Annotated in this window: 57 protein-coding genes, 1 tRNA gene, 1 other RNA gene and 1 pseudogene (2 of these 60 only partly in view); 28 read left to right on the top strand and 32 right to left on the bottom strand. The window is 68.3% G+C overall.

Going from position 1 to position 56,364, the window contains the following annotated elements:
- The 4 genes from ABIB25_RS13885 to ABIB25_RS13870 all read left to right on the top strand — a co-directional run.
- Positions 1-533: the 3' portion of an MBL fold metallo-hydrolase gene (locus ABIB25_RS13885; RefSeq protein WP_354529043.1), read on the top strand. It extends 97 nt beyond the left edge of the window; only the last 533 of its 630 coding nucleotides appear in the window; its start codon lies off the left edge, out of view; its stop codon occupies positions 531-533.
- Positions 534-583: 50 nt separating this feature from the next.
- A complete protein-coding gene (locus ABIB25_RS13880; protein WP_354529042.1) occupies positions 584-1,300 on the top strand; it encodes a dienelactone hydrolase family protein in 717 nt (238 codons plus the stop codon).
- A gap of 43 nt (positions 1,301-1,343) precedes the next feature.
- Positions 1,344-1,646, top strand: coding sequence for a hypothetical protein (locus ABIB25_RS13875; protein WP_354529041.1), 303 nt, complete (start codon positions 1,344-1,346; stop codon positions 1,644-1,646).
- A gap of 170 nt (positions 1,647-1,816) precedes the next feature.
- Positions 1,817-2,152: a YnfA family protein gene (locus ABIB25_RS13870; protein ID WP_354529040.1), complete on the top strand. Its 336-nt coding sequence runs from the start codon at positions 1,817-1,819 to the stop codon at positions 2,150-2,152.
- A gap of 28 nt (positions 2,153-2,180) precedes the next feature.
- Here ABIB25_RS13870 and ABIB25_RS13865 read toward each other — a convergent pair whose 3' ends face one another.
- The 12 genes from ABIB25_RS13865 to ABIB25_RS13810 all read right to left on the bottom strand — a co-directional run bounded on the left by ABIB25_RS13865 (position 2,181) and on the right by ABIB25_RS13810 (position 13,773).
- Positions 2,181-3,206 carry an LLM class flavin-dependent oxidoreductase gene (locus ABIB25_RS13865; protein ID WP_354529039.1) on the bottom strand — a complete coding sequence of 342 codons (1,026 nt, stop codon included), beginning with the start codon at positions 3,204-3,206 and terminating at the stop codon, positions 2,181-2,183.
- The gene (locus ABIB25_RS13860; protein ID WP_354529038.1) at positions 3,203-3,589 is read right to left on the bottom strand and encodes a TIGR04076 family protein; all 387 of its coding nucleotides are present in this window, start codon (positions 3,587-3,589) and stop codon (positions 3,203-3,205) included. The genes ABIB25_RS13865 and ABIB25_RS13860 overlap by 4 nt, the downstream gene beginning before the upstream one ends.
- 28 nt (positions 3,590-3,617) lie before the next feature.
- Positions 3,618-4,046, bottom strand: coding sequence for a nuclear transport factor 2 family protein (locus tag ABIB25_RS13855; RefSeq protein WP_354529037.1), 429 nt, complete (start codon positions 4,044-4,046; stop codon positions 3,618-3,620).
- A complete protein-coding gene (locus tag ABIB25_RS13850) occupies positions 4,030-5,151 on the bottom strand; it encodes an LLM class flavin-dependent oxidoreductase (protein WP_354529036.1) in 1,122 nt (373 codons plus the stop codon). The genes ABIB25_RS13855 and ABIB25_RS13850 overlap by 17 nt, the downstream gene beginning before the upstream one ends.
- Complete coding sequence (locus ABIB25_RS13845) at positions 5,148-5,570, bottom strand: Rid family hydrolase (protein WP_354529035.1); 423 nt, start codon at positions 5,568-5,570, stop codon at positions 5,148-5,150. The genes ABIB25_RS13850 and ABIB25_RS13845 overlap by 4 nt, the downstream gene beginning before the upstream one ends.
- The gene (locus ABIB25_RS13840) at positions 5,567-6,754 is read right to left on the bottom strand and encodes an amidohydrolase family protein (RefSeq protein ID WP_354529034.1); all 1,188 of its coding nucleotides are present in this window, start codon (positions 6,752-6,754) and stop codon (positions 5,567-5,569) included. The genes ABIB25_RS13845 and ABIB25_RS13840 overlap by 4 nt, the downstream gene beginning before the upstream one ends.
- A 54-nt stretch (positions 6,755-6,808) precedes the next feature.
- Positions 6,809-7,771 (bottom strand): ABC transporter ATP-binding protein, encoded by a 963-nt coding sequence (locus tag ABIB25_RS13835; protein WP_354529033.1) that lies wholly within the window; start codon positions 7,769-7,771, stop codon positions 6,809-6,811.
- Positions 7,768-8,769: an ABC transporter ATP-binding protein gene (locus ABIB25_RS13830; RefSeq protein WP_354529032.1), complete on the bottom strand. Its 1,002-nt coding sequence runs from the start codon at positions 8,767-8,769 to the stop codon at positions 7,768-7,770. Before ABIB25_RS13830 ends, ABIB25_RS13835 begins: the two co-directional genes overlap by 4 nt.
- Before the next feature lie 2 nt (positions 8,770-8,771).
- Positions 8,772-9,734 carry an ABC transporter permease gene (locus ABIB25_RS13825; protein WP_354529031.1) on the bottom strand — a complete coding sequence of 321 codons (963 nt, stop codon included), beginning with the start codon at positions 9,732-9,734 and terminating at the stop codon, positions 8,772-8,774.
- Positions 9,731-10,822, bottom strand: a complete 1,092-nt coding sequence (locus ABIB25_RS13820; RefSeq protein ID WP_502919809.1) for an ABC transporter permease — start codon at positions 10,820-10,822, stop codon at positions 9,731-9,733. The genes ABIB25_RS13825 and ABIB25_RS13820 overlap by 4 nt, the downstream gene beginning before the upstream one ends.
- A 6-nt stretch (positions 10,823-10,828) precedes the next feature.
- On the bottom strand, positions 10,829-12,532 hold the full coding sequence (locus ABIB25_RS13815; RefSeq protein ID WP_354529030.1) for an ABC transporter substrate-binding protein: 1,704 nt from the start codon (positions 12,530-12,532) through the stop codon (positions 10,829-10,831).
- A gap of 209 nt (positions 12,533-12,741) precedes the next feature.
- On the bottom strand, positions 12,742-13,773 hold the full coding sequence (locus tag ABIB25_RS13810; protein WP_354529029.1) for a LacI family DNA-binding transcriptional regulator: 1,032 nt from the start codon (positions 13,771-13,773) through the stop codon (positions 12,742-12,744).
- A gap of 136 nt (positions 13,774-13,909) precedes the next feature.
- Here ABIB25_RS13810 and ABIB25_RS13805 point away from each other — a divergent pair, with 136 nt between their 5' ends.
- Complete coding sequence (locus ABIB25_RS13805) at positions 13,910-15,601, top strand: DUF885 family protein (protein ID WP_354529028.1); 1,692 nt, start codon at positions 13,910-13,912, stop codon at positions 15,599-15,601.
- Here the strand turns inward: ABIB25_RS13805 and hydA are convergent.
- The 7 genes from hydA to ABIB25_RS13770 all read right to left on the bottom strand — a co-directional run bounded on the left by hydA (position 15,580) and on the right by ABIB25_RS13770 (position 23,445).
- On the bottom strand, positions 15,580-17,007 hold the full coding sequence (gene hydA, locus ABIB25_RS13800) for a dihydropyrimidinase (protein WP_354529027.1): 1,428 nt from the start codon (positions 17,005-17,007) through the stop codon (positions 15,580-15,582). The genes ABIB25_RS13805 and hydA overlap by 22 nt on opposite strands.
- A 26-nt stretch (positions 17,008-17,033) precedes the next feature.
- Positions 17,034-17,402 (bottom strand): allophanate hydrolase-related protein, encoded by a 369-nt coding sequence (locus ABIB25_RS13795; protein ID WP_502919816.1) that lies wholly within the window; start codon positions 17,400-17,402, stop codon positions 17,034-17,036.
- Positions 17,403-17,491: 89 nt separating this feature from the next.
- Positions 17,492-18,691, bottom strand: a complete 1,200-nt coding sequence (locus tag ABIB25_RS13790; RefSeq protein ID WP_354529025.1) for an NAD(P)/FAD-dependent oxidoreductase — start codon at positions 18,689-18,691, stop codon at positions 17,492-17,494.
- Positions 18,688-19,614, bottom strand: coding sequence for a dihydrodipicolinate synthase family protein (locus ABIB25_RS13785; protein WP_354529024.1), 927 nt, complete (start codon positions 19,612-19,614; stop codon positions 18,688-18,690). The genes ABIB25_RS13790 and ABIB25_RS13785 overlap by 4 nt, the downstream gene beginning before the upstream one ends.
- Positions 19,615-19,772: 158 nt before the next feature.
- The gene (locus ABIB25_RS13780; protein WP_354529058.1) at positions 19,773-22,406 is read right to left on the bottom strand and encodes a DNA polymerase III subunit gamma and tau; all 2,634 of its coding nucleotides are present in this window, start codon (positions 22,404-22,406) and stop codon (positions 19,773-19,775) included.
- Between the two features lie 536 nt (positions 22,407-22,942).
- Positions 22,943-23,041: signal recognition particle sRNA small type (gene ffs / locus ABIB25_RS13775), an RNA gene on the bottom strand.
- 68 nt (positions 23,042-23,109) lie between these two features.
- Positions 23,110-23,445, bottom strand: coding sequence for a hypothetical protein (locus ABIB25_RS13770; RefSeq protein WP_354529023.1), 336 nt, complete (start codon positions 23,443-23,445; stop codon positions 23,110-23,112).
- Between the two features lie 1,140 nt (positions 23,446-24,585).
- Here ABIB25_RS13770 and ABIB25_RS13765 point away from each other — a divergent pair.
- The 4 genes from ABIB25_RS13765 to ABIB25_RS13750 all read left to right on the top strand — a co-directional run bounded on the left by ABIB25_RS13765 (position 24,586) and on the right by ABIB25_RS13750 (position 25,981).
- Positions 24,586-24,671, top strand: a tRNA-Ser gene (locus ABIB25_RS13765).
- A 139-nt stretch (positions 24,672-24,810) separates the two neighbouring features.
- Positions 24,811-25,149: an ArsR/SmtB family transcription factor gene (locus tag ABIB25_RS13760; protein ID WP_354529022.1), complete on the top strand. Its 339-nt coding sequence runs from the start codon at positions 24,811-24,813 to the stop codon at positions 25,147-25,149.
- A gap of 33 nt (positions 25,150-25,182) precedes the next feature.
- Complete coding sequence (locus ABIB25_RS13755) at positions 25,183-25,770, top strand: SRPBCC domain-containing protein (protein WP_354529021.1); 588 nt, start codon at positions 25,183-25,185, stop codon at positions 25,768-25,770.
- Between the two features lie 7 nt (positions 25,771-25,777).
- Positions 25,778-25,981, top strand: coding sequence for a hypothetical protein (locus tag ABIB25_RS13750; RefSeq protein ID WP_354529020.1), 204 nt, complete (start codon positions 25,778-25,780; stop codon positions 25,979-25,981).
- A 15-nt stretch (positions 25,982-25,996) separates the two neighbouring features.
- Here ABIB25_RS13750 and ABIB25_RS13745 read toward each other — a convergent pair whose 3' ends face one another.
- The gene (locus ABIB25_RS13745; RefSeq protein WP_354529019.1) at positions 25,997-27,631 is read right to left on the bottom strand and encodes an ABC-F family ATP-binding cassette domain-containing protein; all 1,635 of its coding nucleotides are present in this window, start codon (positions 27,629-27,631) and stop codon (positions 25,997-25,999) included.
- 367 nt (positions 27,632-27,998) lie between these two features.
- Between ABIB25_RS13745 and ABIB25_RS13740 the strand changes: the two genes are divergently transcribed.
- Genes ABIB25_RS13740 through atzF form a run of 5 tightly spaced genes read left to right on the top strand, consistent with a single transcriptional unit; the run spans position 27,999 to position 34,768 of the window.
- A complete protein-coding gene (locus tag ABIB25_RS13740; protein WP_354529018.1) occupies positions 27,999-29,543 on the top strand; it encodes an amino acid permease in 1,545 nt (514 codons plus the stop codon).
- On the top strand, positions 29,540-30,265 hold the full coding sequence (locus ABIB25_RS13735) for an urea amidolyase associated protein UAAP1 (RefSeq protein WP_354529017.1): 726 nt from the start codon (positions 29,540-29,542) through the stop codon (positions 30,263-30,265). The genes ABIB25_RS13740 and ABIB25_RS13735 overlap by 4 nt, the downstream gene beginning before the upstream one ends.
- Positions 30,262-30,918 carry an urea amidolyase associated protein UAAP2 gene (locus ABIB25_RS13730; protein ID WP_354529016.1) on the top strand — a complete coding sequence of 219 codons (657 nt, stop codon included), beginning with the start codon at positions 30,262-30,264 and terminating at the stop codon, positions 30,916-30,918. Before ABIB25_RS13735 ends, ABIB25_RS13730 begins: the two co-directional genes overlap by 4 nt.
- Complete coding sequence (locus tag ABIB25_RS13725) at positions 30,915-32,981, top strand: 5-oxoprolinase/urea amidolyase family protein (RefSeq protein ID WP_354529015.1); 2,067 nt, start codon at positions 30,915-30,917, stop codon at positions 32,979-32,981. Before ABIB25_RS13730 ends, ABIB25_RS13725 begins: the two co-directional genes overlap by 4 nt.
- Positions 32,978-34,768: an allophanate hydrolase gene (atzF, locus tag ABIB25_RS13720; RefSeq protein ID WP_354529014.1), complete on the top strand. Its 1,791-nt coding sequence runs from the start codon at positions 32,978-32,980 to the stop codon at positions 34,766-34,768. The genes ABIB25_RS13725 and atzF overlap by 4 nt, the downstream gene beginning before the upstream one ends.
- Here the strand turns inward: atzF and ABIB25_RS13715 are convergent.
- From ABIB25_RS13715 to ABIB25_RS13705, 3 genes are all read right to left on the bottom strand, one after another.
- The gene (locus tag ABIB25_RS13715) at positions 34,683-36,008 is read right to left on the bottom strand and encodes an alpha-hydroxy-acid oxidizing protein (protein ID WP_354529013.1); all 1,326 of its coding nucleotides are present in this window, start codon (positions 36,006-36,008) and stop codon (positions 34,683-34,685) included. The genes atzF and ABIB25_RS13715 overlap by 86 nt on opposite strands.
- Positions 36,009-36,113: 105 nt before the next feature.
- Positions 36,114-36,725 (bottom strand): hypothetical protein, encoded by a 612-nt coding sequence (locus tag ABIB25_RS13710; protein ID WP_354529012.1) that lies wholly within the window; start codon positions 36,723-36,725, stop codon positions 36,114-36,116.
- 82 nt (positions 36,726-36,807) lie between these two features.
- Positions 36,808-38,034, bottom strand: coding sequence for an MFS transporter (locus tag ABIB25_RS13705; protein WP_502919808.1), 1,227 nt, complete (start codon positions 38,032-38,034; stop codon positions 36,808-36,810).
- Positions 38,035-38,212: 178 nt separating this feature from the next.
- On the opposite strand from ABIB25_RS13705, the gene ABIB25_RS13700 reads away from it, so the two are divergent.
- The gene (locus ABIB25_RS13700) at positions 38,213-39,052 is read left to right on the top strand and encodes an LLM class flavin-dependent oxidoreductase (RefSeq protein ID WP_354529057.1); all 840 of its coding nucleotides are present in this window, start codon (positions 38,213-38,215) and stop codon (positions 39,050-39,052) included.
- Positions 39,053-39,096: 44 nt separating this feature from the next.
- Here the strand turns inward: ABIB25_RS13700 and ABIB25_RS13695 are convergent, their stop codons facing one another.
- The 6 genes and pseudogenes from ABIB25_RS13695 to ABIB25_RS13670 form a co-directional block, all read right to left on the bottom strand.
- Positions 39,097-39,579 carry a cupin domain-containing protein gene (locus ABIB25_RS13695; protein ID WP_354529010.1) on the bottom strand — a complete coding sequence of 161 codons (483 nt, stop codon included), beginning with the start codon at positions 39,577-39,579 and terminating at the stop codon, positions 39,097-39,099.
- Between the two features lie 49 nt (positions 39,580-39,628).
- Entirely contained in the window at positions 39,629-40,456 is an 828-nt protein-coding gene (locus ABIB25_RS13690) for a transglutaminase-like domain-containing protein (protein ID WP_354529009.1), read from the bottom strand.
- A 163-nt stretch (positions 40,457-40,619) separates the two neighbouring features.
- Positions 40,620-40,958 (bottom strand): hypothetical protein, encoded by a 339-nt coding sequence (locus ABIB25_RS13685; RefSeq protein ID WP_354529008.1) that lies wholly within the window; start codon positions 40,956-40,958, stop codon positions 40,620-40,622.
- A gap of 138 nt (positions 40,959-41,096) precedes the next feature.
- Positions 41,097-41,240, bottom strand: a pseudogene (locus ABIB25_RS13680) (type II toxin-antitoxin system RelE family toxin); the annotation flags it as partial.
- Positions 41,241-41,293: 53 nt separating this feature from the next.
- Positions 41,294-41,593 carry a WXG100 family type VII secretion target gene (locus ABIB25_RS13675; RefSeq protein WP_354529007.1) on the bottom strand — a complete coding sequence of 100 codons (300 nt, stop codon included), beginning with the start codon at positions 41,591-41,593 and terminating at the stop codon, positions 41,294-41,296.
- Between the two features lie 89 nt (positions 41,594-41,682).
- Positions 41,683-42,000 (bottom strand): WXG100 family type VII secretion target, encoded by a 318-nt coding sequence (locus ABIB25_RS13670; RefSeq protein ID WP_354528959.1) that lies wholly within the window; start codon positions 41,998-42,000, stop codon positions 41,683-41,685.
- A 393-nt stretch (positions 42,001-42,393) separates the two neighbouring features.
- Between ABIB25_RS13670 and ABIB25_RS13665 the strand changes: the two genes are divergently transcribed.
- From ABIB25_RS13665 to ABIB25_RS13615, 11 genes are all read left to right on the top strand, one after another.
- On the top strand, positions 42,394-43,218 hold the full coding sequence (locus ABIB25_RS13665) for an amidohydrolase family protein (protein WP_354529006.1): 825 nt from the start codon (positions 42,394-42,396) through the stop codon (positions 43,216-43,218).
- Between the two features lie 90 nt (positions 43,219-43,308).
- Entirely contained in the window at positions 43,309-43,833 is a 525-nt protein-coding gene (locus ABIB25_RS13660; RefSeq protein ID WP_354529005.1) for an MSMEG_0572/Sll0783 family nitrogen starvation response protein, read from the top strand.
- 11 nt (positions 43,834-43,844) lie between these two features.
- Complete coding sequence (locus tag ABIB25_RS13655; RefSeq protein ID WP_354529004.1) at positions 43,845-44,900, top strand: MSMEG_0568 family radical SAM protein; 1,056 nt, start codon at positions 43,845-43,847, stop codon at positions 44,898-44,900.
- Between the two features lie 5 nt (positions 44,901-44,905).
- Positions 44,906-46,360 carry an MSMEG_0567/sll0787 family protein gene (locus ABIB25_RS13650; RefSeq protein WP_354529003.1) on the top strand — a complete coding sequence of 485 codons (1,455 nt, stop codon included), beginning with the start codon at positions 44,906-44,908 and terminating at the stop codon, positions 46,358-46,360.
- Positions 46,357-47,259, top strand: coding sequence for a carbon-nitrogen hydrolase family protein (locus tag ABIB25_RS13645; protein ID WP_354529002.1), 903 nt, complete (start codon positions 46,357-46,359; stop codon positions 47,257-47,259). Before ABIB25_RS13650 ends, ABIB25_RS13645 begins: the two co-directional genes overlap by 4 nt.
- Positions 47,252-47,563: an MSMEG_0570 family nitrogen starvation response protein gene (locus tag ABIB25_RS13640; protein ID WP_354529001.1), complete on the top strand. Its 312-nt coding sequence runs from the start codon at positions 47,252-47,254 to the stop codon at positions 47,561-47,563. Before ABIB25_RS13645 ends, ABIB25_RS13640 begins: the two co-directional genes overlap by 8 nt.
- Positions 47,563-48,948: an MSMEG_0569 family flavin-dependent oxidoreductase gene (locus tag ABIB25_RS13635; RefSeq protein WP_354529000.1), complete on the top strand. Its 1,386-nt coding sequence runs from the start codon at positions 47,563-47,565 to the stop codon at positions 48,946-48,948. Before ABIB25_RS13640 ends, ABIB25_RS13635 begins: the two co-directional genes overlap by 1 nt.
- A gap of 4 nt (positions 48,949-48,952) precedes the next feature.
- Positions 48,953-49,816, top strand: coding sequence for a carbon-nitrogen hydrolase family protein (locus tag ABIB25_RS13630; RefSeq protein ID WP_354528999.1), 864 nt, complete (start codon positions 48,953-48,955; stop codon positions 49,814-49,816).
- A gap of 29 nt (positions 49,817-49,845) precedes the next feature.
- A complete protein-coding gene (locus ABIB25_RS13625; protein ID WP_354529056.1) occupies positions 49,846-50,937 on the top strand; it encodes an MSMEG_0565 family glycosyltransferase in 1,092 nt (363 codons plus the stop codon).
- A gap of 102 nt (positions 50,938-51,039) precedes the next feature.
- Entirely contained in the window at positions 51,040-51,804 is a 765-nt protein-coding gene (locus tag ABIB25_RS13620; protein WP_354528998.1) for an alpha/beta hydrolase, read from the top strand.
- Between the two features lie 214 nt (positions 51,805-52,018).
- Entirely contained in the window at positions 52,019-52,798 is a 780-nt protein-coding gene (locus ABIB25_RS13615; RefSeq protein ID WP_354528997.1) for a siderophore-interacting protein, read from the top strand.
- 260 nt (positions 52,799-53,058) lie between these two features.
- On the opposite strand, the gene ABIB25_RS13610 is transcribed toward ABIB25_RS13615, so the two are convergent.
- The gene (locus tag ABIB25_RS13610; RefSeq protein ID WP_354528996.1) at positions 53,059-54,192 is read right to left on the bottom strand and encodes a DUF475 domain-containing protein; all 1,134 of its coding nucleotides are present in this window, start codon (positions 54,190-54,192) and stop codon (positions 53,059-53,061) included.
- Positions 54,193-54,768 (bottom strand): TerD family protein, encoded by a 576-nt coding sequence (locus ABIB25_RS13605; RefSeq protein ID WP_354528995.1) that lies wholly within the window; start codon positions 54,766-54,768, stop codon positions 54,193-54,195. It lies immediately after the preceding gene.
- A gap of 305 nt (positions 54,769-55,073) precedes the next feature.
- Here ABIB25_RS13605 and ABIB25_RS13600 point away from each other — a divergent pair, with 305 nt between their 5' ends.
- Positions 55,074-55,583, top strand: coding sequence for a GNAT family N-acetyltransferase (locus ABIB25_RS13600; protein ID WP_354528994.1), 510 nt, complete (start codon positions 55,074-55,076; stop codon positions 55,581-55,583).
- Here the strand turns inward: ABIB25_RS13600 and ABIB25_RS13595 are convergent.
- The gene (locus tag ABIB25_RS13595; RefSeq protein ID WP_354528993.1) at positions 55,551-55,982 is read right to left on the bottom strand and encodes a PGPGW domain-containing protein; all 432 of its coding nucleotides are present in this window, start codon (positions 55,980-55,982) and stop codon (positions 55,551-55,553) included. The genes ABIB25_RS13600 and ABIB25_RS13595 overlap by 33 nt on opposite strands.
- Before the next feature lie 210 nt (positions 55,983-56,192).
- Between ABIB25_RS13595 and kynA the strand changes: the two genes are divergently transcribed.
- On the top strand, positions 56,193-56,364 hold the 5' portion of the coding sequence (kynA, locus tag ABIB25_RS13590; protein WP_502919807.1) for a tryptophan 2,3-dioxygenase. The gene runs 701 nt beyond the window's last position; only the first 172 of its 873 coding nucleotides appear in the window; it begins with the start codon at positions 56,193-56,195; its stop codon lies off the right edge, out of view.

Raw genomic sequence — 56,364 nt, 5'->3', positions numbered from 1 at the left:
ACGAGGAGGTCCTGGTCATCGACGCCGCGCACGACGCCGACGCCATCGCCGAGGCGGTGGGCGGTCGACGCGTGGTGGCCATCCTGTCCACCCACGGACACGACGATCACATCGACGCCGCTCCGGAACTCGCGGAGCTGACGGGCGCACCGATACTGCTCCATCCGGCCGACGCCCACCTCTGGGGGATGAAGCACCAGGACCGCCGGCCCGACGCCGACCTCACCGACGGCCAGGTCATCTCCGTCGCGGGGGTGGAGGGCACGGTGCTGCACACCCCTGGGCACGCTCCGGGGGCGGTCTGCGTCTACTTCCCCGCACTCGGCGCGCTGTTCAGCGGCGATACGTTGTTCAACGGCGGACCGGGCGCCACGGGACGGTCGTTCTCCGACTTCCCGACGATCATCGACTCGATCAGCACGAAGCTGCTGAACCTGCCGGCCGCGACCGAGGTGCATACCGGGCACGGCGACGACACCACCATCGGCGCCGAGGCACCCCACCTGGACGAGTGGATCGTCCGGGGACACTGACCCGGTCGCCGACCGGCCGGGTACGGGCGACCCGGGCGTACCTTCACATCATGGCCACCACCGCACCCACCGAGCTCCTCGCCACCGACTATCTCGCCAGACCGGTGAAGGTATCCGACCGGGAGGGCCCGTGGCCCGGGGTGGTCGTGGTCCACGATGCCTTCGGGGCCGGCAACGACATGAAGGAACAGGCCGACTGGCTTGCTGCGGCCGGCTATCTGGCGGTGATGCCCGACCTGTACGAGGGGCGGTCGACCATCCGTTGCGTACAGGGCGCCTTTCGCCAGCTGACGTCCCAGAAGGGGCCGATATTCGAGCAGCTCGAGCGGGTCCGCGTCGCCGTCGCCGCCCATCCGGATTGCACGGGCACGGTCGGCGTGATCGGCTTCTGCATGGGCGGCGGCTTCGCGCTCCTGATGGCCGGCCGTCCCGGTTGGGGTGCCGCGTCGGTCAACTACGGGCAGTTGCCGAAGAATGTCGACGAGGTGCTGTCAGCGCCCTGCCCGATCGTCGCGAGCTTCGGTGGCAAGGACAAGGGACTGCCCGGTGCGGCTGCGAAAATCGAAGCGGCCCTTACGAAGTCCGGGGCGACCCACGACGTGAAGGAGTACCCGGAGGCGCGGCACGGCTTCATGAACCGGGTCACCGTCGCCTCGCCGCTGACTCCGTTGATGAAGGTCATGGGCGTCGGCTACGACCACGATGCAGCCGCTCACGCCAAGAGTCGAATCCTGGAGTTCTTCGACACGCATCTTCGCCAAGCCTGAACCGAAACCACCTGAAACTGACCAAAAAACTCGGTCTGCCTCGGTGATCTTCGCCGCCTCCACCCGCGGCCAACTGATCGGGCCGTCTGGGCTGATGGTCGGACGCGATACCTTCCAGTCGCTGGTCAGCGAGGTGGCGGGAGCGCTCGGGCCACCGGCCGGCGATGTGGAGGCGCATCTCGTCGCCACCAGCCTCTGGGCGTTCGTGCACGGGATGGTGCACATGCGCACCGCCCGACCCTCCTTCCCCTGGCCCGACCTCTCGGCGATGGTCGACGACACCGTCGACCGCATCCTGCACGTCCGCCGACGCGATCCGCCGATGCCACCTGTGCCACCGGTATGAGCCAGACCCCGCCGCAGGCCGAGGGGTATGACCCGGCCCGCACCTGTATGGCCGCCCGCCGTCATACCGGTGCAGCCCACGTCATACTGGTGCGGCCCGCCGTCATACCGGTGCGGCCCACGTCGGGGCCTGGGTCGTGCAGGCGGAAGGAGCCGTCATACCGTTGGCGCATGCTCATCGTCCGGTCCCTGCTGCTGTTCGTGCTCGCCGCCGTTGCCGAGATCGGTGGGGCGTGGCTGATCTGGCAGGGCGTGCGCGAGCATCGCGGGCTGCTGTGGGTGGGCGGCGGGGTGATCGCGCTGGGGCTCTACGGCTTCGTCGCGACCCTGCAGCCGGACGCCCAGTTCGGACGGATCCTGGCTGCATACGGCGGCATCTTCGTGGTCGGCAGCTTGGCCTGGGGCATGGTCGTCGACAAGTTCAAGCCGGACCGCTACGACATCGCGGGCGCAGTGATCTGTCTACTCGGGGTCGCGGTCATCATGTATGCCCCCCGCGGTGCCTGAGACGAGAAGCCCCGCAAACCAGGTCATCTCAGCGACGCAGCAGCGGAAGCACGTCCCGGCCGAGCATCTCGATGCCACCGGCGTCGTCGAGTCCGTGCGGCGTCCCGAACTCCACCCGTCCCACACCGGCGTCGATCAGCGACTGTGCCTGGGCAGCAACCTGATCCGGGGTACCGGAGAAGGCGAAGAGATCCAGCAGATCATCGGGGATCAGAGCGCCCGCAGCCTCGTGCTCCCCCTCGTCCACCAGTTTGCCGATGGCTGCGATCAGGTCGGGCGGGACGTCGGCACCCGGATCGAGCGCCGCCACCACGGCAAGGTACATCGCTACTTCGGACCGGGCCCTGGCCCTCGCCGCTGCGCCGTCGCGGTCGACCACCGTCACGGCGCCGACCACGATGCGGACGGAATCGGTTGACCGGCCGGCGTTCTCGGTCCCGACCCCGATCCGCTCCCGCATGACGGCGACCATCGCCGGGTTGGCACTGCCGCCGATCTTGACCTCGTCGGCGATCTCCCCGGCCAACCCTGCCATCTTCGGCCCCCAGGTGCCGATCAGGACCGGAGGCATCCGGGCCGGCAATGGATACCGCAGCCGGACACCGGGAGCGAGCCGGAACGAGCGGCCGTCGACCCCACCGTCCTCACCGGAAATCAGGGCCCGGATGACGGACACCGCGTCCCGGACGTGTTCGACGGGCCGGGGCTGCTCCACCCCGATGGCTCCGAGCCAGGTCCCGCGGGCCAGCCCGAGGTAGGCGCGGCCACCCGACGCAGCCTCGAGAGCGATGAGCTGCCCGGCGATCTCGTAAGGATGCTGGGTGTACGGATTCCAACAGGCCACCCCGAGTCGGACGCGGCTCGTCACCGCCGCCATCTCCAGCAGCGGCACGATCGGCGGCTGGAACAGCAGGTCACCGAACACGCTGACGACTTCGAACCCGCACCGCTCTGCCACCGTCGCCAACTCCGCGTATCGGCCCACCGGCTTGTCCGTCTGCAGCCCCAACCCGATCTCGACCGGACGGCCCGACTCGACGGGGCCACCGGTCACGTCAGCTCACCGGCATCCATGGTCCGGACGCCGATGCGGTCGATCCGCATCACCAACCGCTCGTCCGGATCGGGGCAGCAGATCAGCGAATCGGTCTCCAACCAGTCCGCTGACGCCAGTTTGCGTTGTTTCGCGGCCAGGAACGGCAACGCCGACTGGAGAGCAAAGACGCAGAAGTGCTGCCCGTCCGGGATCCGCAGTTGCGAGGACTTGACCAGTTCGAAGTAGTCGCCGACGTTCATCCCGCAGACCGAGCGCCCTTCGATCCGCTCGACCGTCACCCGGAGGTCGAACAGCTCCATCGAACGGTCTTCCTCGCCCTCGGCACCGTGTTTCACCACGACACCCCACTCCCGACGACGCCATAGCGCCTCACCGAGCACGCCGGCAGGATGCGGCGGCGATCAGGTCTCATCGGCTCGTCGCCCGCACGTCCTCGTGGTTGTGCACGGCCAGCCAGCGCCCGTCGGTCAGTCGCCAGACGGTGGTGACCCGGACGCTCTGCGCCGGCACGTCGTTCGACGAGAAGCGGACCGTCACCCAGTGGCGTGCCAGGGCGGTGTCACCCCAGACGTCGATGACGGGATCGACGCCGTCCAGCGCGGTCACCGTCCGCCCGCCGTCGGCGGCAGGTCGCCGATCGCGCACGGCGTCGAGTTCGGCCCTGCCGCTGATCAGCTCGGGCTCGTCGGTATCCCAGAAGGTGGCATCGGGATGCAGGTGCGCGTCGATCCGGGGTCGGTCGGACGCCAGGAAGCCGGCGTAGATGTCGAGCGTGGCCGCCCAGATCAGACCGGGCGCCGAGGCCGGATCAGAATTTCCGTCAGGCAGTGCGGACATCGACGTGCTCCTCCAGCTCGGGGACCGAATCCACATCGGGGACCGAATCCAGGTCGGTGGCCGGGCCCAGGTCGCGGGCCGGCTCCCGTTCAGAGATCGAGTCCCCCTCGACAGCGGCGCCCAGGGCCTGCATCACCCTCTCGCCCAGGATCCGCACCGCCTGCAACGGATTCGGCCCGAGTGGCGGCCCGAACGACAGGTGGGCGGCGCCGAGGTCGCGCAGGGCCCGGCAGCGGCGGATCACGTCCTCCTCGTCGCCGGCGATGCCCAACCGCAGCATCCGGTCGTCGATCATCGCGACGGCCTCGGCGGCGCGGCCCCGCTGGGCCAGCGCGGCGGCCGGCAGGAAGTCCTCCGGAGTCAGACCGACCTCGGCCAGCAGGTACGGCGAGATCGACGGACCGTAGTAGGCGAGCTTCTCGGCCAGCGCCGCCCGACCGGCGGAACCGTTGTCGGACAACGACACCCAGATGCAGGCCGGCAGGTCGAAGTCGGCGGGATCCCGGCCGGCGGCGGCCAGGCCGGCGTACACCTGGGCCCGCGCAGTGACATAGTGCTCCGGCGGATAGAGCAGGGGCAGCGCGCCGTCGGCCAGCCGGCCGGCCATGGCCAGCATCTTCGGGGCCATCCCGCCCACGTAGACCGGCACCACCCCGGACTGGTCGAACCGCAGCACGCTGTGGTCCCCGAACCAGGAGGGCAGGTCGGCGTCATCGACGTCCTGGTGGCCGAGCATCCGGCGGAGTGCCGCCACCGTCTGCGCGGTGGTCGCCAACGGCCGCGGACGGGCCAGCCCGGCCCAGCTCAGGAACTCCTCCGAACCGGCCCCGACGCCGAGCAGGAAGCGGCCGCCGGACACCTCGGCCAGGGTGGCAGCGACCATCGCCAGCTCCGAAACGTGCACGGAGTACGGGTTCATGATCGCGATGCCCAGCTTCATCCGGCTCGTGCGCATCGCCAGCGCGCTCAGCAACACCGGAGCCGAACGCAGGTACAGATCGTTGGAGACCCACAGCTGGTCGCACCCGAGATCCTCGGCCAGCAGGGCGATGTCGAGCAGCTCGTCGGCCGCCAGGTCGTTGTTGAGGCGCAGGGACCAGGTCACGGCGTCCCCCCGACTACGGCGTCGCCTTCCACCTCGACGAGCAGGCCCTCTCCGACGAGACCGGCGACGAAGTAGAGCGAGTTGGCCGGGGCCACGTGCCCCAGCACCTCCAGATGGGCGCGGGACGCGCCCTCGACATCGGCGCCGGGGACCAGCATGATGCGGGTCCGGATGATGTCGATGTCCCTGCCGCCCAACGCTTCGACCGCAGCGACGACCTGCCGCAAGCACGACGCCGTCTGCCCGTAGGTGTCACCCGGGAACAGCCGCGCACCATCCGGAGCGGTGGTGCCGCTGACCGCCACCACGTTGCCCGACCTCGCCGACCGGCTGTATCCGGCCACGGTCTCCCAGGCCGAACCGTCTCGGAAGCGAGTCAGCGACGCTCCCGGCTGCGACGAGGGAATGTCAGCGCTCATGCCGCGCCACGGACAGCCCGGCCACCCTGGACGACCAGCGAGATGTTGCGCAGCGCATCGAGATCGGCCAGCGGGTCCCCGTCGACCGCGATCAGGTCACCGACGAAACCGGGCCGAATCTGCCCGACGTGGTCGTCGATCCGCAGCAGCCGGGCCGCCTGGCTCGAAATCGATTGCAGCGCCTGCAGCGGCGTCAGCCCGGCGTCCGCCATGAGCAGCATCTCGTGCACCGCTGCCGGCACCCCGTCCACCAGATCCCCTGGTGGATAGTCGGTTCCATTCACCAGCGTGACACCCGCCCGGATTGCCCGCTGGATGCTCAGCAGGTGATCGTCGGCCGCAGCCAGCGCCTGCTGGATCGAATGTTCCTCGAAGTGGTTGGCGCGCATCCAGGATTCGCTCCGGGTGACGCACAGCGTCGGGGTCACGAAGATATTGGGGCCGACCAGCATCCGTGCGGTTTCCTCGTCGAGCCGGTAGGCGTGTTCGAACGAGGTGACGCCCTGGGCCAGTGCCTGTCGGATCGCCACCGCGTCGCCGGAGTGGGCGACCACGTACTTGTCGTGCTCGTGGGCGGCGCGGACCACCCCGCGGATCTCGCCATCGGCCATTTCCAGGGTGTCGTAGTTCTCGCCCTTCTTGGCCAGCCCCCCGGTGATGAAGATCTTGACATGGTCAGCACCGTCGGTGATCTCGGCCGCGGCGGCCCGGTAGAACTCCTCCTCGCCGGTGGCGTACACGGCAGCGGCGCCCTCGCCGTGCCCGCCGACGGTCGAGACGGCCCGACCGGCACCACGGATTCGGGGTGCGCTGATCCAGCCCCGCGCGGCAGCCCGGCGGAGCGACAGATCGGCCTGGTTCTGCTCGTGCACACACCGGATGGTGGTGATGCCGGCCTGCAGCGCCTGGTGCGCCCTGGTCGCCGACCGATAGGCCGTGATCGCCGGGTCCTCCTGTTCGTCGGTGTCGGAGAACGGGAACACCACGGACAGGTGGGTGTGGCAGGAGATCAGGCCGGGCAGGAGCCACCGTCCGGCGACATCGACGACATCCGCGTCCTTGGCCAGCACGGGCGGAGCCGAGGCCACCTCGACGATCCGGCCGTCCTCACCGACCTGGACGGCACGGTCGAGCAGTTTCTCGCCGGTCAGGACGTCGACGACATTGGCGTTCACCAGCCACACGGTGGAGCTCCTTCTTCTTCGCTGCAACAGATTTTGTATCTTCCGGGACCCAGTTCAGCGCGCAGCGGAACCCACTGCCGCCGGAGCCCTGACGAGGCAGGCCACCTCGCGCTCGTCGATGAGGACCGGACGGGGATCCTCGAGAGTGCAACGGTCCTCGGCGATCGGGCAACGCGGGTGGAACCGGCAGCCGGTGGGCGGGCTGGCCGGGTCGGGAACGTCACCGGGGAGGTCGATCGGCAGGATCCCGGCGCCGTCGGCCCGCGGGATCGCCGCGATCAGGGCCTCGGTGTACGGGTGCACCGGCGCACTCCAGACGTTGCTGGTGGCACCGATCTCGACGATCCGCCCGAGGTACATCACGGCCACCCGGTCGGCGATCTGCCGCACCACCGAGAGGTCGTGGGAGATGAAGACCAGCGCAAGACCGGTCTGCCGCACCAGATCTCCAAGAAGGTTGGCCACCTGGGCCTGGGCCGAGGCGTCCAACGCGCTGATCGGTTCGTCGGCGACCAGGCACTCCGGGTCGGCGGCCAGCGTCCGAGCGATCGCGATGCGCTGACGCTGCCCGCCACTGAACTCGTGCGGGTACTTCTGCGCGGCGTCCGACGGCAGGCCGACCCGGCCCAGTACTTCGACGACCCGCTGCGCCGCAGCGGCTCTGGTGCCGCCACCGAGCACGACACCGTCACCGATCAGATCTCCGACCAGGCGCCGCGGGTTCAGCGACGAGTATGGATCCTGGAACACCATCTGCAGCTTGCGGAGCGAGGTGGACCGCTTGCGGCGACCCAGCGGCGCCACCGGCTGGCCCTCGAAACGGACGGATCCTTCCGCCGCCGGCTCGAGACCGACGATGGCGCGGCCGAGGGTGGATTTGCCACAACCGGATTCGCCGACCAGGCCGAGGATCTCGCCGGGATTGACGGTCAGGTCGATCCCGTCGACGGCCCGGACCCGGCCGCTGCCGCGTCCGTAGTCGACGCACAGACCCGACACCTCCACCAGCGGCGTCATGCGCCACCACCCGATCCGGCCGCGGACGGGACCTTCAGCGGATCGACCGGGCAGGCGAGCAGATGGCCGGGGGCGATCGGTAGCAGCTCGGGTCGGTCCGTGCTGCAGCGTGGCTGGGCCGATGGACACCGCGGGTGGAACGGGCAACCGGACGGGACCTTGCCCAGGCTGGGCGGGCTACCGGCGATGGGCCGCAGTTCGGCGGCGCCGGCCTCCGGGTGCGGAAGGGCGTCGAGCAGGCCTCTGGTGTACGGATGCCGTGGCTGGGCGAGGATCTCGGACCGCGGACCGACCTCGGCCATCCGACCTCCGTACATCACGCAGACCCGGTCGGCCAACGCCGACATCACCCCGAGATCGTGCGTGATGATCACCACCGCGAGCCCGCGCTCCTCACGGAGTCGTTGCAGCAGGCGAAGAATGCCGGCCTGCACGGTGACATCCAGTGCGGTGGTGGGCTCGTCGGCGAGCAGCAGTCGCGGTTCACAGGCCAGTGCGACCGCGATGGCGATGCGTTGCCGCATCCCTCCGGAGAACTGCCCCGGATAGGTGCTCAGCGCCTGCTCCGGGTCCGGGATGCGCACCGTGGCCAGCAGATCGATCGCCCTGGTCCGGGCCTCGCTCTTGCTGACCCCCAGGTGATGGCGCATGTGCTCGGTGAGCTGCCGTTCCACCGTCAGGATGGGATGGAGGCTGGTCGCGGGATCCTGCGAGACCATGGCGATCTGCCGGCCGCGGATCTTGCGCAGCGCCCGCTGCGTACTGGTCAGCAACTCGGTGCCGTCGAAGCGGACGGAGCCGGCCGTCCGGGCACCGTGCGGGAGCAGACCGAGGAGCGTCAGCGCCGTCATGGTCTTGCCGCTGCCGCTCTCGCCCGCGATGCCGACGATCTCGCCGGTGCCGACGGTCAGCGAGACGTCGTCCACTGCCTTGAAGGAGCCGCGGCTGGTGCTCAACGCGACGCTGAGGTGCTCCACCGTCAGGAGTTGGGTCGACATGATCAGTCCCGCAGCGCTTTTGCCGTGCGCGGATCGAGCGCGTCCCGCAGCGAGTCACCGATGAAGTTGAAGGCCAGCACGACCGTCAGGATGGCAAGGCCAGGGAACAGCCCGATCCACCACTTGTCGAAGTTCTGCGCGCCGGCGGCGACCATGGCGCCCCACTCCGCGGTGGGCGGTTGAGCTCCCAGGCCGAGGAACGACAGGCCGGACAACAGCAGGACGGCGTTGCCGACGTCGAGCGATGCCATCACCAGGATGGGGCCCAGCACGTTCGGCCGGATGTCGACGACCAGCGCGCGGAGCGGCGACGCACCGAGCAGCCGGGAGGCGATGACGTACTGCGAACCACGGGCGGACAGCACCAACCCGCGAACCAGCCGGGCGTACGCCGGCCAGGACACGACGATGACGGCCAGCACCGCGTTGAGCAGCTCCGGACCGAGCGCGGCGGCCACCGCCATGGCCAGGATGATGCCGGGGAAGGCGAAGACGATGTCGGCGAGGCGCATGCCGACCGCGTCGACCCAACCGCCGAAGAAGCCGGCCAGCGACCCGAGGATCGTACCGAAGATCATCGCGCCGAGCACGAGCAGGACCGCCAGCGGCAGCGAAACCCTTGCACCGTAGATGATCCGGGACAGGACGTCCCGTCCGAGCTCATCGGTGCCGAGCCAGTGCTCGGCCGACGGGGCCTTGAGCTGGACGAAGTCCTGGGCCAGCGGGTCCGACGGGGCGATGAGCGGCGCAAAGATCGCCACCACGATCCAGGCCAGCACGACGACCATCCCGACGATGGCCAGCGGCTGCCGCCATGGCAACGACGACCGCTTCTTCGCCGCCTGCAGGTCGCCAGGCAGGTTGCCGCGCTGGTCGCCGGCCGCGTCGCCGGCGAGCAGGCCGGACGCACCGGCCGGGCCCTCCAGCGCGAGGTCGACCCCCATGGCCGGTTCTGGCGTGCTCACGAGAGCCGGATCCGCGGGTCGATGACGCCGTACAGCACGTCCACCAGCAGGTTCAGGCCGATGTAGACGACTGCCACCACGAGGCTGACGCCCATGATCGCGGGCAGGTCGAGGTTGATAGCACTGAGATATGCGTAGGCGCCCAGACCCGGCCAGGAGAAGATGCTCTCGACCAGCACGGCACCGGAGAGCAGGCTGCCGAAGGCGACACCGGCCACGGTGATGATCGAGACCAGCGCCGGGCGCAGCACGTGCCGCATCACCACGACCCGCTCCGGCAGGCCCTTGGCCCTTGCGGCCCTGACGTAGTCGTTGCCGAGGATCTCCAGCACCGACGCACGGGTGAAACGCAGCAGGAGGCCGATCGTGTAGGTGGCGAGGACCAGGCCGGGGAGCACCAGGTGGTAGAGCGCGGAGCCGAACAGCGACCACTGGCCGTGCAGCAGCGCGTCGACCGTGTACATGCCGGTGATGTGGTCCGGCGGGGTCTGCGTCGGATCGAGACGTCCGCCGCCGGGCAGGATCCCCCACTTGAAGAACAGCAGGTAGAACGCCATCAGGGCGATCCAGAAGGTCGGCATCGACACGCCGCCGAGACTGACCACCCGCAGCACCTGGTCGGGCCAGCGATCCCGGGTGACGGCGGCGAGGACGCCGAAGGTCACCCCGATCAGCAGGGACAGCACGATGGCGAAGATGGCCAGTTCGAAGGTGGCCGGCACGTACTCGGCCAGATCGGTGCTGACCGGGCGGTGGCTCTGCTGGGACAACCCGAGGTCGCCGTGCAGGACGTTCCAGACGTACGTCAGGAACTGCACGGGCAGTGGCTTGTCCAGTCCGTACTTGGCGCGGAACGCGGCGACGGCGGCCGGATCCTCGATGGCCTGCTGGCCGAGGTTCGCAGCCGCCGGGTCGCCGGGGACACGCTGGGTGAGCAGGAACGAGACGAGCATGACACCGAAGACCAGCAGCACCCCGATGCCGAGGCGCTTGCCGAGGAACTTCCACAGATCGCCGTGCCGGGCCCGCTTGCGCGAGACCGGCACGGCGGCCGTGGTGGTGGTGGTGCGTTTTTCAGCCGAGCTCACCGAGTGCTAGCCGAGCTCGCTGAGGTTGACCAACCAGAGGGCGTTCGCCTTCACGTTCTTGACCGAGGTCGCCGCAACGATGATCTGGGCCGGCTGGATGAGCGGCATGATCGGGCCCGCCTGGTTCATCATCTTCTGGATCTCGGTGTACTGGGTGACGCGGGTGGCGTCGTCGATGGTGGCACCGGCCTTGGTGCCGAGGGCCTCGAGGGCCGGGGACTGACCGGCGAGCCAGTTGGCGCGCTTGCCGACCACCTGGCCGGGCAGGAAGTTCAGGTAGTCACCCGGGTCGGGGTAGTCAGGGCCCCACTCCCACAGTCCCATTTCCTCCTTGCCCCCGCGGTAGGTGTCGAGGGCGGTCTGCACCGACGCCGGGGCGAGCTTCACCGTGATGCCGACGTCCTTCAGGTTCGCCTGCACGCGGGCCGCGAGGTCTCCGAAGTTGAGTCCGTTGACCTGGATGTCGCTTGGGTAGGACAAGGTGACGGTCGGGTCGGTGATCCCCGACTTGGCCAGTGCGGCCTTGGCCCTCGCGACGTCGCGCTTGATGCCGGTGCCGGCCGCGAGGGAGCCGAGGAACATCGTCGGGATGATGCCGTTCGCCTGCACCGCTCCGGATCCGGCGAGGTTGACCAGGCTGTCGTAGTCGACGCCGTACCGCACGGCTTCCTGGAAGTCAGGGTTGCTGGTGACCTTCGAGACGGTCGCACTGTTGTTGGTGAAGAGGAAGAAGACGTTCGGCGAGGCACCGCTGATCGTCTGGACGCTCGAGCCGAGACCGTCGGCCTGCGCCGGGGAGAGGTCGACCGCGATCTGCGACTGACCCTTGATCACGTTCAGCTTCTGCACGTTGGCCTGGACGTTGCGAACGATGATCGTCTCGTACTTCGGCTTCGTGCCCCAGTACTTCGGGTTGGCCGTCAGCTTGACCTGCGTGGTGGTGCTGTAGGAGTCGAGGATGTACTGGCCGGACCCCTGGGACTTGGTGTTCAGTGCGGTCTCCGCCTTGTCCGCGCTGTCGGCTCCCACTGCATCCGAACCACCGGCAGCCTTGACGGCCTTGGAGTTCAGGATGCCGAGGGCCGAGTTCGGCACGATGAACGGGATCGCCGGGTTCGGCGTCGCGCTGGTCAGCACGACGGTGGACGCGTCTGGCGCGGTGACCGTGATGCCGGCCATCAGGAACGACGGGTTGCCCTTGAGGTTGGCCACCCGGTTCAGGGAGAACACCACATCGGCCGAGGTGACCGGGGTCCCGTCGGAGAAGACGGCGTCCTTGCGGAGCTTGAAGGTGTAGACCTTGCCGTCGGCCGACGCGGAGTAGGACTCCGCCAGATCCGGGACGGGCTTCTTCACGTCGTCGCCGGTGAAGGTCAGCAGCGTCGAGTACATGGCGTGGTCGATGAGCAGACCGGTCGGCTCGAACATGCGGCCGGGGTCCACCGTCTTCAGCTGGAACGCGGTGTCGACCACCAGGGTTCCGCTGCTGGTGACGACCGGAGCGGCCGAACTACTACTGGAAGCACCGCCGGCCGAGGTGCTGCCGGCCGGGGCGGACGAGCCCGCCGCCGGGGCCTGACTTCCGGCGGCTGCCGAGGTGGTGCTGCCGACCACGGGGTTGGTCGCCGTGGAACTGGTGCTGCTGCACGCGGCCAGCCCGACCACCAAGGAGGCCGCCAGGCAACTGGCCGTCCAACTGCGTATGCGCATCTGATCCCTTTCAACCACCGTCAGCCGATCGCTCGACCCCGATGCCTCTCGCTGCCGGAATGCAAACGATTGCACGAGGGTGACACCGACACATTGCCCTGTCAATCACTGTTGTTACAGATGGGAAAACTATTCGTGGTTCCCAGCGATGTCCAGCTCCGTTGTGGGAGATGTCCAGCTCCGTTGTGGGACCGCGTGAGGCAGGTGGGTCAGCGGCCGGGGGCGCGGGACGGAACAGCCGCCACCGACCCTCTCTCGACCAAACGGGTTGGAATTCGATGCACCGCCGATCTGGTTGTCGAAGCGCGCACCCCGGTGATCCGATCCATCAGCAGTTGCGTCACCAGTTCGGCCATCTGCGCCGGCTGGTTGTCCACCACGGTGATCGGCGGCCACCACCAGTGCATGATCGGCGCATCCTCGTAGCAGATGACGCTCATCGCCTCCGGAATGGCGACACCCAGCTCACGAAGGCGGGGCAGCACCCCGTAGGCGGATTCGTGGTTGGCGACCAGCAGGGCCGTCGGCCGGCGCGCCCGCGGGAGCGCGAGCAGTGCGTCGACCGCCTCGACGCCGGTCCGCGCGGTGAAGGACCCGGCCACCACCAACTCTTCCGGCGCCGGCCGGCCGGCTGCCAGCAGCGCCTGCCGGTAGCCGTCGAGCCGCTCCCGGCCCGATGTCACCGACGCCGGTCCGCAGACGATGCCGATCCGGCGGTGCCCGTTTTTGATGAGCAGTTCCACCGCCGATCCGGCCCCGGCGCCTTCATCACCCAGCACGCAGTCGCCGACCAGCTTCGCCGGCCGCCGCCCCAGGTGCACGACCGGCATCGCACCCGCCTTGACCTCGGCGAACGCCTTGCTGTCGGAGCCGACGGCGACGACGCCGGAGGCTCCGAGTTCCATCAGCGTATGCAGGGCGGCCCGTTCCGATTCGGCGTCGCCGCCGGTGATGGAGAGCACCAGGTGGTGCCCGGCCTCGGCCAGCCGTTGCTGCACGATCTCGGCGATCACCCGGAAGCTGTTGTTCACGAGATTGGTGATCACCAGGCCCACCAGCCTCGATCCGCCGGTCCGCAGGGCCCGTGCGCTGGCATTGGGCCGGTAGCCGATCCGCCGCGCCGCCTCCTCCACCCTGGCGCGGGTCGCGTCGCTCACCAGGGTCGAGCCGGCCAGCGCCCTGGAGGCGGTACTGATCGACACCCCACTGGCCCGGGCCACCTCACGCAGATCGTTCGCCACGGCGTCACTCCCCATTCCCCTGCTCGGTTCCCCCGAACACCGAAGGTGCCATCATCACATTGAACTCGCGCCCACCTGCAGGAAGGCGCCCACTCGACCACGATGCTCCCGGCTCTGCGCCGGAGGGGAGACGCTGATGCCGGACCAACCCGCCGATGCTGTCGCTGCGCTTGCGGCCGGGAGTGCGGCACTGGAGGAACTCGGGTCGCGCATCTGGTCGTGGCAGATCGTGCATCAACCCCGCAACCGTGATGACATCCCCAGGGTGGAACGGCCGGCCGGTTGGCTCCCGGACTTCTGCGCGGCGACCGTGGCCAGCATCCGCGACCAGCGCTCTGCGTTCGCGGACGAGCTGGCGGCCCTCGACGTCGGCGAGGACGTGTCCGATCTGGTGGACCGGCGACTGCTGATCTCCCTGCTGGCCAGGGTCGAGTGGGAGCTGGACGTCGTTCGCTCCTGGCAGCGCCAGCCGCGGTTCTACCTCGACCAGAGCATCGGCACGGTCTTCGATGCGCTCCTTCGCCCCGGAGTCGACGCCGAGCGGATCCGCGAGGTCGTCCGGCTGTTCTCCGCGGCTCCGGGAATCCTGGCCACCGGCCGGGAGAACCTGACCGGCCATGCCTTCGCGGAGTGTGCAGCGCTCGCGCTCGACGAACTCACCGACATCGAGAAGCGCTGTGCAGCCGTTGGTGCGGCGCTGGCGCAGATCTACCCGGAACTGGGCACGGCGGTCACCGAGGCCGCCGGAGCAGCGGCCGCCGCTCTGGTCACCTTCCGCGAGTGGCTCGTCGAGCAGCACCCCTCGATGACGCCGTGGGTGCCGGTGGGAGCTGTTGCCTACCAACAGTTCCTGCGCGACGTCGCGGTGATGCCCTTCACCCCGGAGCAACTGCTGGCCATCGGCTCGGCCGAACTGGATCGGGCCATCGCCCTCGAACACCTCGAGCGCAACCGCAATCGGGTCGCCGGCCGTCCGCCCGCGCCGATGCCGGCGGACATCGAGGCCCAGGTGGCCCTGGAGGATCGCCAGGAGGCCGAGGTCCGGCAGTTCCACGTCGAACGTGGACTGCTGTCGCAGCCGGAATCGTTGGGCCGCTATCTCTTTGCCAAGATGCCCGCCTATCTCGAACCATTCGGCTTCCTGGGCGTCTGCGACGACCTCACCTCGGCGACCCGCCTTGACGAGAACAGCGTCAAGTACACCCCCGCCCCCGGCCCTGACCTTCCGTACTTCTACGCCGCCAATGCCGTCGACCCGCGGGCCGGGATCGTGCACGAGGGAGCGCACTACCAGCAGCTCGCGCTCGCGTGGAGGCATCCCAGGATGCTGCGCCGGCACTTCTACGACTCCGGCGCGAACGAGGGCGTCGCCTTCTACAACGAGGAGATGACACTCGCCGCAGGGCTTTTCGACGATGCACCGGACACCCGCGTGATCCTCTACAACTTCATGAGGCTGCGGGCCCTGCGGGTCAAGGTCGACGTCGGGCTGGCCACCGGGACGCTGAGCATTGCGGAGGCGGCGCGGTACCTGGGCACCGAGGTGCCGATGGACGCGGCGACCGCCGCGCAGGAGGCCGCCGACTTCGCCGAAGGACCCGGCCAGGCGATCTCCTACCAGATCGGCAAGACCCAGATCCTCTCGCTGATCGCCGACGCGGCGCGGCAACGTCCCGGTCAGGACGTCGACATCCAGCAGCTGCACGACTACCTCTGGCGGAACGGCAACGTGCCGATCGCGTTGTGCCGCTGGGAGTTCCTGGGCCTGACTGACCAGCTGGCGCAGATCGGGGTGGTGCTACCCGGTCAGCAGCCACCGACCAGTTGACGACTCAGTCCCGCGAGGTCGACCGGGTCGGCGGGCAAGTGCCGGCCGAGCGCACGGTCGTCGACCAGTTCACCGTCGTGCACCACCACGCGTCCGCCGACGAGCACCGTGACGGGGCGGCCGGTGACCTGGAGCCCCTCGTAGGGCGTGTAATCGGTGGCCATGTGCAGGTTCTCGTTGTGCAGTGACCATCGGATCGACGGATCCCAGATCGCGATGTCGGCGTCGGAGCCCGGCATCAGACAGCCCTTGCGCGGGTACAACCCGTTGGTGCGGGCGGGATTCGCGGCGGTGAGGGCCACGAAGGCGGTCAGCGGCAGGCCCTGCTCTACGACGAACCGGGAGAAGATCACCGGTAGACGCGTTTCGACACCGGGCAGTCCGTTCGGCATCTGACGGACGTCATGCCGGTGGGAACGTTTCTGGGTGAGGTCGTAGCAGCAGTGGTCGGATCCGATGGTGGTGATCGCGCCGGTGAACAGGTGGCGGCCCAGCGCCTCGACCTCCGCACGCGCCCGCAACGGCGGGCAGCATACGAAGCGCTCGGGCTCTGCTGCTGCGTAATTGGCGTCGTCCAGCGTGAGGTGGTGGGCCACCGATTCGGTGAACGCCGGCAGCCCCCGTCGACGTGCATCCGCCACGAGTTCCACCGCCGCCGCCGTCGACTGGTGGACGAAGTAGACCGGTGCACCCTGCGACTCTGCGATGGCCAGAACTGCTGCCACCGCAGCGGTCTCGGCCAGCGCCGGCCGACTCGCGGCCATTTCGCTTGCCGGCAGTTTGTCACCGTCGGCGCACTGGCGCTGCGCGTCCTCGACGATCGCATTCGACTCGCAGTGGATGACGACCATGCCGCCGAGCTCGCGCAGGGTGGCCATCGTCGCCAGGATGGTGTCCTCGTCGGCCATCGTCTCGCCGCGGTAGGTGGTGAACATCTTGACCGTCCGGATGCCCGCGGCCGCCATGCAGCGGAGCTGGTCGGCAGTGGTGTCGTTCCACTGCACGACGCATCCGTGCAGCGCCGAGTCACACAGGCCCTGAGATGCTATGGCGCGCTGGAGATCCGCGGCCTCGATCGGCTCCTGCCCGGGACGCGGGATGGCGAAGTCGACGATGGTGGTGGTGCCGCCGAAGATAGCCGCGGTCGTGCACTGCCGGTAGTCGTCGAGGGAGGAGAACTCGCCGGAGGTGAAGCCGACGTGGCAGTGCGGGTCGACACCCCCTGGCATCACCAGCTTTCCGCGGGCGTCGAGCTCGCGGGCGCCGGGCGCCGGCTCCCCTGGTGACAGGAGGGCCTTGACCAGACCGTCGGCGATCCACACATCGGCAGGGCCCTGCCAGCCCGAGTCGACCATCGTGCCGCCTCGGATCACCAGGTCGCCGCCTCTCGTCGGGTGGTCCGTCATCGAGGCGTCCGTCACCGGGCCGGCCGTCATCGAGCGGCGAGGTGGGCGAGCCAGCCGCCGGCGTCGCTGATGTCGACGACGTCATCGCGCCCGAGGGCCTCGGCGCGCATCCGCATGGCGAGCGAGCCGGTCCCGTCACCCATCTCGATCACGCCAAGTTCCAACTCGGCAGGTTCCTGCGGCAGCAGCGACTCCCGCAGCAGTTCGTAGCTGACCTCGTAGAGCTCGCCGAGCACGGCCACGCCGCCTTCGGTGACCGGGTGCAGACCGGGGAATTCGTCGCGGACGGAGAAGAACCGGTACCGCGGCGCGGTCAGGGCTGCGCCCAGCAGGGTCCCCCCGTCGAGGGCGTGGTGCAGCGACCCGCCCGACAGCGCCTGACCGTTGATGAACATCCGTATCGTGCTCACGAGTGGTTCCCTCTTCCCTGTTCCTGCTGCTGATCCCGGACGTGTGCCCTATCCTGCGCCGTCATCCTGCGCCGTCATCCTGCGCCGTCATCCTGGCCTGTGCCGTCATCCTGGCCTGTGCCGTCATCCTGGCCTGTGCCGCCGGCGAGCAGTCGGTCGGGTCCGAGATCGGATATCTCGAGGACCGTCTCGATGCCCATGACGAGATCCGCGACCAGGTCGCCCCAGAGCGGCGCGAAGGTGAACGAGTAGGTGCCGCCGACGACGAACATCCCGGGCGTCCGGGAAACCTCGCCCACCACCGGCATCTCGTCAGCACAGGCGGCCAAGGGTCCAGTCCAGACACGGTCGAGCGGGCGGGCACCGATGGCCGGGAGGATCCGGCGCACCTGGCCGAGATTCGCCTCGATACTGCTCTGCCGGGCGTCCGCCTGGCCGTCAGGACCCATCGGCCCGGCCGGCCAACCACCACCGACCATGATCTGGCCGTCATCGGTCTGCTTGACCGACAAACCCTCTCCCACATGCGCTACCACGTACGGCAGGGCCAGCCCACCGGCGACGAGCGTGTGCATCTGGAGGGCCGTCGGCGACATGTCCACCGGCGCGCCGGCCAGACCGGAGATCTCCCCGATCCACGGGCCGGCGGCGTTCACCACGGCCGGCGCCGACCACACCTCGTCGCCGGCCTGGACGAACCATCCGCCATCGGTGCGATGCAGGGCATGCACCCGTGTGTTGACCCGCAGGACGGCGCCGGCGCCGATCGCGTGCCGGACAAGGGTGGGGGTCACCAGGGCCGGATCGGCGAACCCGTCCCAGCCGCACCAGGTGGCGCCGATCACTGCCGAAGAGAGCAGGGGCAGCGCCGACCTGGCCTGCTCCGCGTCGAGAACCTCGGTGGCGATGCCCATCTCGCGCTCCCAGAGGTGTTTGCGGTGCAGATCTTCGAGCTGCTGCGGGGTCTCGGCCACCATCAGACCGCCGCATCGACGGAATCCGACCGCGCCGATCTCCTCCTCCCAGGTCTCCCACCGCTCGCGCGCCGCCCGCTGCAACGGCAACAGCCGGCGGACGTCGACCGGCACCTGCTGTCCTGGTCGTCGGGTGTGGATCGTCTGGATGTGCACGTTGCCCGCAGTCGTGCCCGATCCCTGGCGACCCGGCACATCGCGTTCGAGCAGAACCACCTTCAGTCCGCGGGTGGCAGCCCGGTGGGCCACCGCTGCGCCGACGATGCCGGCGCCGATGACGATGACGTCCGCAGTGCTCATCCGATCCCGGACTCCTCGACGACCTTGCGGATCGCAGCGAGCGTGGTCGGTTCGATCACCGGCAGCAGTGGCGGGCGGACCCGTCCGCCCGGCTGCCCCAGAAGAGCCATGACGGCCTTGAGCTGCGGGATCGGCGAGGCGAAGATCCCGCTGTAGTCAGGGTTGATGAGCTTTCCGGACAGGCTCTGGTACCGGTCGACCCACGCGATGGCGCCGTCCCGATCCTTGGCCTGGACACACGCGTAGTAGGGCACGGCGTAGGGAGCGCCGACGCCGCCGCCGTCGATGTTGCCATCGCCACCGACGCCGAGCAGGACAGCCAGTCCCCGCCGGTGCAGGAAGGATCCGAACACTGCCACCCGGTCGGCGCACTGCTCGACGGTCGAGATCATGGACAGCCAGTCGCCCGTGCTGTCCTTGATCGCTACCACCTGCGGCAGGTCCGCCAGCCGCTGGAACAGACCGTCGTACCGGCCCATGTCGACCGCGACTCCGCGTGGCCAGTTGTAGACCATGAACGGCAGGTCGGTGCCGCCGGAAACCTCGCGGTAGAAGGCGAAGGTCTCGTCCGCGGACGGATGGACGTACGGCGGCGGCGTGGCCAGCACGCCGTCCGCGCCGATTTCCGCGGCGTGGCGGGCCAGTTCGATGGCCTCGGCAGCCGTATAGGCCGTCACCCCGATCACCACCGGACAACGTCCGGCCACCTCTGATACCGCGATACGCGCGACATCCCGTCGCTCGGCGGGCGTCTGGCTGAACCATTCACCCGTACTTCCGTTGACCAGGATCCCGTGCACGCCCTGACGGACGTAGAGGTCCATCAAGCGCCGGAGGGCGTCCTCGTCCAGATGTCCGGCGCTGTCGAACGGAGTCGGCGCCGCCGGCCAATACCCGCGCCAGGAAACATCTCTGCGATCCACGAACCACTCCCCCCACGCTGTCCGCCGCCGGGAGAGCGACGTCGGCGGAACCCCCGGACACCGGACGTGCCGGAGTGCCGCAGGTGTGCCGAAGGTGCAAACGATTGCACCCAGTGGGCCAGATCAAACCCGCCCTCGTCAAGAGGCGCAGATCACCCTCATGGTTCGAGTCGCTTGGCGCCGAGCTGGGTGGTCAGCAGCTCGATCGCCATTTCCTCCGGGTCACGCACGGCCGCCCGCGGCGCGGTTGGGTCGAACTCGTCGCCGTAGTCGTCGGGAATCTCCTCCTCATCAGGCGGAGGAATCAGGTCGGACACCGGGCCGCCTACGCGGCCGTTCTGCGGCCCGGCGGGCCCAGGAGGCGGGCGGTTACCCGGACCCGACCCCTGACCGGCCGGTCCGTCAGCGGCGTCGCATCGGATGGCCCAGTCGACGCCCAGCACCTCCTTGAGCGCCGCTCGGAGCAGGTCGGCGTTCGCCGGTTCGACCACGCGGCGGGCCATACCAGCGGCCGGCATCGTCAGGTGGAGCGCACTCCCGCTGACGGACGCGACCGTGGCCGACGCCAACAGGATCTGCGTGGTGCGCCGGTGACGCTGGACCGCCGTGAGCACCTCGTTCCAGACCCGACGGACATCGGTCACGTCGACGTCGCCGGCACGCGCTGCCGTGGAGGCCGGCGGCGCAGAATCGCTGACCTGCTCGGTTCGTGCGGGCTCGGTGCGTGGGGATGCGGTCGCCGAAGTCGGCCTTGCCGTGGCCCGATCGGAAGCAGCCCGATCGGAAGCAGCCCGATCGGATCCGGGCTGATCGGATCCGGGCTGATCGGATGTGGGCTGATCGGATGTGGGCTGTTCGGATGTGGGCTGTTCGGCCCGGGGACGTGCGCCTGGCGGACGCTCGCCTGGCGGACGCTCGCCTGGCGGACGCTCGCCTTGCGGACGCTCGGCCTGAGGACGGTCTGACCGGGTGCTCTGGGCCGGGCTGCGGTCGGCTCGGCCTTGCGTGCCTGAGGGTGCACGATCGTCAGCGCTGTTCTGGGATCGAACCGCCGGCGCGGCCTGCTTGCCTGACTGGGTGGGCCTCGACCCCGAGAGCCGCGGGGGCGCAGGCAATCCCAGGCTCGGCGCGGTGGCCGGCCTGGTCCCTGGCGGACCGCCGCTCTGCTGACGGTCGTTCGCCGAACCAGGCTCCCGGCGCCCACCCGACGACCCGCTCGGCGCAGCGGACGGCCTGGCATCCGGGCTCATCGGAGCGCCGGTCTGCGAGGCCCGTCGGAACCTCTGCTCCGGGGAAACCTGTGCTGCGGGCGTCGCGGGCACTGCAGCCGGACGTTCGACCGGCTGCGACTGACGGTCCGATGGTTCTGGTGGGGCCTCGCGGGTCGGTGCAGCAGTCGTGGGCGGCCCGGATCGTCCGGACGGCGGCAGGCCTGCGGTGGTCGGGGGCGCGAGCATCGTTCTCGAGGCAGCCGGCGCCGAGTTCGGTATCGGCGAGTTCGAAGCCGGCGAGTTCGAAGCCGGCGAGTTCGAAGCCGGCGAGTTCGAAGCGACCGGCGCCGGATCGTGGACCGCGGGCGGCGGGGGCACGATCGCGCGAGCCTGTTCGCCAGTGCCCGGCCCTGGATCCTCCCCGGCGATGGACATCCGGCGTTCCATCCGCTCCAGCCGCTGCAGCAGGGCACCGTCCGCCAATGAAGCTGCCGGCAACAGCATGCGGGCGCACATCAGCTCGAGCACCAACCGCGGTGACGTGGTGCCGCGCATTTCCACCAGACCGGTGTGCAGTACCTCCGCGAATCGCGAAACGGTTGCGGTGCCCAGCCTCTCGACCTGAATCGACATCAAGGCCAGCTGGTCTTCCGGAGCGTCGATCAGCCCCTTGCCGGCGGCATCGGGGACTGCGCCGAGCACCACCAGGTCGCGCATGCGCTGCAGCAGGTCGGCGGCGAAGCGACGCGGATCGTGACCGGCCTCCACCACCTTGTCGACGACGCCGAACACCGAGGAACCATCGCCAGCCGCAAGCGCATCCGCCATCTCGTCCAGCAGCGCAGCGTCCGTGACCCCGAGCAGCGCGACCGAGTGGCGGTAGGTGACACCGTCGTCGCCGGCGCCGGCCATCAGCTGATCGAGGATGGACAGGGAATCACGTGCCGAACCACCACCGGCCTGGACCACCAGCGGGAACACCGCGGACTCGACGACGACACCCTCTTCGGCGCACAACCGCTCGAGCAACGAGCGCAGGGTCGCGGGCGGGATCAGCCGGAAGGGATAGTGGTGCGTCCTCGACCGGATGGTGGTCAGCACCTTGTCGGGTTCGGTGGTCGCGAAGATGAAGATCAGGTGCTCTGGCGGTTCCTCGACGATCTTCAGCAGGGCATTGAAGCCCTCTTTGCTGACCATGTGGGCCTCGTCGATGATGAACACCCGGTAGCGCGACTCGGCCGGCATGTAGAAGGCGCGATCACGCAGGTCCCTGGTGTCGTTGACGCCACCGTGACTGGCCGCGTCGAGCTCGATGACGTCGAGCGAACCCGGCCCCTCGGGAGCGAGGGCGATGCAGGACGGGCAGACGCCGCAGGGATCGGGCGTCGGTCCCTGCACGCAGTTGAGGGACCGGGCCAGGATGCGCGCCGACGACGTCTTCCCGCAGCCGCGGGGGCCGGAGAACAGGTAGGCGTGGTTGATCCGACCGGCGGCCAGGGCCGTGCGCAGCGGTTCGGTGACGTGCTCCTGCCCGACGACCTCCGCGAAGGTTGCCGGTCGGTATTTTCGATACAGAGCCAACGCCACGGCCCGAGAGTACGTGTTCCCACCGACAGTGACGCGGGCCGCAGGCTCGCCGGAACTGTCGGGAGGGCTGTGCTGGGCGAGGGTGCCTCGGAACCGAACCGCAGCGGCCGCCGGCGCGGAGAGACTGCAGTGACGCGGGCCGCAGGCTCGCCGGAACTGTCGGGAGGGCTGTGCTGGTGAAGGGTGCCTCGGAACCGAACCGCAGCGGCCGCCGGCGCGGAGAGACTGCAGTGACTCGGGCCGCAGGCTCGCCGGAACTGTCGGGAGGGCTGTGCTGGGCGAGGGTGCCTCGGAACCGAACTGCAACGGCCGCCGGCGCGGAGAGACTGCAGTGACGCGGGCCGCAGGCTCGCCGGAACTGTCGGGAGGGCTGTGCTGGGCAGGCGTGCCGTCACCCGACCAGCGCTGCACATACAGAATTGCCCAATCGGAGCCCGAATCCGCGGTTTTCGAGCACATCCGTATGCGCCGGGCATTCCTGCATACGCCGAAGGGGTCCGGGCATTCCTGTATGCGCCGAAGGGGTCCGGGCAAAGAAGGGGACCCCCGCACCCGCCAGAGCTCACGGACCCTTGCTGCCTTCCGGCCCTGGGGGGGTTGATGAGATGGACGCCGCGGGGGTCCATCGACCATGTTACCGGCCGCGCACGGTCCGCGCAGACCGCCGACGAGAGTGCGGGCGCACCCCCGGAACATTTCAGCTGAGCTGGAAACGTCCGGTGAGCTTGGTGCCGGCCCGACGCGGCTGCTGTTCGGCCTCACGAATGCGGGCCCAGACCGAAGTGCTGGCCTCGCCGTCCCGCAAGCGCTGCAGGGTGGTGCGACCGGACAGCTTCATCGACAGCTCGGCCGGGGTGATGTCGGCCGACAGACACCGGTCGGCCAGGTCTGCTTCAGTGAGGCGGAGACCGGCGGCGACCCAGACCTCACGGTCCTCTGCACTGATTCCCCGCTGCTCCCAGGCCGCCTCGTGGTCGGGCTCCTCCGCGACGATCGGGACCGGTGGCGGAACCTGCGCGAGACGGTCGACCACGGTCCGCTGCGTGGGAGCCTGTGCACGGGAAGCCGGTCGAACTGGGCCGGCACCGGTCGGTACCGCAAACGGGTCGACGAAAACACCGGCGGACCTGTCGGCGGCTGGGCGAGCGGGCGATGCCAACGGAGGCAGGAACAGCGACTGAGCTACCGGCAAGTCACCAACGGGCGAAGCGGCCGTACCGGCTTCCTCGACAACCGGCGCAACGGGGTCCGCACCAACTGGGAGCGGGGCAATCGCTGGGCCGCCGCCATCCGACTTGTGTGCACGGAATCGCCCGCGCACCTTTGCCGCCACAGATACCCCGATGACGGTGGACGGCCCACGAACCTTCCGCCCGAGTTCTTCCACAAACGAGAGAACTTGCTGGGTGCTGACATTCAGTTCCGAAGCCAACTCGTGCACCCTGATTTGCGTCAAAACCGGCCTCCACATCAACGGCTCGGCGAATCCCGGCCCCTCTGTCAAACACATGATGCCTCAAGACCGATCAACTTCGTCGGCCGGGACACACCTTCGGAGGTCGCCAGTCGTCTCCGACCCCACCCCGCTCAGAATGTTCTGGTAATGAATCGGTTTCGGAGAGTGAAGAGACCTCCGCGCCAACGCTCGGTTTCACCGCCCTGGACGCGGAAGACCCCTCGATCGAGTCGCCCGGGGGGCCGAGATCGTTTGGCTGTATCCGTGTTTCGGGGTCGGGGATTCACGCTCCCGTGTCAGCTGAACATGACGAAGACGGCAGAATCACGACGGCGGTTCGGACACCGAAGAACCGTCCGGCGCCGATTTTCATGACGACGGCCACAGCCACTTTCATGACGACGGCCCCAGCGGCCAGGCCCGGCGGGTCGACCTCTACCCACCCGGTACCGGAGAACCGGGTCTTATCAGGCGGACGGGCACCGCGTGGGAACGTTGCCAGTGCTGATGCCGATCGGCCGGAGAAGCAACAATTTTCTCGCTCCAGTGACTCGATCCGAGCCGGTTCGCATCATGTTGTCGACCCGACCCGCACCAGCGGGTCCCCAGGAACGGTGGATCCGGCGCACCATCCATCAGACGGTCCGGGCCCGCTCCGGCCCCTTGCCGGCCCACGGTGGTCGGAGGCAACCCCACACCACCGGTATAGTTCATCCCGGAGGATTCGCCTAGTGGCCTATGGCGCACGCTTGGAATGCGTGTTGGGTTAACCGCCCTCAGGGGTTCAAATCCCCTATCCTCCGCCGGCAAACAGCCCCTGACCTGCACCACGCAGGACAGGGGCTGTTCTGCGCTCCACGCCCGGCGCGACCACCCGTCATCACCGATCACCGTCGAAGGTCTTGCCGCGAGCCATCGGTTGCCCTAGAGTAACGGTTGCTCATGAGTAACCATTCAATGGCAGAGTCCATCCTCGATGCACTGGGTGACCCGCAGCGGCGGCAAATCGTCCAGCACCTCCGCGACGGTCCGCTGCCCGTCGGCAAACTCGCCGAACGGCTGACCATCGGCCGACCGGCCGTCAGCAAGCATCTGCGCGTGCTGTCCGATGTCGGGTTGGTCACCCACCAGCCGGTGGGGACCAGAAACCTCTACGCCCTGGCCCCGGAAGCCCTTGTCCCTCTTCAGCAATGGTTGACCCAGTTCTGGACGGACGCCCTCGAGGCGTTCGCCGATCATGTGTCCGGCCAGCAGCCGGCACCAGGGAAGGAACGGCCATGACAGTCACTCGCACCGGTCAGCAGGCAGATCGTGGTGCCGGGCCATCCGGACCTGTCGTTCGAGATCTTCACCGCCCAGATCGGACGGTGGTGGTCATTGGCCGGACGGCACAGCGTCTTCGGTGACGGCGGCACGGTCGAATTCGCCGACGGCCGGCTGGTCGAGACCTCGGCGGCCGGGGAGACGTCGATCTGCGGCGAGGTGCTGGAATGGGCACCCGGCGCACTGCTGAGACTGTGCTGGCGCCCGGGTGGCGCACCGGAACGCGCCACCGAGGTGCGGGTTCGCTTCGAATCGGTCGACACCGCCGAGGGCAGGGCTGCCACGCTGGTCACGCCGGAGCATCAGGGCTGGGAACGGACGGACGATGCGGACAGCTTCCGGGCCGGGTACGAGAAGGGCTCGCCCATCGTCATCGGCCGGTTCGGTGCGCAGGCCGTAAACCCGCAGGAGGCGCAGACTTCAGGATGGACCAAAGGCAACCGGCCCGGCAACCCACGCTCCGGATGCGACCTGGCTGATGTTCCGACACACTGCCGGGCCGGCAGCTCCCACCAACGGCCCGATCTTCGCCCACCCCGACTTCGCCGAGCATGCAGCCTTTCTCGGGAAGCTCGCTGAGGCGGACGTGTTACCGGCGGCCGGTCCGCCGGCCACCGGGGATCAACCCGGCGCCCACCGGATGGCCATCCTGGCCGTCCCCGCCGACGAAGTGGCGCAGTACGGGCGGAGGGCTACAGCAGAAGATCAGTCCGTCGTCCGGGCGCTCCTGGATGTGGACACCGTCACCTGGGACATCCGGTTCGGCCGGTGGGTGCCACAGCCTGTGTGAATCAGCAGAACACGGTCAGATCTCCTGCACTGCACCATTCTCGACGTGCCACCGGCGGTTGAGGTGGACGGCGTCGAGCATCCGCCGGTCGTGGGTCACCAGCAGCAACGTGCCGGTGTACTCCTCGAGCGCCTGCTCCAACTGCTCGATCGCGGCCAGGTCGAGGTGGTTGGTCGGCTCGTCCAGCACCAGCAGGTTGACGCCCCTGGCCTGCAGCAGGGCCAACGCAGCTCTGGTCCGCTCGCCGGGCGACAGCGAGATTGCTGGACGCAGCACGTGTTCGGCCCGCAGACCGAACTTCGCCAGCAGCGTGCGCACCTCGGATTCCGGCCAGTCCGGGACCAGGTCGCCGAAGGCGCGCAGCAGACCGGACGGACCGAGGAGCAGACCGCGCGCCTGGTCGACCTCCCCGACTGCGACCCCTGACCCGAGGCTCGCGTGGCCGGCCACCAGTGGCAGCCGACCGAGAAGAACGGCCAGCAGGGTCGATTTCCCACCGCCGTTCGGACCCGTGACCCCGATCCGGTCACCGACGTCCACCTGCAGATCGACGGGGCCGAGGGTGAACGTTCCGCGACGTGCGATCGCGCCACGGGCGACCGCCACGACGGTGCCGGAGCGAGGTGCGGCCTGGATCGAATACTGCAGTTCCCATTCCTTGCGCGGTTCGGCGACCTCCGGAAGCCGTTCGATCAGGCGCTCCGTCTGACGCGCCTTCGCGGCCTGCTTCTCGGTCTGCTCGACGCGGAAGTTGCGACCGATCTTGTCGTTGTCCTTCTTCTTCGTCGCTTTACGAAGTCCGGCGTCCAACCAGGCGCGCTGCATCCGGCCCCGCTCCTGCAGGCCCGACTTGCGGTCGGCGTACTCCTCGAAGGCCTCCCGGGCATGACGACGACCCACCTCACGTTCGGCCAGATAGGAGTCATAACCGCCGCCATAGACACCGACGCTCTGCTGCGCCAGATCGAGTTCCACCACCGAGGTGACGCAGCGGGCCAGGAACTCCCGGTCGTGCGAGACGACCACCATGCCCACCCGTTGACCGGTGACGAACCGTTCTAGCCGGGCCAGTCCGTCGAGGTCGAGGTCATTGGTGGGCTCGTCGAGCAGGAGTACGTCGAACCGCGACAGCAGCAGGGCGGCCAGCCCGACACGGGCGGCCTGCCCGCCGGACAGTCCGGTCATCGGCATCGCCTCGTCGACGGCCAGGCCGAGATCGGCCAGCATCGCCTCGGTCCGCTCGGCCAGGTCGGCGCCCCCGAGGGACAGCCACCGCTCCAGCGCGACCGAGTACTCCTCGTCGGCGCCGTCCGCGCCCTCGGTCAACGCCTGGGTCGCCACCTCGAGATCGGCGGTGGCCGCCGCGACCCCGGTGCGCCGGGCCAGGTGCCCTCCGACCGTCTCGCCGTCCGGCCGCTCGACCTCCTGCGGCAGGTAGCCGACCGTGGCGTCCGGCGGGCTGAGCGACACCCGACCGGTCTCGGCGGTGTCGACACCGGCCAGCAGTCGCAGCAGGGTGGATTTCCCCGCCCCGTTGACGCCGACCAGGCCGACCACGTCACCCGGCGCGACCACCAGATCGAGACCGGAGAACAGGGTCTTCTCGCCGTGGGCGGCGCCCAGATCACGGGCCAGCAGGGTTGCACTCACAGAGGGAGATGATGCCAGCTTCCACCGCAGACTGGCGCCGACATTGTTTCCCTGACGTTTCCCCATTTCGACGGGCCGACACGCAGATGAAACCGGAGGTGACCGCAGTGGAAACAGGTGACCGGTTTGCTCAGACATGACTCGTTCAAAGACAACGAGGCGCGTCTAGGGTTCCGCCGTTTCCGATGGTTGTGGCAGCTGTGCTGCCAGGGCCGCTGTTAGCGGGCTGCGACCGAGAGATGCAGGCAGTTCTCCCTGACGAAGGTCAGAGGGAAGTGCTCCACGGCGGGATAAAAGCCCGGGAGGCCATCTTGTGGCCCCCGCCGGCGTCGTCGTGGGCCTCTTGTCCACCACAGGAGTCTCCACCATGACCACTATCGCTCTGGGTACGGATCCGCGCGCATCTGCCGACCTCGAAGAGTTCGGATACGAACAGCAGCTCCACCGATCCATCGGCACCTATGCATCGTTCGCGGCGGGGTTCTCCTTCGTCTCCATTCTCACCACCATCTTCCAATTGTTCGGCTTCGGCTATTCGTTTGCCGGCCCGGTCTTCTTCTGGACGTGGCCGGCGGTGTTCCTCGGCCAGTTGACGGTGGCCATGTGTTTCGCGGAACTCGCTGCGCGATATCCGATCTCAGGTGCCATCTACCAGTGGTCACGCCGACTGGGTGGCCACGTCGTCGGCTGGTTCGCCGGCTGGACGATGATTCTGGCCCAGATCGTGACGGTCGCCGCGGCGGCCATTGCGATGCAGGCCGTCCTCCCCGAGATCTGGTCCGGATTCCAGCTGGTCGGCGGCAGCCCATTCCTGAACACCTCCACCGGGGCGACGAATGCGGTCATCCTGGGCGTCATCGTCCTGACCATCACCACCATCATCAATGCGGCGGCCGTCCGGGTGATGGCCATCGTGAATTCCATCGGTGTGACGGCCGAGATCATCGGCGTCGTCCTCCTGTCGATCGCCCTGTTCTCCCATGCGAAGCGCGGGCCCGGCATCGTTCTCAACACCTCGGGACTCTCCGGCACGCTGTTCGGCTCACTCCTGGTCGCGTCGCTGATGGCGGCGTACGTGATGGTGGGATTCGACTCGGCCGGCGAGCTGTCCGAGGAGACGCACAACCCGCGACGGACCGCACCGCGCACCATCATCCGCGCGCTCACCATCTCGGCCGCCGGCGGCACCCTGATCCTGGTCGGCGCCCTGATGGCCTCCCCCGAGGCCAACGATCCGAACATCGCAGGTCAGGGGCTTGCCTACGTGATCACCAGCCGGCTGGGCGATACCCTCGGCAGGGTGTTCCTCGCCGACGTCGTCCTCGCCGCCTTCGTCTGCACCCTTGCCATCCAGACGGCCACCACCCGGATGATCTTCTCGATGTCGCGCGACGAGGTGCTTCCGTTCTCCAAGAAGCTGGGCAAGGTCTCGAAGAACGGCGCCACCGCGGTGGCTGCGGTGGTCGTCGGGGTGCTGGCCGTCGCCCTGCTGGTGGTCAACCTCGGCAACACCGGCGTGTTCACCGCCCTGACCAGCGTCTGCATCGTGCTGCTCTACCTGGCCTACCTGATGGTCACCGTGCCGATGCTGATCCGTCGCATCAACGGCACCTGGGAGCGCAGTGCTGCCGAACGCGCGACCATGGACGAGACCGGCCGGCCCCTGTTCAGCCTCGGCCGGTTCGGCTTCGTGATCAACCTGATCGCGGTGCTGTTCGGTGTGGCCATGATGGTCAACCTGGCCTGGCCGCGACCCGCCGTCTACAACCCCTCGGGCGACAGCTCAGTGCTGCAGAACTTCGCCCTGGTCTGCATCGCCGTGGCCCTCGGCGGTGGCTTCCTGGTGTTCACCGCCAAGAAGAAGGCCTACCGCGCCGCCATCGGACACACGGATCAGGTGTCCGCCCGATGACTCCACTGTTCTCGCAGACTCCACTGTTCTCGCACGAGATCCCGGGCGGCGCAGCATGGTCCGTTTCGATCAGGGCCGGCCGGACGCTGACGCTGACGACCACGGGCGACGGTGCCAACGTGTCGACCCTCGTCTTCGCTGCCGACCGGCTCGACCGGATGAATCTGCCGGACACGCTCAAAGCGCAGATGACCGCCCGCATCCTGCCGCCGGTCGTGTTGATGAGCGACCGGGGCCTCGCTCTGGCGTCGGTGATCGCCTCCTCGGTTGACTGGCACGACGCATTGTGTGGCTTCACCCGCGCCGCCGATCTGGACCGCTTCACCCCCACCGACTACCAGCACGACCGGAACTCCTGGCACCGCAGCGCCCGCGAGCTGTTCCTGGTGGAACTGGCGAAGTACGGCATGGGCGAGGCGGATCTGCACGGCACCGTCAACTTCTTCTCCAAGGTCACCTCGTCGCTGGATCCGTTGTGCTCCTTGAGCTTCCAGTCGAACGCGTCCGTCGTCGGCGACCACGTCACGCTACGCGCCGAGCAGGATCTGCTGATCGTCCTCGCTACCACGCCCCATCCACTCGACCAGTCGCCTACGTTCGATCCGGCCGGCGTCCGTGCGGACGTCGGGATTGCCGACCCGTGGGACGACGCCGACCCATCCGCGACATTCCGCGCCGAGAGTGCCCGCGCGCTCGAACAGACCCGAAAGGCGTTCGCATGACCGGCGTTCTCGCCCACACGCTGACCGACAGCACGATGGATCCGGAGACAGCGGTGCTGGACACCGTGGTCGGGGCCGGCGACGGCTTCCTCGGCACCATCCCGGCCGGTGGTCGTTTCCGCATCGTCGACCTGGACGGCAACCAGGCTGCCGACACCCTCTTCTACGACGCCTCCGACATCGACAACCGTTACAGCGCATTTGATACGGTCCGCGAGCAGGCCGGGGTCTACCTGACCACCGGCTCGCGACTGCTGTCCGGCCGTGGCGATCTGCTGGCCACCATCGTGGCCGACACCTGCGGCCGGCACGACACCATCGGCGGCGCCTGCGCTCAGGAGTCGAACGTGATCCGCTACGGCGAACACACCCGCCACCAGCACGCCTGCCGTCAGACCTTCCTGAAATACGGTGCGGCAGCCGGAATCGGACAGCGTCAGCTCGGTCACAACATCAACTTCTTCATGAACGTGCCGGTGACGCCGGACGGCGGGCTGACCTTCGCCGACGGGCTGTCCGCGCCCGGCAAGTACGTGGAGATCGAGGCGGCCATGGACATCCTGGTGCTGATCTCCAACTGCCCCCAGCTCAACAACCCCTGCAACGGCTGGAATCCCACACCAGTCCAGCTACTGGGCTGGTGGGACAAGTGACGACGTCGCTGTTCGAACCGGGTCAAGAAGTATTCGGCGAGGAGACCGCCGCATTGCCGGGAAGTGTGACGATCGAGGTCGTCAGACCCGGTATCCAGACGACGGTCCAGGACCTGGCCGGACGGTCGGGCCGGTGGGATGTGGGGGTGCCGCCGTCGGGCGCGTTCGACGACTTCTCCTTCGCCATCGCGGGTCTGGTCGTCGGCAACAATTCCGGTGACGCGGGTCTGGAGTGCGTGATGGTCGGCCCGGTGCTGCGCTTCTCCGGGGAATCGGTGATCTGCGTGGCCGGCGCAGCAGTGGCGGCCACCGTCGACGGTCTGCCGGTCGTCCCGGGGGTGGCCACCGTCGTCCCAGATGGCGCCGTTCTGGACATGGGCAAGCTGGCCGGCCCTGGCATGCGCGGCTACCTCGCCGTCCGGGGCGGACTCGGGGTGCCGGTCGTGCTCGGCAGCCGTTCGACGTTCATCCTCGGGAAGTTCGGCGGGTTCTCCGGACGACCACTGAGGCGCGGAGACATTCTGCAGCGGAACGACTCCGCTACCGTCCTCCCGGTACACCGCGCTGCACTGCCGGTGCTCACCTCGTCGTGGAAGATCCGGGTGATGCTGGGTCCGCATGGTGCACCGGTGCACCTCACCCCGGAGGGTGCTGACGCGCTGTTCGGGGGCGAATGGACCGTCGACCATCGATCCGACCGGACCGGCGTACGCCTGCTCGGCCCGATTCCGCTGTGGGCCAGGCCCGACGGCGGTGAAGCCGGGCTGCACCCCTCGAACGTGCACGATTCCGCCTATCCTGTCGGCGGAATCATGCTGTCCGGCGACACTCCGGTGATCGTCGGGCCCGATGGGCCCAGTCTCGGCGGCTTCGTGGTGCCGTGCGTGGTGATCGGCGCCGACCGCTGGATGCTCGGACAGCTGCGGCCCGGTGATCAGGTCGAACTGGTGCCGGTCTCCCTGGACGTCGCCGACGCCGCCATCGCCGCCCGCCGTGCCTTCCTGGCCGGGATCGGCCGTGCTGTCCCCGCAGTCCACATCGATCCAGGCAGAGTCGACGTCGATCCAGGAAGCGGACCGAACTTGAAGACGGCGCTTCCGGCGCCGCTGGCCGCACTCCCGGCTGCCGGGCATCGGCCGGACCTCACCGTGCGCCTGGCCGGTGACCGGCACGTGCTCGTCGAGGCCGGCAACGTGGAGTTCGACCTGACGGTACGGATGTGGATCCACCTGCTGGCCGGTGCCCTCCGGGCGGATCGACCTCGCGGGGTCGTCGAGATCGTCGAGGGTGTTCGCTCACTGCTGGTTGCGGTCGACGACACCGTCCTGAGGCCCACCGTTCTCGCCGGCCTGCTCGCCGAGATGGCAGGCCGGGTCGTGGATCCGACCGAGGTGGTGCTGGACGTCCGGGAGGTCGCCCTACCGATCGCGTTCGATCATCCGCTCGCCCACGAGGCCATGGAGCGCTACCAACGCTCGGTCAATCCCGACGCCCCCTGGTGCCCGGACAACGTCGAGTTCATCCGGCGGATGAACGACCTGCCTGTCCGCGACACCGTCTTCGACATCGTCACGGCGGCAACGTATCTGGTCGTCGGGCTCGGGGATGTGTATCTCGGTGCTCCGGTGGCGGTCCCGATCGACCCACGGCACCGGTTGGTCACCACCAAGTACAACCCGGCCCGCACGTGGACACCGCAGAACGCCGTCGGCATCGGCGGCATCTACCTCTGCGTCTACGGCATGGAGGGTCCCGGTGGGTATCAGCTCGTCGGCCGGACCGTACCGGTCTGGCGACTCCTGCCGGACGAACCGGAACGGGACCCGCAGCCCTGGCTGCTCCGGCAGTTCGATCGGCTGCATTTCACTCCGGTGAGCGCCGAGGAGCTGGAAGATACCCGGGCCGACATCCTCTCCGGACGAACCGATCTGCACACCAGAGCGGCACAGTTCTCGCTCGCCGAGGTGGCACGGATCGAATCAGAGCACGCCACCGAGATCGCGGCGCTGCGCGGCACCCGTCAGGCAGCGTTCCAGGCCGAGAGGAACCGGTGGAACGCATGACGAGGACCCTCCCGACCTTCGTCGTCGCCGCACCGATCGCACCGGATCTCCCTGCTGTCGAACGGGTTCGCAGCGCCTACCAGCGCATTGTCTCGGTCGACCGTCCGGAGGTCTGGATCACCCTGCGCGACGAGCGGGAGGTCCTCCACGAAGCGGCCCTGATCGACGCGAGAGTGTCGGCCGGCCAGACCCTTCCGCTGGCAGGCCTGCTCGTGGCCGTCAAGGACAACATCGACGTGGCAGGTCTGCCGACCACCGCCGCGTGCCCGGAGTTCACCTTCCAACCGGTGCGCACCGCCACCGCGATCGCCCGGCTGATCGACGCCGGCGCCATCGTCCTGGGCAAGACCAACATGGACCAGTTCGCCACCGGTCTGGTGGGCACCCGTTCGCCCTACGGCGCGGTCCGCTGCGCGTGGGACCCGGAGAGGGTGTCCGGCGGCTCGAGTTCCGGATCGTCGGTCGCGGTGGCCCTCGGCATCGCCGACCTCGGCATCGGTACCGACACCGCCGGTTCCGGTCGCGTTCCGGCCGCCTTCCACGGGTTGATCGGCCTCAAGGCGACCTTGGGGCTGGTCCCCAACACGGGAGTCCTGCCGGCCTGCGCCGACTACGACTGCGTGACGGTCTTCGCGGCCGGATTACCGTTGGCGCAGAGAGCACTTCGGGTGATGACCGGGCACGACCCCGCCGATCCCCGCAGCCGGAGGTGGCCGGCCGAAGTGCCGCTGGCTGCGCCGGCGCGGCCCAGGGTGGCAGTCCCTCGTGACGTCGATCTGGAGGTGCTGGACCCCGGCTACCGCCACGCGTTCAGCGCCTACGTCGAGCGACTCGTCGCGTCCGGGGTGCAGTTGGAAACGGTCGACATCTCCGGCCTTCTTCAGGCTGCCCTTCTGCTCTACGACGGCGCGATCGTTGCGGAGCGATACTCGGCGGTCGGGAAGTTCATGGCCACCGGCCCAGCAGGGGCCGATCCCACCGTGTCGCGCATCATCCTGGAGGCCGGGACGGTCGGCGGTCCGGCCGTCATCGACGATCTGCAGGCTCTGCTCGAGGCGAGAGCAGCTGCGGCACGGACACTTTCCGGCTTCGACGGTCTGCTGCTGCCGACCACCACCGAACACCCGACCATCGCCGACGTGCAGGCCGATCCGCTCGGGATCAATCGGAGAATGGGGACCTACACCAACTTCTGCAATCTGCTGGACATGGCCGCAGTGGCCTTTCCGGCCGGAACTGCCGCAGGCGCACCGTTCGGCGTGATGGTGGTGGTCCCGGCCTTCCACGACCAGGTGGCCCTCGACCTCGCGGCGCGCTTCCTGGATCTCGGCACGTCAGGATCAGACGTGCTGCCGGACAACGGGATTCCACTGACGGTATTCGGTGCCCATCTCCGCGGGCAACCGCTCAACGGCCAACTGGAGGACCTGGGCGCAAGATTCGTCGACACGGTCAGCACCAGCAACGCCTACCGTCTGATCGCGTTGGACACCTTGCCGCCCAAACCTGGTCTGGTGCGGGTGATTCCCGGACAGGGCCGGGGTATTGCCGGGGAGAAATGGCTCATCTCGCCAGCCGGCCTCGGTGCATTCGTCGCCGCCCTTCCCGCCCCGATGAGCCTGACCAGCGTCGAGCTCTCCGACGGCAGCTGGGTGGTGGGTTTCGGTTGCTCCCAGCAGGCCGCGCTGGACGGCGACGACATCACCGAGTTCGGCGGCTGGGCCGCCTATCTCGCTGCCTGCGCGCTTCCACCAGCGAGTGCCGGCCGAACTGGGCGGGCGCGGTGAGGCCGCAGAGCCCCATGGTCAGATCGAACTCGGCCGCGAGGTTCTGCACCACCTCGGAGACCCCGCGCGCTCCGGCCAACCCCAGCCCGTAGACGTACGGCCGCCCGACGCACACGGCGCGGGCGCCGAGCGCGATCGCCTTGGCGATGTCCGCGCCGCTCCGGACGCCGCTGTCCATCAGCACCGGGATGCGCCCGTCGACGGCGGCGACGACGTCCGGCAGACAGTCGAGCGACCCTCGTGCACCGTCGACCTGGCGGCCTCCGTGGGTGGACACGATCAACCCGTCGATCCCCTCATCAACAGCGCGGCGGGCATCGTCCGGGTGCAGGACACCCTTGAGCACCACCGGCAGCGACGTGAGTTCCCTGAGCAGCGCCAGGTTCTCCCACGTCAGGGAAGGCCGCGAGTACACCTCGAGGAAGGTCTGCACCGAGGCGCGCGGTACGGAGGATCGGAGGTTGTCCAGGAACCGTCCGGGATGACGATGGGAGATCGCCCCCAGTGCCCGGAGCGCCGCCGGGAGATCCCGCAGCATCGGCCGGGTTGTTGGCCCGTCAGGACGGCTGGCCACGATCGAGGCGAACACCGGGTCGCTGGTGTACTGGGCCAGCCCTTCGCCGAATGCGAACGGCAGGTGCCCGAGGTTGAGGTCTCGCGGGCGCCACCCCAACATCGTGGTGTCGAGCGTGACGACGATCGCCTCGCACTTCGCCACAGCGGCACGCTTGACCAGGCTCGCCACCAGCTCGTCCGAGGTACTCCAGTAGAGCTGGAACCACCTCGGCGCATCACCCATCACGGCTGCGCAGTCCTCCATCGATTGCGAGGCCTGATTCGAGAAGATGTACGGAACACCCAGGGCTGCAGCAGCTGTGGCCACCTCGACATCCGCGCCACGGCGGACGAGACCGAGAGCGCCGACCGGCGCGAGCAGGATGGGTGACGGTATCCGCCGGCCGAAGATCTCGACACCCGAGTCGCGGACCGACACGTCCCGCAGCACCCGCGGCGACAGCTCCCACCGATCGAACGCGGCCCGGTCCGCCCGGACGGTGCCCTCCAGACCGGCCCCACCGGCGACGTAGGCATATGCCCTCCGGGACAGCTTGTGGCGGGCGGCCCGGTCCAGCGACGGCCAGTCGGTCGGCACCGCCGGGGGACGACCGACAACACCGTCGGCGTAGATCAGACCCTGACGGATCCGCCCGGACATGTTGCTCAGCAACGGCTTCGCCATCTCGACCCCTTACCCCGGTCCACCCGGTCTCGGGCGATCACCCGACCGGTTCAGCCTAGTGAGCCGCTCCCCTCTCCGCCCGGGGGCAGGGGCCGGACACAGGCCTCACGGTCGATCCTGTACCGCAGAGGGCCGGTAGGAGGCCGCAGCATGTCGTCGGAGTGCGTCATCGAGTCGGCGCGTCTTGCGGCCCACGGCGGGACCGACGGTGATCCGGTAGAAGCCCTCCGCCCCCGGCAGGTCGCGGAACGACTGGACCTCCGGGTGCCGGCCGCCGAATCCCGCTGCGACCGGGTGGATGTCGAGTGACAGCAGGCGTCCTTTCCGGCGGCGCACACCGATCAGCGGATGCTGAACGACCACGGTCGACCTGACTGCTGCCACATCGGTCCACAGGATCTGCACCGATCGACTCCCCGGGCCGAACCAGGCCACGCCCGCCGGACCCAGCACGACGGTGCGCCGGCTCATCACGAGCGGGAGGGCCAGCACGAAGAACATCGTCATACCGACGGCAAAGACCAGACCGAACAGCGAGTCAAGACCGCCGGTCCACGACGGCCAGCCGTGTCGAATTCCCCCGACCACGATCGAACCCGCACCGAGGGCCGTTCCCACCATCAGCAGCACGTACCGCATCCGTGCCGGAATACCGAACGCACGGATCCGTACGTCCGCACCAACAGTCGCCCATTCCGGAGTCGAAGAACGCACCATGCCCATCACTCCCTCCTCGTCAGCCGCGCCACCCTCGGACGGGTTCGTCGTCTTCGCGGTTCTGCTCGGAGAAAGTGCAGCTTCAGACCAAGGCCGCGACCGAACGACTCTGCCTCAGCCGCAGACCCATTGCCCCGCAGGCCAGCATGATGGCGATCGCGAAACCCGTCATGGCCGAGGGCAGCGTCACCAGGCGGGTCGCCACACCCACCAGCACCACCGGGACGGTCAGGCCGACGTAGGCGGCCAGGAAGATACCGGCCGCCGCCTCGCCGCGCGCCTCCGGAGCGGCGAGCCCGGCGGCGCTCGACATCGCCCCCTTGAACAGCAGACCGACACCGGCACCGGAAAGCGCACCACCGAGCAGGAACAGCGCGAGGCTCGGCACCCATACGCCGACGGTGACGACCACCAGACCCACTGCCAGCAGCGGTAATCCGATCACGAACAAGTTCGACGGCTCGCGGCGTCCGAGTAGGATCTGAGCCGCGGCCGCGCAGAAGAAGACCAGGAACGCCGGCAGGCCGGCCATCAGGTGGGAGGTCTGGTGCACCGTGCCGGCCACAAAACTGGCGGCGAGCCCGGTGAACAGGCCCATCACGGCGAACGCGACGAAGGCGACCGCAGCCGCGTCGAAGTACTGCCGACGGCTGTCCGGCGGCACCGAAACATGTTGTGGTCGATAGGTTCGATGGTGAATGGCGACCGTCTCCGGGACGGTCAGCAGACCGACGATCGCCGCGGCCATCAGGACGATGAAGACCCAGTAGGGAATTTCGAGCGGAGAGGCGACGTACTGGGCCAGCGCACCGGCAATCAACGGGCCCAGTGACAACCCGCCGAGGTTGGCCGCGGTGGCCACCAGATCAGCTCTGGTGCGGGAGGCTCCCGGTCGCGCCGCCGCGTCCAGTTCTCCCAGGTGGGCTGTGGCGGTTGCGGTGATCAGACCGACCCCGATACCGCAGATCACCCTTGCGAGCAGCAGTCCCGGCAGCGCCGTCCAGACCAGGAAGAGGACGCCGGAGATCGTCTCCACCAGGAGACCGGCCATCAGCAGTCGACGTCGGCCCAGCCAGTCCGAGACGTGGCCGGCCAGGAACAAGCTGACCAGCACGCCGATCGCATAGCACGCGAAGATCACCGTGATGACCGCGGTCGAGAAGCCGTCCCGCTCCTGGTAGAGCGAGTACAGCGGCGTCGGGACGGTGGAGAACGCCATGCCGGCCGTGAAGGCGAGCGCGACGACCCAGAAGCCACTTGCGTGGGCCGACCTGGTGCGGGAATCGGTAGCTGGGCTCACTACCGCCATCTTGCCACCCGTCCCGCGCAGGCCACGCTGCTGCCGAGGTGACGGTGATCGCCGCGCCGCATCCCGCTTGCGTCCTGCAAAGTGCCCGCTATAGCGAGCACTTTGCAGGACGCAAGCCCCGCAGGCGCCGGTGGCAGCCACAGGGCAGGATGAGGCCGTGGGCAATCGCATCGGTGTCATGTTCGACCGGGACCGCGCACCCGAGGCGCTACCGGGGTTCGCGGCCGAGCTGGAGGCAGCCGGGGTCGACGAGATCTGGGTGGTGGAGGATCTCGGTTTCGGTGGCGGGATCTCGGCCGCCGCGACCGCGCTGGCGGCAACCACAGGCATCCGCGTCGGCATCGGGATCGTCCCGGCGCCGTTCCGCAATCCGGCGCTGCTGGCCATGGAGATCGCCACGCTGGAGCGGCTGCACCCGGGCCGGCTGATCGCCGGGATAGGGCACGGCGTCGGCCCCTGGATGGTGCAGGTCGGCGCGTCGGTGGCGTCCACCCTCACCCTGCTCGAGGAGACGATGGTGGGCGTCCGCGCGCTGCTCTCCGGTGCGCGTGTCCGGACCACGGGTCGGTACATCACGATCGACGACGTGCAGCTCGTGCATCCACCGGCCGCCGTGCCGCCCCTGATGGCCGGCGTCATGAAACCCCGATCGCTCCGCCTGTCGGGACGCATCGCCGACGGCACCATCCTGGCCGAGGGGACCGGGCCGGCCACCGTCACCGCCGCGCTGGCCGACATCGACGCCACCCCAGCTCATCAGCTGGTGGTGCTCACCCACTTGTGCGTTTCCGACGACCCCGCCGCAGTCGAGGCGGCCACCGCACCCGTGCGCGCGGAGTTCGCGGCGGTGCAGGGGATCGCACCGGAGGACGTCTTCCTGGCCGCCGGCCCGGCCGGGGTCGTCGCGGCCAGGATCCGGTCCCTGTGGGATGCCGGCTCCGACAGCGTCGTACTGCGACCGGTGGGCGGCGATCCACTACGCATGGTCCAGGAAACCCTCGCCGCTGTCGGGCGTTGAACGGGCCCACTCAGCACATCCGCTGGACCGCTTCGTCAGACGCATCAGCGCGTCAACGCTGCGATGCGTTGCGCCCGGGCCGGGAAGGTCTGCGACAGCTCCGCTCTGGCGCCGAGTTCGAAGTCCGCCCATACGAAGCCCGGGACGACGACGGTCGAGACGAGGCTCCACGCACCGGTGCTCCGGGCCCCCTGCCAGACACCAGCCGGCACCAGCAGTTGCGGCCGATGATCGGAGAGCGGGTCGGGGCCGAGCAGTTCCTCGCGACCCTCGTCCGTGTCGAGGATCAGCATCTGCAGGGGAGCACCGGCGTGGAACAGGAACAGTTCGTCGGAAGATCGCATACGATGCATAGCGGAGAAGTCATTGCCCACCAACAGGTAGTAGATCGCGGTCACACCATCGCGGGTGAGAGTGCGCCGGAACAGGCCACCCTCGTGATCGAGTGGTTCCAGACCCAGCCGGGCGGCGACCTGCCGTCCTTCGGCCTCGGTGTGCTCGGTCGGCACCAGATAGTCGGGAGTCACCAAACCTTTGACAGTCACCCGGTTCTCGGCAGTCACCAGATTCTCGCCGTCACCAGCCAGCGGGCACCCGGCCGACGACGGCTTCGTCGGCGATGACGAACATCGATTCCAGCAGTGGCCCACCGAAGGTCGTCGCCATGGCCACATCTGACGCATCACGCCCGCGGCCGATCAGGATGCGGCCCTTGCGGCGAACGTTGTTGCGGGGGTCGAAGGTCCACCAGCGGTCCCCCAGCCACACTTCCATCCACGCCGCGAAGTCGTTCGGCGCCGGGTCGGCGGGGACGTCCATGTCCGGCAGATAGCCGAACACGTAGCGGGCCGGGATGTTGAGGGCGCGGCAGAACGAGATGGCCAGGTGTGTGAAGTCGCGGCAGACCCCGAAGCCGGACGCGTTGACATCCCAGGCCGTCGAGGTCGGATTGCTGCTGCCGTAGGCGAACTGGAGATGGCTGTTGACGTGATCGCAGATCGCCTGCACCCGACCGTATCCCGGCGGGGTGTCGGCGAATCGCGACCAGGCCTCGTTACCGAGCATGTCCGGCAGGCAGTAGCGACTCGGCATGGTGTAGACGAGCACGTCGTCCGGCAGATCGTGTGGCGGGACCTCGGGGGCCCGTTCGTCGAAATCCTCAGTGGCGTCGGGGACGTCGACCAGCGCCCGATAGGTGAACTGGGACGCGCCCACCGGAAGGATCGCTCGTAGGCACCGGTTGCCGTAGATGTCCCGGTACTCGTGGGAATCGACGTCAGGCGTGAAGGTGAACACCTCGTCGGAGATCGCACCGGCCAGCGGCGCCACCTGGAAAACGGTCGAGGTGGCGATCTCGGCCTGGTAGACGAAGTCGCAGCCGATCTGGACCTGGCGCAGGGTCACGCAGTGCTCCTACCGACGGGGTGGCCCCGGCGGGTCGACCCCGATCGCTCGTCGATGACGGAACCACGGATGGCCGCCGGGCCGATCCGAGACCCCCACCTTAATGACGATGTGTTGTCGGCAGGTTTCGGGATTCGAGACCCCGACGCCCCCCGGCCGCGGCTCAGCCTTCGCGTCGGTTCCCGGGATTGCGTCGGCGGACGGGAGCCTCCGGTTCGGGCGCTGCGGCCTCGGGCTTCGGCGGAACCAGCATCCGCTTGGCGACGGCCACCGCAGCCCGGTAGCTCTTGGTGCGGGTCAACTCGCACAGGCGGTTCTGCTCGGCCGGTGACGGCGTCGGGTTCTTCAGCAGCATCCGAATCTGCCGGTCGACGGGAAGGTCCCGGTTCCGGTCGACCTTCGTCCGCCCCGGTCGACTGAAACTGCGGCGGTGCGGCTGGTCGCCGGCACTGTTCGACCGGTTCGTCCCGGAGGACGCCCGTCGTTCCTCACCTGCGCTCATCTGCTCGGATCCGCTTCTCGTCTTCTGCTCGACGGGCCGATCCCGTCCTGATCACGGTAGGCGCTGCGCGTGACGAACGCGACCACCCGCGTCAGGCCGGTCGGTTCTCCGCAGCCAGGTTCCCCGCGGCCTCCAGCATCACCTCGGCCGGTAGGCATCCTTTCGGTGTTCTACCCGTAGGACCACGGCCTCGTGTGCGTCTTCGCGAATCCGACAGAGCACGCGGTGAGTGCCTCGGCGAGCGGACCAGATGCCGACAAGTTGACCCTGCAGCGGCTTGCCGACTCGGCGAGGCTCGTCTCAGGATCCGAGAACTCACCCTTGCCGGCCCGCGGTCAGTGCGCGGTCAGCGCCGAACGGACCTGCCCACGCATGTCCTTCACCCCCGACGTCGTCGAGGACAACGACTTGGACACCGCCGTCAAGATCTCCTGCACCGCCGCCGCCGCCGCATCCCACTTCGCCTGCACCCCCGCATACGTGTCCTGCTCATCACCGTCCCACGAGGACTTCACACTCGCCACGAACCCACCAAGATCAGACAACGACGACTCCAACCCACCGATCACCGACCCCAACGAACCAGAAGCCGACTCCGCCGTCGCCTCGTTGTAGGAAAACACCCCTCCGGACATACCCAACACCCCAATCACACATCGACCCGCACCAAAGAAAACCGGACAAAACAGAAGAAGAGGAAAGCCTGCGTGCACCGACCGGACGATCAGAACTTGAACTTCGTCCCATCCCAATCAGCCGACCCGTTCGCCGACGTCAGCGACTCCGTCATCTGCGCCTCATAGGTGTCGTACAACCCACCCGCGTTCTTCACATTCCCCTTGATCGACGCCAACGCCGCATTCAGATCCTTCATCGCCGCAGACCACGCCGCCGTCAACGACTCCCACGAGGAAAACGACGAACCCTTCCAATCCTGCGGCAACGACTCGATCGCCTGCAAGAACGACGCCGCCTGCGCATTCATCGACGACTCCGCACCCTCCAGATTCGACGCATGCACATTCACCGCATTGTCACGCACCGCAAACTTCGGACCCACACCAACCACCCCAACCCCACTCGAGGAACACCAGCAGGGGAACCCACCGGCGACAACCGCAGATCCGACGATAGAGCGCCGGAGATGGTTTCAGCCGACCGTAGAAAAATTTGTGGACAACTCGGCCGGCCGAACTCTCGTCCGAAGCGCTACCTGGCGCAGGCAAGGCCGTGTCTCGAACCGGGACGATTTGGACATCGCCGCTCCGGTCGAGTCGGACCTCTCGAACCTCACCACTGCGGGTGGGGACCACCGTCGGCGACTCGCCGACGAAACGCCACCCACGACACACTCTGGAAATCCTGAGCGCAATCGGAAACGCGGAGTTGTTCCAGACCTGACCAAAGCGACTCATCTGCCACTTTGAATGGATTCATGGCCACCAGCGCACTCGACGCCCACCGGCACATCGGCGTGCTCCCGGCCTTCCCCTTCTACGGGGGCCCGCCCGTCAACCCGGACATCAGTGCACGGCGAACGGTCGCCGACCTCATCGCCGACCTCGATGCCGAGGGTACCGAACGCGCAGTCGTGCTGCCCAACTACGGGGTTCCGATGCCCGAGGTCTCCTTCGGCCTCAACCAACTGGCCCTCGAAGCCGCCGACAAGACCGACCGGATCCGTTGCGGCCTCTGGGTTTCCCCCCGGCCGCAGGACGCCGAGATGACGGCAACGGCGCTGGCCATGGCCGGCGAACCAGGCGTCGTTGCCCTGAAGACCAGCTTCCTGTTGGGGGGCAGCGCATCCGACCCGGCGTGCACCGAGTCGCTGGACAAGATCTTCGCCACAGCGAAGGCACACGACCTCGTGGTCCATGTGCACACCTCCCCCGGCGCCGCGTCGGACATCGACCAGGTCGGACTGCTGGTCGACGAGTACGCCGACGACGTGAAGATCCACCTGGTGCACTTCGGCGGCGGGATGAGCGGCCACATCAAGCTCATCAACAGCCGGTTCTTCGACTGGATCGAGGCCGGGAAAAAGGTCTACTCGGACACCAGTTGGGCCATCGGATTCGCGCCGCGCTGGCTCGCCGCCGAGATCGAGAAGCGTCAGATCGGTTACGACCGAATCCTTTTCGCCTCCGACGAACCGTGGGGCGACCACGCCGGGGAGCTCGCCCGCTTGCGGGCCGCGGTCGGTGACGGCGAACTCGCCCGGATGATGCTGCACGACAACTTCACCGCGCTCTACCACTGATCCTCACCACCGCACCCGCAGGAACCGCAAGACCCGCACCGCCGCAGGATCCGCCCCGAGAACGACCCGCCCATCACATCAGGAGGCACCATGTCCGAGTCCGACGACACCCTAGCGGCCAACATCGCCAAGTCCCTCGCGGAGATCCCGCATCCCTCACTTCCCAAGGGCAGCAACATCTACGGGTCGACCAAGATCTTCCCGGACTACCAGGCCGAGCCGGGGCAGTCGTACTTCACCCTGGTTCACGGTATTGCCCACGAGTCGTCGGTGTCCTTCGTCGCGATCCTGCAGGCCACCCGCGCGCTGCGGAAGGGATTCGAGTCGGCCATCTACTTCTACGGCCCCGGCGCGATGAACTGCATGGCCACCCGCGGCTTCCCGACCACCGGCGACTCCGCGTTCCCGGGCGAGCAGAACATCAACGACTCGCTCGCCACCTTCATCAAGGAGGGCGGCACCGTCTTCTGCTGCCGCTTCGGCCTGTCGTTGCACGGCCTGCGCGAAGAGGACCTCATCGAAGGCGTCATCCCGTCGCACCCGCTGGACGTCCAGGACGCGTTGATCCACTACGCCCGCAAGGGCGCCATCATCAATTCGACCTACAACCTGTAGAGGCCGCGGCCATGACCAGCACCTCAACTCGCGTCGATCTGGCTCTGCGCGGCATCCGGGTGGAAGCGCCGGTGTCCCGTCGGGGGGGCGCCGGACCGAGTGACGACGGGCATCTGCTGGTCAACGGCCGTGGATCGGCCATCCCGATCAACCTCGACAGCCCGTATCTGGTCCGCGAGGGCCGGTTGCTGCTGGACGGGGCGGACATCGGGATGGCCGTGGAACCGGTTGCTCGGCCGAGGTTCTACGACCTGGAGACGGCCGACGGCGTCTCCTACGAGAAGATCGCGAAGCTCCACTCCTCGAATGTGCTGGCCACCACCGTGGTTCAGACCTGCATCCGCTACGCCGAGGACCAGCGCTGCAAGTTCTGCGCCATCGAGGACTCGCTGACCGCCGGCAACACGACGGCAGTGAAGTCGCCGGCCCAACTGGCCGAGGTGGCCGAAGCCGCCGTCCGGCTCGACGGTGTCACCCAGATGGTGATGACCACCGGTACCTCCAACGGAAGAGACCGTGGCGCCAGGCACCTCGCTCGCTGCGTGAAGGCGGTGCGGGAGGCTGTCCCGGATCTGATGATCCAGGTGCAGTGCGAACCGCCGGCGGATCTGCAGACCATCACCGATCTGTACGAGGCGGGTGCTGCCTCGATCGGCATCCACGTCGAGTCGATGGACGACAAGGTTCGCGCGCAGTGGATGCCGGGCAAGTCGACGGTGCCGATGGCCGAGTACTGGGCGGCCTGGACCGAGGCCGTCCGAGTCTTCGGCCGCAACCAGGTCTCGACGTACCTGTTGGTCGGCCTCGGCGAGGATCCGGACGAGATGGTCGCGGCAGCAGCCGAACTCATCGAGATCGGCGTCTACCCGTTCGTCGTCCCGTTCCGGCCGCTGGCCGGTACGCTGGCCGCTCGCGACGGGGCCACCGCCCCCACCAACGCTCAACTCGCCGATGTCACCCACCGGGTGGCCAACCTCCTCAACCGGGCCGGCATGTTCGGCTCCGACCAGAAGGCCGGGTGCGCTGCCTGTGGAGCCTGCAGCGTGCTGGCCGCAGCGGGGGCCTGACCACGATGACCGAGTCCCTGAAAGCACTCGAACTGTCGGCCGGGCTTGATGTCTCGGTGCTGACCGGGACACCGCCGGTCACCCGGCGGCAACGCGACTATCTCATCCGCCGGGTCGAGGATGCTGTGACGCTGGCCCAGTACCGCGACCTCCGCAAGGACGTCTTCGTCGCCGAACAGGGCCTGTTCTCCGGTCACGACCTCGACGATCGAGACCAAGATCCGCGCACCGTCGTCCTGGTCGCCACCGATTCCGACGGTCGCGTGATCGGCGGTGTCCGGTTGTCCCCGGCGGCCGGAAACGACGACCCCCACCGGGATATCGGTTGGTGGACGGGTAGTCGTCTGGTGGTCGCGGCGTCGGCCCGTCGTCACGGCGGTGTCGGTCGGGCCCTGGTCCGGGCGGCCTGTGCACACGCCGAGACCCTGGGTGTACTGCGCTTCGACGCTGTCGTGCAGGGAGCCCATCACGACCTGTTCCGCCGTATCGGCTGGACCACCATCGGCCACACCACGCTGGCTGGTGCGCCGCACGTCAGCATGCGGTGGCCGATCGGACGCATCCAACGCCTCGCGGAGGCCACGAAAGGCCCGCTGGCCGACCTGCTTGCGCCGCTCCGTCAGGGCGCGAACGGTCTGGGCGGCAACGGTTTCGTCGGTGACGACGGCGCCGTGGTGCCGGGCAGCGACGTCATCGCCGCCTGCGACGCCATCCTTCCGTCGATGGTCGAGCGGGACCCGGAATGGGCCGGATGGTGCTCCGTCCTGGTCAACATCAACGACCTCTCGGCGATGGGCGCCCGCGCCGTCGGACTGCTGGATGCCATCGGGGCCCGTGACGCCTCGTTCGCCACCAGGATTCTGCACGGCATCCGCCGCGGTTCCCAGGCCTGGGGGGTGCCCGTGCTGGGCGGCCACACCCAACTGGGCGTGCCGGCCTCGCTGTCGGTGACCGCCGTCGGCCGGACCGACGCCCCGGTTCCGGCTGGCGGTGGCTCGATCGGTGACTCTCTGTGGTTGTCAACAGATCTCGGTGGTGGCTGGCGTCCCGGCTACCACGGTCGGCAGTGGGACTCGACATCCCACCGTTCGGCCCAGGAACTTCGCTCGATGGCCACGCTCGTCGCCCGCACCGGGCCAACCGGCGCCAAGGACGTCAGCATGGCCGGCCTGGTCGGCACCACCGGAATGCTCGCCGAGGCGGCCGGCTGCGGCGCCGTCATCGATGTGGACCGCGTTCCGATGCCGGACGATGTCGCGGCCGGCGACTGGTTCACCTGTTTCCCCGGGTTCAGCATGGTGATGACGGCCGCCCCCGGCCATCAGATGGCCGATGCCGGCCCGGCCACCACTTCTCGCTGCGGCGAACTCACGGGCACCCCCGGTGTCCAGTTGCGTTGGCCCGACGGCGAGATCACCCACGCCATCACTGGCGATGTCACCGGATTGGGGACGGCATGACCGTCATCACCGTTGCCGCGGCCGCCGAGAACTTCGGCCGTGACCTCGAACAGGCCTATCGGACCATCGAACGACTGGCCGACGAGGCACGGGCGGCCGGAGCCGGCCTCCTGGTGCTTCCCGAGGCTGCCCTCGGCGGCTATCTCTCGAGCCTGGGCGGCGGCGATTCGACAGATCCGGACGTCTGGGCCGAACGGATCAGCGCCCTCCCCCCGGCACTCTCGCTGGACGGCCCGGAGCTGGCCCGGGTGCGCTCGATCGCCCGGGAACTGGTGATCTGCCTGGGGATCTGCGAAGACGGCACTTCTGCCGGCGGCTCCGACTCGGCGACCCCGACGCGCTACAACACCGCCGTCGCGCTCACCGGCGACGGCCTTCTCGGAGTGCACCGCAAGGTGCATCAGCCGCTCGGCGAGAATCTCTCCTACCTCGCCGGCGAATCGTTCGACGCCTTCGACACACCGATCGGCCGGATGGGCATGCTCATCTGCTACGACAAGGCCTTCCCGGAGGCAGCCAGGGCACTCGCCCTGGACGGCGCCGAGATCATCGCCTGCCTGTCGGCGTGGCCGGCCGCGCGGACCGCGGCCTCACCGGACCTCACCCAGGACCGGTGGAAGCGTCGATTCGACCTGTTCGACCGCGCCCGCGCCCTGGAGAACCAGGTGGTCTGGGTCTCGGCCAACCAGTCGGGCAACTTCGGCTCGCTCCGATTCGTGGCCAGCGCCAAGGTAGTGGATCCCGGTGGAGAAGTGTTGGCGGACACCGGTATCACTGCGGGTCTGGCCATCGCCTCGGTCGATGTCGACCACCTGCTGTCCACCGCCCGGCGGTCGATGTTCCACCTCCGTGACCGTCGTCCGGAAACCTACATCACCTCGACCGTGCTCCATGCCTGAGATGACGTTCCGGGTGAGGTGGCCCGATGGCAGCCAGACCGACTGCTACTCACCCTCCCTCGTCATGCACGACCACCTTTCGGCCGGCAGCTCGTACCCGTTGCCGGAATTCCTCCGCCGCACGCACACCGCCCTTGGCATCGCCAGCGATCGCGTGCGGGCCAAGTACGGCCGGCCCTGTGCCATGGCCGCCGCCCAGCTTCGCGAGATCGATCTACGAGCAGCTCCTTTCGCCAGTGTGGGCGGCGAGGTCGAGGTGCTGTCCATGCAGCCGGAACTACCCGATTCCTCTGGAGCAATTTGATGAGCAAAGCGCCGACATCCTCAGCCGCACCGGAGAACCACAGGCAACACCAACCGCCCGAGCACCATCACGTGGTCGTCATCGGCGGCGGGCAGGCCGGGCTGTCGATCAGCTGGCACCTGCGTCAGAGCGGTGTCGACCACATCGTCCTGGAACGTTCCGGCATCGCCCACGAATGGCGCGAAGGTCGTTGGGACAACTTCACCCTGGTGACGCCCAACTGGCAGTGCCAACTACCCGGCTATTCCTACGAGGGCGACGATCCCGACGGATTCATGCCGCGGGACCTGGTCCACACCTTCGTCCGGACCTACGCCGACTCCTTCGGTGCGCCGGTGCGGGAGGGACAGGAAGTGCTGACCCTGCGCCACCTTCCAGGTCCGGACGGGCGCGACGACGGCTTCGCGCTGACGGTGCAGTTGCATCCCGGTGGCGAGCGCGTCGAGATGACGGCCGACAAGGTCGTCATCGCCACCGGCGGCTACCATCTCCCGGTGATTCCCGCTGCAGCACAACGACTACCCGACCGTCTCCGGCAGATCCACTCCTCCCAGTACCGCAACTCGGGTGACCTCCCCGACGGCGGGGTGCTGGTGGTCGGATCCGGTCAGTCCGGAGCTCAGATCGCCGAGGACCTCCACCTGGAGGGACGGAAGGTCACCCTCGCTGTCGGCAGCGCCCCGCGGGTGGCCCGCTTCTACCGTGGCCGCGACTGCGTGGCCTGGCTCGCCGACATGGGTCACTACGACCGGCCAGTCGAGGAACACCCCGAAGGACTGGCTACCAGGGACAAGACCAACCACTACGTCACCGGGCGGGACGGTGGTCGCGACATCGACCTCCGCGCATTCTCGTTGCAGGGCATGGAACTCTACGGCCGGCTGCTCGACATCCGCAATGAGCAGCTGAGTTTCGCGCCCTCCCTGGGTGGATGCCTCGATGCCGCCGACCGGGTTGCCGAGGGCATCAAGGACGCCATCGACCGGCACATCGCGCAGCACCACCTCAACGCGCCGGTCGAGGAGCGCTACACCCCGGTGTGGGCACCGGAAACCGAACGGACGGAGCTCGATCTGGCCGCCGCGGGCATCAACTCCGTCATCTGGAGCATCGGCTACCGCGCCGACTACCGATGGGTGCAGATCGGCGTCTTCGACGGCCAAGGCCACCCCCGTCACGTCCGGGGGGTCACCGGGGTCGACGGGCTCTACTTCCTCGGACTGCCGTGGTTGCACACCTGGGGGTCCGGTCGGTTCGCCGGTATCGCAAGGGATGCAGGTTATCTGGCCGAGCAGATCGTCGGTCACCCGGCAACCGCGCCGGAGGGCGCGGGCACACGGGACAGAGTGTCCAAGGGCCGCACCAGAGAGCACGCCCTACTCTGACGCCATGCCCGACGCCAGCAGTGCAGTCAAACGGCTCGCCGCGGTCGCCGGGCACTTCGGCCGCGATCTCGAGCGGTCGGTCGTCAAGATCTCCGGGATCATCGACGACGCCCGGCGGTCCGGTGTCGACCTCCTGGTCCTCCCGGACGCAGCGCTTGGCGGCTACCTCGGCGATCTCCGTCATCCCGATGTGGCCTCACTGCCGCCGGCGCTGACCGTCGACGCCCCCGAACTGCGCGAGATCGCCACTCTCGCAGGAGAGATGGTGGTCTGCGTCGGATACACCGAGCAGGACGGCGACCACCGGTACAACGCGGCGATCTGCCTGTCGGGTGACGGCATCCTCGGGCGGCACCGCAAGGTGCACCAGCCGGCCGGTGAATCCCTGGCCTACGCGGCCGGCGACACCTTCAGCGCGTTCGACACCCCCGTCGGACGGATGGGCCTGATGATCGACTACGACAAGACCTTCCCGGAGGCGGCGAGATCGCTCGCCCTCGACGGGGCGCACGTGCTCGCCTGTCTGTCCGCGTGGCCGGCCAGCGTCACCGACCGCGCCGCGCGGCTCCCACAGGACCGGCAGTCCCGGCTGTTCGATCTGTACGACTGCGCGCGGGCCGCGGAGAACCAGGTGGTGCTGGTGTCGTCCAACCAGACCGGGATCATGGGTGACCTCCGCTTCCTGGGCCAGGCGAAGGTGGTCGGGCCGGGCGGCGACATCCTGGCGCGAACGGCGGCGAAGGGCGGGCTGGCCATCGCCGAGATCGACGTCGAGGGCGAGATCGGCCGGGCGCGCCGCGTCCTCCGTCACCTGCAGGAACGCCGCCTGGATGCCTACCCCGGACTGAACGCCGAGCTGCGGCGTTGACCGCCCCACCCCCGGCGGCGCCGAGCCCGTTGCGCGTCGCCCTGCTCACCTACTCCACGAAGCCTCGGGGCGGGGTGGTGCACACCCTCGCTCTGGCCGAGGCGCTGAGCGCGGCGGGCGCTGACGTCACCGTCTGGACGCTCGGACGCGACGGCGACGGCGGCTTCTTCCGACGCGTGCACGACTCGGTGCGGCTGGAGATCGTACCGTTCCCGCCGCTGGACGGCGAGGACGTCGGGGAGCGAATCCTGCGGTCGATTCGCGTCCTGGGTGCGGCCTTCCGGCCCGATGACTACGACATCGTGCACGCCCAGGACTGCATCAGCGCCAACGCCGTCGGCCGGTGCATCCGGACCGTGCATCACCTCGACAACTTCACCACGCCGGCGCTGGCCGCCTGCCACGAGCGCGCCATCGTCGATCCCTATGCCCACGTCTGCGTCTCGGCGTCGGTCGCCGGCGAGCTCACCGCCGGCTGGGGTCTGCACCCGACCGTCATCCCGAACGGTGTGGACAGTGCGCGGTTCGGCTTCGCCGCATCCGCCGATGCGACTGCCGTCGCCGCGCGGGCGTCGTCCCGGGCCAGGCACGGCCGGTACCTGCTGGCGGTCGGCGGGATCGAACCCCGGAAGGGGACGATCGATCTGCTCGAGGCGTTCGCCGTCGTCCGCGGACGCTTTCCGGACCTGCAACTGGTGATCGCCGGCGGTGAGACCCTGTTCGACTATCGCGACTACCGCACGGCTTTCGACCGTCGGTGCACAGAGCTGGGGGTCGAACCCACGTTGCTCGGAACCGTCGACGACGACGAACTGCCGGCCCTCGTGGCCGCCGCGGCGGTGTTCGGGTTCGTCTCGACCAAGGAGGGATTCGGATTGGCCGCGATGGAGGCCCTCGCCGCCGGCGTCCCCCTTGTCGTACGGGACCTTTCCGTCCTGCGGGAGGTCTTCGACGGTGCGGCGGCCTTCGCCGGCGATCCGAACGCGATGGCCGAACGCATCGCCGAGGCCCTCACGGACACCGACCATCCCCTGACGGCGCAAGGCCGGGCGCTGGCCGCCCGTCACACGTGGTCCGCGGCGGCGGCGGCGCATCTGGACTTCTATTCCACGCGGGGGTGATGGCTCGCGCGAGCGGTGTGGCGGGGCAGGTGATCGGGAACCATCTCGTAGAGTGCGTCGAACGTCGTTGCTGTCCGGCCGATCAACGAAGCGGAGCCGACCATGGCACACCTGCGCTGTGACTTCTTCTCCGAGGTGCTCGGTCTGAGCACCTCGATGACCGTCATCCTCCCGCAGCAGACCAGCAGCCAGATCGGCATGGCGGGAACCGCCCGGGCCGATGGCCATCAGACCCTGTACCTGCTGCACGGTCTCAGCGACGACGACACCACCTGGCTCCGCCGCACCTCCATCGAGCGCTATGTAGCGCCGCTGGGTCTCGCCGTGGTGATGCCGCAGGTCCACCGCAGCTTCTACACCGATGAGGTCCACGGCAGCCGGTACTGGACGTTTCTGTCCGAGGAACTGCCGGAGATCGCCAACCGGTTCTTCCGGCTGTCCGACCGCCGCGAGGACACCTTCGTCGCCGGGCTGTCGATGGGTGGGTACGGAGCGGCGAAGTGGGCGCTGCGGCATCCGGAACGTTTCGCAGCGGCGGCCAGTCTGTCGGGATCGCTGGACATCACCGACCCACAGCGCTGGCACGACAAGCCCGCCGTGATGAAACACATCTTCGGTGACGAACCGGTGATCGGCACCGACAACGACCTTCTCGACCTGCTGACCAAGGTCGACCCGTCGACGGTGCCGGACCTCTTCGTCTGCTGCGGCACGCAGGACCGGCTGATCAGGTCCAACCGGCAGTTCGTCGACATCGCCGCCGGGGCCGGGATTCCGGTGAAGAGCGACTTCGGGCCGGGTGAGCACAACTGGAACTACTGGGACGCCAGGATCCAGGACGTCCTCGCCTGGTTGCCGCTGAGCTGACCGCGCTGCACTCAGCTGACCGCTGGGTTGCTGACCACCGGGAAGCTGACCGCTGGGTTGCTGACCACCAGGAAGCTGACCACCGGGAAGCTGACCGCTGGGTTGCTGACCGCCGGGTCCGGCCGGGTTGGCGGCCAGCTTGGCGGCCGAATCGTCGGGTCGGCATTTGGTAAGGTGCCCCTAACTTATTGTTCTGCATCCGAGGAGTACTCCCATGACGGCACCCGCACGTACGCGACCGGCCCCGATCGCCGCCTTGGTCATAGGCACCCGACAGCTGAGCCCTACCCTGACGCGCGTGGTGCTGGGCGGTCCCGATCTCGCCCGTTTCCAGGCTTCGAGCTCGACCGACGCCTACGTCAAACTCACCTTCCTGACGCCCGGCGTCGACTACCCGCGGCCGCTGGACCTCGCTGCCATCAGGGCTCAGATGCCGCCCGAGCACTGGCCTGTCGTCCGCACGTACACCGTCCGGTCATGGGACGCCGAAGCGGGAGAGCTGACGATCGACTTCGTCGTGCACGGCGATGCGGGAGTGGCCGGACCGTGGGCCGCTTCTGCACAGGCCGGGGACGAACTCCTGCTCGCCGGTCCTGGTGGCGCCTACGCGCCGGCGCAGGACGCGGGCTTCCACCTCTACGTCGGCGACGAGAGTGCCCTCCCGGCCATCGCCGCTGCGCTCGACGCCCTGCCGGCCAGTGCCGTCGGCCGCGTGCTGATCGAGGTGCATGACTCTTCGTCGGAGTTCCCGCTGGACACACCGGCCGGCGTCGTCGTCGACTGGGTTCATGCCGGGGATCGACCGGTGGGTGCGGCCCTGGTCGATGCGGTAGCCGCGGTCGATTTCGGGGCCGACGATGTCGATGCCTTCGTCCACGGGGAGGCCGGATTCGTCAAGGAGTTGCGGCGGGTCCTCCGCGTCGAGCGCGGTGTCCCGAAGGAGCGACTGTCGATCTCGGGCTACTGGCGCCTCGGCGCGACCGAGGAGGGCTGACGGGATCGCAAAGCCGAATGGAACCGTCAGGTCGAAGAGCTCGAACGCGCCGCCGGCGTCGCCTGACCCGAGGCACCCGCCGCAGCGCCGCCGCCGCGTCGCCGCCCGTCCGACGCCCGCCCGTCCGGCCCTGCCCGACAGTCCGGCCCTGCGCATACCGAACAGTCCGAATTCGCCCTCTTGAGGCGAATTCGGGCTGATTGGTATGCGCCGGGCACTTCTGTATGCGCAGAACCCGGGGTCAGCGTCAGAACCGGGGGTCAGACGGTGGAGTCGACGGACTCGGATTCGGCTTCCGAGGAGGCGCCTTCGCGCTTGTTGCGGGACAGGCTCGACAGGAACGCGGCGCCGATCAGGACGAGTCCGACCAGACCGGTGACGACCTCATTCACGTGCACGCCGATCGAGACCAGCAGGATCACGGCCAGCGCGCCGATGGCCCAATGGGCTCCGTGGTCAAGGTAGACGTAATCGTTCAGGGTGCCCTTGCGGACCAGGAACACCGTGAGGGAACGGACGAACAGCGCACCGATCAGGCCGAGGCCCAGCGCGATGATGATCGGATCCGGGGTGATGGCGAACGCACCGATCACGCCGTCGAAGGAGAACGACGCGTCCAGCACCTCGAGGTAGAGGAACAGGAAGAATCCGGCCTTGCCCGCGGCCTTGGCCAGCTGGGTCGGACCACCGTGCTGCTTCTTCTCCTCGAATGCCTCTTCCTGGCCTTCCTCGAAGTTCTCGAACAGCCCACCGAGCCCGTTGACCAGCAGATAGCTCAGGATGCCGAGCAGGCCGGCGGCCAGCACGGTTCCGGGCTTCTCAGCGGCAAACTCGGCGATCCCGTACAGCGCGATGCCGGCGATGATGACGGACAGCGCATCCAGCTTGCCGATCTTGGCCAGCGGCTTCTCCAGCCACGACAGCCAGGTGATCTCGCGCTCCTCGAACAGCCAGTCCAGGAACAGCAGCAGCAGGAACATGCCACCGAACGCGGCGATCTGCGGGTGGGCCTCGGCGAGCAGATAGCCGTAGGAGCCAGGGGTGCTGACGTCACCCTTCTCGAACGCCAGCCGCAGCGCCTCCGCCGGGTTGAGGTGCGCGGTGATCCCCACGACGAGCAGCGGGAACACCAGCCGCATGCCGAACACAGCGATGACGATCCCGACGGTCAGGAAGATCTGCTGCCACTTCTCGCTCATCCGCTCGAGCACCCGCGCGTTGACCACTGCGTTGTCGAAGGACAGCGTGATCTCCAGGATGCCGAGGATCAGGGTCAGCCCGGCGGCCTGGATCCCGCCGTAGAAGTAGGCGGCGATGATGGCCGCCACCGAGATCACCCCCGAGATGGCGAAAATCCGGGTAGCACTGTGGACAGGTGCAGCAGCGGTCGCCATTTATACATTCACTCCGAAGTCGAGGGCAATTCCACGGAGGCCAGAGGCGTATCCCTGACCGATGGCTCTGAATTTCCATTCGCCGTTGTAGCGGTACAGCTCGCCGAAGACCATGGCGGTCTCGGTGGATGCCTCTTCGGTGAGGTCGTAGCGGGCCAGCTCGGACCCGGTGTTGCGGTCGACGACACGGATGAACGCGCCCCTGACCTGGCCGAACGATTGCCTCCGCTGGTCGGCCTCGTAGATCGACACCGCGAAGACGACGGAGATGATGCTCGGCGGCACTGCCGACAGATCGACGTTGATCTGCTCGTCATCCCCACCCGCGCCGCCGACGAGGTTGTCGCCGAGATGCTCGATCGACCCGTCAGGGGAACGCAGGTTGTTGAAGAAGATGAAATGGTTGTCGCTCAGGATCTTGTGGTTCTCACCCAGCGCCAGCGCGCTGGCGTCGAGGTCGTAGTCGGCCCCGCTCGAGGCTCTGACCTGCCACCCGAGGGCGACCGTCACGGCCGTCAGGTTCGGCGCCGCCTTCGTCAGCGAGACGTTCCCGCCCTTGCTCAGACTCACGCTCACTGTGAATCCTGGCTCTTCGCGCAGGCACTCATCGCATCATGAGCTCCGCTCCTCGCTCGTACCTCGCTACGATGCTCGCCCATGTCTTGTCCTGAGCGTTCCGTGCTGGAGTTCATGCTGGTCCCTCGACTTTCTGGCCGGGTCCTCGGCCACGCAGCTGGTGACGGCGCTGGCTTCGCCCACCGTCCCAGCCTTCCATGCCAGGGCCTGCTCCGAGGACCTTTTCCGCCCCGCTTCCCCCGACTCGACCTCACCGGGTAAAGACTTGATCAACAGGATCACTATCCCATGCGATGATGCCCGGCATGAAGGACTCCGCGGACGTCCCGCGGCGCATCGTGATCCACACCGCCGACTGGGACGCATCGGTGGCGATCGACCTTCGCGACGAGCAGCAACGCGAGCTCAGGGACGTGTACGACGGTGACGCCGAACCCGGGATCAAACCGTCCGCGTCGGACGTCGCGATCTTCCTGGTCGCCTACGCCGATGGCGCCGATGTCGATGTCGCCGGCGCCGATTCGGAAGCGATCGGCTGCGGCGGGCTGCGACCGCTGACTGGTGAACAGGCGGAGATCAAGCGGATGTACGTACGGCCGGCCCATCGGGGCCGCGGCGTCTCCCGCCTGATTCTCGCGGCGCTCGAGCGTCAGGCACTGGCCGGTGGTTGGACGGACCTCGTCCTGGAGACCGGGCCACTGCAGACCGCGGCCATCTGCCTGTACGAGACGGCCGGGTACCGCGTCATCCCGAACTTCGGGGCCTACCGCGACTCGCCGACGTCAGTGTGCTTCGGAAAGACCCTGCCGGCCTGACGACTGCTCCGTCATCGCTTCAGGCTGGTTCTTCGCGCGGTGCAGTGCGTAGACGATGGTCCCGACGAGGATCAGCCCGGACAGGATCAGCATCGACGCCGTGAGTGCGTTCACCCAGGGCACGTTGACGCCGGTCAGATCGAGCACGCCGACGACCACCAGGGACAACGCGGCAAGGACCGACAACGAGGTGCGGAACTTGCTACGGCCGACCTCCTCGATACCGACCTGCGCCTTGTCCCATGCGTAGTCCAGAGGTTTCTTGGCCCACTCGAACTGGGTCGCGAGCAGCGCGAGGGCGGCCGCGATCAACAGGAACCCGGGACCAGGTAGCACCAGCAGCGCGATCCCGATCAACAGGAGCGCAACTCCCAGTACTGCGACAACAGCTCTCTTCATCTGCACCCTCTGCGACACGCGGCGGCGGACCTCGGCCGCGCCCGGCCGGGCGCAATGGTCCTTTCTCATCTCCACGGTACGGACTCCCCCGACCCACACCGGCGCAATGGCGGTGGATCCGGTCACCCAGCTGGCCGAACCGGCCCGCGACGCCGGGCAAAGTAGTGCGTACTCTTGACGCTCGTCAAATACTCGCTATAGCGTGAGCAGGTGGACAGGTCAGAGCCGTCAGCGGCCGACAGCACCAACATCAGGCCGCTGGAAGTGGGCATCGAGACGGATCTCGGCGGACTCAACTACGGCAGCTACCTGCACCTCGACACGCTGCTGTCCGCCCAGCGACCCCTGTCGGACCACCACGACGAGATGCTGTTCATCATCC

This window comes from Nakamurella sp. UYEF19 (genome assembly GCF_040546275.1).
Lineage (GTDB): Bacteria > Actinomycetota > Actinomycetes > Mycobacteriales > Nakamurellaceae > Nakamurella.
Note: the sequence above shows the minus strand (reverse complement) of the source record. Positions and strands in the feature narration are given on the sequence as shown.

Bases quoted from the DNA above. Each gene is read 5' to 3' on its own strand.
- ABIB25_RS13870 (WP_354529040.1), top strand. From the start codon at position 1,817: ATGCTCATCGTCCGGTCCCTGCTGCTGTTCGTGCTCGCCGCCGTTGCC.
- ABIB25_RS13610 (WP_354528996.1), bottom strand. From the start codon at position 54,192: ATGGCGACCGCTGCTGCACCTGTCCACAGTGCTACCCGGATTTTCGCC.
- ABIB25_RS13675 (WP_354529007.1), bottom strand. From the start codon at position 41,593: ATGTCCGGAGGGGTGTTTTCCTACAACGAGGCGACGGCGGAGTCGGCT.
- ABIB25_RS13735 (WP_354529017.1), top strand. From the start codon at position 29,540: ATGACTCCACTGTTCTCGCAGACTCCACTGTTCTCGCACGAGATCCCG.
- ABIB25_RS13600 (WP_354528994.1), top strand. From the start codon at position 55,074: ATGAAGGACTCCGCGGACGTCCCGCGGCGCATCGTGATCCACACCGCC.
- ABIB25_RS13805 (WP_354529028.1), top strand. From the start codon at position 13,910: ATGCCGGACCAACCCGCCGATGCTGTCGCTGCGCTTGCGGCCGGGAGT.
- ABIB25_RS13685 (WP_354529008.1), bottom strand. From the start codon at position 40,958: ATGAGCGCAGGTGAGGAACGACGGGCGTCCTCCGGGACGAACCGGTCG.
- ABIB25_RS13740 (WP_354529018.1), top strand. From the start codon at position 27,999: ATGACCACTATCGCTCTGGGTACGGATCCGCGCGCATCTGCCGACCTC.
- ABIB25_RS13760 (WP_354529022.1), top strand. From the start codon at position 24,811: ATGAGTAACCATTCAATGGCAGAGTCCATCCTCGATGCACTGGGTGAC.
- ABIB25_RS13630 (WP_354528999.1), top strand. From the start codon at position 48,953: ATGCCCGACGCCAGCAGTGCAGTCAAACGGCTCGCCGCGGTCGCCGGG.
- ABIB25_RS13845 (WP_354529035.1), bottom strand. From the start codon at position 5,570: ATGAGCGCTGACATTCCCTCGTCGCAGCCGGGAGCGTCGCTGACTCGC.
- ABIB25_RS13795 (WP_502919816.1), bottom strand. From the start codon at position 17,402: ATGTTCATCAACGGTCAGGCGCTGTCGGGCGGGTCGCTGCACCACGCC.
- ABIB25_RS13650 (WP_354529003.1), top strand. From the start codon at position 44,906: ATGACCGAGTCCCTGAAAGCACTCGAACTGTCGGCCGGGCTTGATGTC.
- ABIB25_RS13710 (WP_354529012.1), bottom strand. From the start codon at position 36,725: ATGGTGCGTTCTTCGACTCCGGAATGGGCGACTGTTGGTGCGGACGTA.
- ABIB25_RS13855 (WP_354529037.1), bottom strand. From the start codon at position 4,046: ATGTCCGCACTGCCTGACGGAAATTCTGATCCGGCCTCGGCGCCCGGT.
- ABIB25_RS13705 (WP_502919808.1), bottom strand. From the start codon at position 38,034: ATGGCGGTAGTGAGCCCAGCTACCGATTCCCGCACCAGGTCGGCCCAC.
- ABIB25_RS13715 (WP_354529013.1), bottom strand. From the start codon at position 36,008: ATGGCGAAGCCGTTGCTGAGCAACATGTCCGGGCGGATCCGTCAGGGT.
- ABIB25_RS13660 (WP_354529005.1), top strand. From the start codon at position 43,309: ATGTCCGAGTCCGACGACACCCTAGCGGCCAACATCGCCAAGTCCCTC.
- ABIB25_RS13700 (WP_354529057.1), top strand. From the start codon at position 38,213: ATGTTCGACCGGGACCGCGCACCCGAGGCGCTACCGGGGTTCGCGGCC.
- ABIB25_RS13615 (WP_354528997.1), top strand. From the start codon at position 52,019: ATGACGGCACCCGCACGTACGCGACCGGCCCCGATCGCCGCCTTGGTC.
- atzF (WP_354529014.1), top strand. From the start codon at position 32,978: ATGACGAGGACCCTCCCGACCTTCGTCGTCGCCGCACCGATCGCACCG.
- ABIB25_RS13815 (WP_354529030.1), bottom strand. From the start codon at position 12,532: ATGCGCATACGCAGTTGGACGGCCAGTTGCCTGGCGGCCTCCTTGGTG.
- ABIB25_RS13880 (WP_354529042.1), top strand. From the start codon at position 584: ATGGCCACCACCGCACCCACCGAGCTCCTCGCCACCGACTATCTCGCC.
- ABIB25_RS13640 (WP_354529001.1), top strand. From the start codon at position 47,252: ATGCCTGAGATGACGTTCCGGGTGAGGTGGCCCGATGGCAGCCAGACC.
- ABIB25_RS13655 (WP_354529004.1), top strand. From the start codon at position 43,845: ATGACCAGCACCTCAACTCGCGTCGATCTGGCTCTGCGCGGCATCCGG.
- hydA (WP_354529027.1), bottom strand. From the start codon at position 17,007: ATGACGGACCACCCGACGAGAGGCGGCGACCTGGTGATCCGAGGCGGC.
- ABIB25_RS13835 (WP_354529033.1), bottom strand. From the start codon at position 7,771: ATGACGCCGCTGGTGGAGGTGTCGGGTCTGTGCGTCGACTACGGACGC.
- ABIB25_RS13830 (WP_354529032.1), bottom strand. From the start codon at position 8,769: ATGTCGACCCAACTCCTGACGGTGGAGCACCTCAGCGTCGCGTTGAGC.
- ABIB25_RS13730 (WP_354529016.1), top strand. From the start codon at position 30,262: ATGACCGGCGTTCTCGCCCACACGCTGACCGACAGCACGATGGATCCG.
- ABIB25_RS13645 (WP_354529002.1), top strand. From the start codon at position 46,357: ATGACCGTCATCACCGTTGCCGCGGCCGCCGAGAACTTCGGCCGTGAC.
- ABIB25_RS13790 (WP_354529025.1), bottom strand. From the start codon at position 18,691: ATGAGCACTGCGGACGTCATCGTCATCGGCGCCGGCATCGTCGGCGCA.
- ABIB25_RS13620 (WP_354528998.1), top strand. From the start codon at position 51,040: ATGGCACACCTGCGCTGTGACTTCTTCTCCGAGGTGCTCGGTCTGAGC.
- ABIB25_RS13635 (WP_354529000.1), top strand. From the start codon at position 47,563: ATGAGCAAAGCGCCGACATCCTCAGCCGCACCGGAGAACCACAGGCAA.
- ABIB25_RS13665 (WP_354529006.1), top strand. From the start codon at position 42,394: ATGGCCACCAGCGCACTCGACGCCCACCGGCACATCGGCGTGCTCCCG.
- ABIB25_RS13595 (WP_354528993.1), bottom strand. From the start codon at position 55,982: ATGAAGAGAGCTGTTGTCGCAGTACTGGGAGTTGCGCTCCTGTTGATC.